The organism is Flagellimonas algicola (assembly GCF_005937185.1).
Taxonomy (GTDB): Bacteria; Bacteroidota; Bacteroidia; order Flavobacteriales; family Flavobacteriaceae; genus Flagellimonas; species Flagellimonas algicola.
In genome coordinates this window covers 346,029-403,699 of record NZ_VCNI01000001.1, presented here as the reverse complement: position 1 = coordinate 403,699, position 57,671 = coordinate 346,029, and the positions used below count along the sequence as shown (strand labels likewise).

53 protein-coding genes and 2 tRNA genes (2 of these 55 cut by a window edge) are annotated in these 57,671 nt (G+C 41.7%); 28 read left to right on the top strand and 27 right to left on the bottom strand.

What is annotated here, in order from left to right:
- The 4 genes in view from FGG15_RS01740 to FGG15_RS01725 are tightly spaced (at most 40 nt apart) and all read right to left on the bottom strand, a layout consistent with a single transcriptional unit that may run on beyond the window.
- Window positions 1-145 carry the beginning of a DUF2853 family protein gene (locus FGG15_RS01740; protein WP_138832580.1) on the bottom strand. The gene continues 197 nt to the left of window position 1, outside the view, so 145 of the gene's 342 nt are visible here — the first part of the coding sequence; its start codon is at window positions 143-145; the stop codon falls past the left edge of the window.
- A 39-nt stretch (window positions 146-184) separates the two neighbouring features.
- Window positions 185-1,906: a 2-succinyl-5-enolpyruvyl-6-hydroxy-3-cyclohexene-1-carboxylic-acid synthase gene (menD, locus tag FGG15_RS01735; protein WP_138832578.1), complete on the bottom strand. Its 1,722-nt coding sequence runs from the start codon at window positions 1,904-1,906 to the stop codon at window positions 185-187.
- Window positions 1,907-1,946: 40 nt separating this feature from the next.
- Window positions 1,947-3,023 carry a chorismate-binding protein gene (locus FGG15_RS01730; RefSeq protein WP_237561718.1) on the bottom strand — a complete coding sequence of 359 codons (1,077 nt, stop codon included), beginning with the start codon at window positions 3,021-3,023 and terminating at the stop codon, window positions 1,947-1,949.
- The gene (locus FGG15_RS01725; protein ID WP_138832576.1) at window positions 3,004-3,426 is read right to left on the bottom strand and encodes a PaaI family thioesterase; all 423 of its coding nucleotides are present in this window, start codon (window positions 3,424-3,426) and stop codon (window positions 3,004-3,006) included. Before FGG15_RS01725 ends, FGG15_RS01730 begins: the two co-directional genes overlap by 20 nt.
- Window positions 3,427-3,487: 61 nt before the next feature.
- On the opposite strand from FGG15_RS01725, the gene FGG15_RS01720 reads away from it, so the two are divergent.
- Both FGG15_RS01720 and FGG15_RS01715 read left to right on the top strand, forming a co-directional pair.
- On the top strand, window positions 3,488-4,132 hold the full coding sequence (locus FGG15_RS01720; RefSeq protein WP_138832574.1) for an alpha/beta hydrolase: 645 nt from the start codon (window positions 3,488-3,490) through the stop codon (window positions 4,130-4,132).
- Window positions 4,133-4,136: 4 nt separating this feature from the next.
- The gene (locus FGG15_RS01715) at window positions 4,137-4,532 is read left to right on the top strand and encodes a VOC family protein (protein ID WP_138832572.1); all 396 of its coding nucleotides are present in this window, start codon (window positions 4,137-4,139) and stop codon (window positions 4,530-4,532) included.
- Here FGG15_RS01715 and FGG15_RS01710 read toward each other — a convergent pair whose 3' ends face one another.
- From FGG15_RS01710 to FGG15_RS01695, 4 genes are all read right to left on the bottom strand, one after another.
- Window positions 4,533-5,462 carry a hypothetical protein gene (locus tag FGG15_RS01710; protein WP_138832570.1) on the bottom strand — a complete coding sequence of 310 codons (930 nt, stop codon included), beginning with the start codon at window positions 5,460-5,462 and terminating at the stop codon, window positions 4,533-4,535. It lies immediately after the preceding gene.
- 78 nt (window positions 5,463-5,540) lie between these two features.
- Window positions 5,541-6,797 (bottom strand): NAD(P)/FAD-dependent oxidoreductase, encoded by a 1,257-nt coding sequence (locus FGG15_RS01705; protein WP_138832568.1) that lies wholly within the window; start codon window positions 6,795-6,797, stop codon window positions 5,541-5,543.
- A 1-nt stretch (window position 6,798) separates the two neighbouring features.
- The gene (locus FGG15_RS01700) at window positions 6,799-7,809 is read right to left on the bottom strand and encodes a 4-hydroxyproline epimerase (protein ID WP_138832566.1); all 1,011 of its coding nucleotides are present in this window, start codon (window positions 7,807-7,809) and stop codon (window positions 6,799-6,801) included.
- Window positions 7,809-8,717: a dihydrodipicolinate synthase family protein gene (locus tag FGG15_RS01695; protein ID WP_138832564.1), complete on the bottom strand. Its 909-nt coding sequence runs from the start codon at window positions 8,715-8,717 to the stop codon at window positions 7,809-7,811. Before FGG15_RS01695 ends, FGG15_RS01700 begins: the two co-directional genes overlap by 1 nt.
- Before the next feature lie 125 nt (window positions 8,718-8,842).
- On the opposite strand from FGG15_RS01695, the gene FGG15_RS01690 reads away from it, so the two are divergent.
- A complete protein-coding gene (locus FGG15_RS01690) occupies window positions 8,843-9,685 on the top strand; it encodes an AraC family transcriptional regulator (protein WP_138832562.1) in 843 nt (280 codons plus the stop codon).
- 69 nt (window positions 9,686-9,754) lie between these two features.
- Window positions 9,755-11,311, top strand: a complete 1,557-nt coding sequence (locus FGG15_RS01685) for a M28 family peptidase (RefSeq protein ID WP_138832560.1) — start codon at window positions 9,755-9,757, stop codon at window positions 11,309-11,311.
- 158 nt (window positions 11,312-11,469) lie between these two features.
- Here FGG15_RS01685 and FGG15_RS01680 read toward each other — a convergent pair.
- Window positions 11,470-11,545: transfer RNA gene (locus FGG15_RS01680), tRNA-His, on the bottom strand.
- A 328-nt stretch (window positions 11,546-11,873) separates the two neighbouring features.
- On the opposite strand from FGG15_RS01680, the gene FGG15_RS01675 reads away from it, so the two are divergent.
- Window positions 11,874-13,958: a tetratricopeptide repeat-containing sensor histidine kinase gene (locus tag FGG15_RS01675; RefSeq protein ID WP_138832557.1), complete on the top strand. Its 2,085-nt coding sequence runs from the start codon at window positions 11,874-11,876 to the stop codon at window positions 13,956-13,958.
- Here the strand turns inward: FGG15_RS01675 and bshB1 are convergent.
- From bshB1 to FGG15_RS01655, 4 genes are all read right to left on the bottom strand, one after another.
- Window positions 13,955-14,677 (bottom strand): bacillithiol biosynthesis deacetylase BshB1, encoded by a 723-nt coding sequence (gene bshB1 / locus FGG15_RS01670; RefSeq protein WP_138832555.1) that lies wholly within the window; start codon window positions 14,675-14,677, stop codon window positions 13,955-13,957. The two genes, FGG15_RS01675 and bshB1, sit on opposite strands and share 4 nt — an antisense overlap.
- Before the next feature lie 9 nt (window positions 14,678-14,686).
- Complete coding sequence (locus tag FGG15_RS01665) at window positions 14,687-15,856, bottom strand: trans-sulfuration enzyme family protein (protein ID WP_138832553.1); 1,170 nt, start codon at window positions 15,854-15,856, stop codon at window positions 14,687-14,689.
- A gap of 35 nt (window positions 15,857-15,891) precedes the next feature.
- The gene (locus tag FGG15_RS01660) at window positions 15,892-17,301 is read right to left on the bottom strand and encodes an MATE family efflux transporter (protein WP_138832551.1); all 1,410 of its coding nucleotides are present in this window, start codon (window positions 17,299-17,301) and stop codon (window positions 15,892-15,894) included.
- A 174-nt stretch (window positions 17,302-17,475) separates the two neighbouring features.
- Window positions 17,476-20,652 carry a cytochrome c biogenesis protein CcsA gene (locus FGG15_RS01655; protein ID WP_138832549.1) on the bottom strand — a complete coding sequence of 1,059 codons (3,177 nt, stop codon included), beginning with the start codon at window positions 20,650-20,652 and terminating at the stop codon, window positions 17,476-17,478.
- A gap of 153 nt (window positions 20,653-20,805) precedes the next feature.
- Between FGG15_RS01655 and FGG15_RS01650 the strand changes: the two genes are divergently transcribed.
- The 6 genes from FGG15_RS01650 (at window position 20,806) to FGG15_RS01625 (ending at window position 28,105) form a co-directional block, all read left to right on the top strand.
- Entirely contained in the window at window positions 20,806-21,567 is a 762-nt protein-coding gene (locus FGG15_RS01650) for a Rossmann-like and DUF2520 domain-containing protein (protein ID WP_138832547.1), read from the top strand.
- Window positions 21,551-22,078, top strand: coding sequence for a KdsC family phosphatase (locus FGG15_RS01645; RefSeq protein WP_138832545.1), 528 nt, complete (start codon window positions 21,551-21,553; stop codon window positions 22,076-22,078). Before FGG15_RS01650 ends, FGG15_RS01645 begins: the two co-directional genes overlap by 17 nt.
- Window positions 22,071-22,670 carry a Maf family nucleotide pyrophosphatase gene (locus tag FGG15_RS01640; protein WP_138832543.1) on the top strand — a complete coding sequence of 200 codons (600 nt, stop codon included), beginning with the start codon at window positions 22,071-22,073 and terminating at the stop codon, window positions 22,668-22,670. The genes FGG15_RS01645 and FGG15_RS01640 overlap by 8 nt, the downstream gene beginning before the upstream one ends.
- 34 nt (window positions 22,671-22,704) lie before the next feature.
- Complete coding sequence (locus FGG15_RS01635) at window positions 22,705-23,652, top strand: septum formation inhibitor Maf (RefSeq protein ID WP_138832541.1); 948 nt, start codon at window positions 22,705-22,707, stop codon at window positions 23,650-23,652.
- Window positions 23,653-23,757: 105 nt separating this feature from the next.
- Window positions 23,758-26,289 carry a PIG-L family deacetylase gene (locus tag FGG15_RS01630; RefSeq protein WP_138832539.1) on the top strand — a complete coding sequence of 844 codons (2,532 nt, stop codon included), beginning with the start codon at window positions 23,758-23,760 and terminating at the stop codon, window positions 26,287-26,289.
- Window positions 26,290-26,398: 109 nt separating this feature from the next.
- The gene (locus tag FGG15_RS01625) at window positions 26,399-28,105 is read left to right on the top strand and encodes a sodium:solute symporter family protein (protein ID WP_138832537.1); all 1,707 of its coding nucleotides are present in this window, start codon (window positions 26,399-26,401) and stop codon (window positions 28,103-28,105) included.
- A gap of 44 nt (window positions 28,106-28,149) precedes the next feature.
- Here the strand turns inward: FGG15_RS01625 and FGG15_RS01620 are convergent, their stop codons facing one another.
- Entirely contained in the window at window positions 28,150-28,995 is an 846-nt protein-coding gene (locus FGG15_RS01620) for a DUF2911 domain-containing protein (protein WP_138832535.1), read from the bottom strand.
- 89 nt (window positions 28,996-29,084) lie between these two features.
- Window positions 29,085-30,248: a T9SS C-terminal target domain-containing protein gene (locus FGG15_RS01615; protein WP_237561717.1), complete on the bottom strand. Its 1,164-nt coding sequence runs from the start codon at window positions 30,246-30,248 to the stop codon at window positions 29,085-29,087.
- 126 nt (window positions 30,249-30,374) lie between these two features.
- Between FGG15_RS01615 and FGG15_RS01610 the strand changes: the two genes are divergently transcribed.
- The 6 genes from FGG15_RS01610 to FGG15_RS01585 all read left to right on the top strand — a co-directional run bounded on the left by FGG15_RS01610 (window position 30,375) and on the right by FGG15_RS01585 (window position 36,946).
- Entirely contained in the window at window positions 30,375-30,872 is a 498-nt protein-coding gene (locus tag FGG15_RS01610) for an SRPBCC family protein (RefSeq protein WP_138832531.1), read from the top strand.
- 53 nt (window positions 30,873-30,925) lie between these two features.
- Entirely contained in the window at window positions 30,926-32,233 is a 1,308-nt protein-coding gene (locus FGG15_RS01605) for a cryptochrome/photolyase family protein (RefSeq protein ID WP_138832529.1), read from the top strand.
- 110 nt (window positions 32,234-32,343) lie between these two features.
- On the top strand, window positions 32,344-33,771 hold the full coding sequence (locus tag FGG15_RS01600; protein WP_138832527.1) for an amidohydrolase: 1,428 nt from the start codon (window positions 32,344-32,346) through the stop codon (window positions 33,769-33,771).
- A gap of 7 nt (window positions 33,772-33,778) precedes the next feature.
- Window positions 33,779-34,672: a VOC family protein gene (locus tag FGG15_RS01595; RefSeq protein WP_237561716.1), complete on the top strand. Its 894-nt coding sequence runs from the start codon at window positions 33,779-33,781 to the stop codon at window positions 34,670-34,672.
- Window positions 34,673-34,731: 59 nt separating this feature from the next.
- Window positions 34,732-35,739 carry a pirin family protein gene (locus tag FGG15_RS01590; RefSeq protein WP_138832525.1) on the top strand — a complete coding sequence of 336 codons (1,008 nt, stop codon included), beginning with the start codon at window positions 34,732-34,734 and terminating at the stop codon, window positions 35,737-35,739.
- Window positions 35,740-35,761: 22 nt separating this feature from the next.
- Window positions 35,762-36,946, top strand: a complete 1,185-nt coding sequence (locus FGG15_RS01585; RefSeq protein ID WP_138832523.1) for a tetratricopeptide repeat protein — start codon at window positions 35,762-35,764, stop codon at window positions 36,944-36,946.
- A gap of 2 nt (window positions 36,947-36,948) precedes the next feature.
- Here FGG15_RS01585 and FGG15_RS01580 read toward each other — a convergent pair whose 3' ends face one another.
- The gene (locus FGG15_RS01580; protein WP_138832521.1) at window positions 36,949-37,140 is read right to left on the bottom strand and encodes a hypothetical protein; all 192 of its coding nucleotides are present in this window, start codon (window positions 37,138-37,140) and stop codon (window positions 36,949-36,951) included.
- Between the two features lie 162 nt (window positions 37,141-37,302).
- On the opposite strand from FGG15_RS01580, the gene FGG15_RS01575 reads away from it, so the two are divergent.
- From FGG15_RS01575 to FGG15_RS01560, 4 genes are all read left to right on the top strand, one after another.
- Window positions 37,303-37,512 carry a helix-turn-helix transcriptional regulator gene (locus FGG15_RS01575; RefSeq protein WP_202619516.1) on the top strand — a complete coding sequence of 70 codons (210 nt, stop codon included), beginning with the start codon at window positions 37,303-37,305 and terminating at the stop codon, window positions 37,510-37,512.
- Window positions 37,513-37,775: 263 nt separating this feature from the next.
- Window positions 37,776-38,636: a polysaccharide deacetylase family protein gene (locus FGG15_RS01570; RefSeq protein ID WP_138832519.1), complete on the top strand. Its 861-nt coding sequence runs from the start codon at window positions 37,776-37,778 to the stop codon at window positions 38,634-38,636.
- Between the two features lie 233 nt (window positions 38,637-38,869).
- Window positions 38,870-39,247: a nuclear transport factor 2 family protein gene (locus FGG15_RS01565; RefSeq protein WP_138832517.1), complete on the top strand. Its 378-nt coding sequence runs from the start codon at window positions 38,870-38,872 to the stop codon at window positions 39,245-39,247.
- Window positions 39,247-39,852, top strand: coding sequence for a carboxymuconolactone decarboxylase family protein (locus FGG15_RS01560; RefSeq protein WP_138832515.1), 606 nt, complete (start codon window positions 39,247-39,249; stop codon window positions 39,850-39,852). Before FGG15_RS01565 ends, FGG15_RS01560 begins: the two co-directional genes overlap by 1 nt.
- Here the strand turns inward: FGG15_RS01560 and FGG15_RS01555 are convergent.
- Window positions 39,849-40,658, bottom strand: coding sequence for an apurinic/apyrimidinic endonuclease family protein (locus tag FGG15_RS01555; RefSeq protein ID WP_138832513.1), 810 nt, complete (start codon window positions 40,656-40,658; stop codon window positions 39,849-39,851). The genes FGG15_RS01560 and FGG15_RS01555 overlap by 4 nt on opposite strands.
- Before the next feature lie 3 nt (window positions 40,659-40,661).
- Window positions 40,662-41,372 (bottom strand): phytanoyl-CoA dioxygenase family protein, encoded by a 711-nt coding sequence (locus FGG15_RS01550; protein WP_138832510.1) that lies wholly within the window; start codon window positions 41,370-41,372, stop codon window positions 40,662-40,664.
- Between the two features lie 93 nt (window positions 41,373-41,465).
- On the opposite strand from FGG15_RS01550, the gene FGG15_RS01545 reads away from it, so the two are divergent.
- Window positions 41,466-42,329, top strand: coding sequence for an AraC family transcriptional regulator (locus FGG15_RS01545; protein ID WP_138832508.1), 864 nt, complete (start codon window positions 41,466-41,468; stop codon window positions 42,327-42,329).
- Here the strand turns inward: FGG15_RS01545 and murA are convergent.
- From murA to FGG15_RS01530, 3 genes are all read right to left on the bottom strand, one after another.
- Window positions 42,326-43,633 carry a UDP-N-acetylglucosamine 1-carboxyvinyltransferase gene (murA, locus tag FGG15_RS01540; protein ID WP_138832506.1) on the bottom strand — a complete coding sequence of 436 codons (1,308 nt, stop codon included), beginning with the start codon at window positions 43,631-43,633 and terminating at the stop codon, window positions 42,326-42,328. The genes FGG15_RS01545 and murA overlap by 4 nt on opposite strands.
- A gap of 15 nt (window positions 43,634-43,648) precedes the next feature.
- Window positions 43,649-44,308 carry a DUF4290 domain-containing protein gene (locus FGG15_RS01535; protein ID WP_138832504.1) on the bottom strand — a complete coding sequence of 220 codons (660 nt, stop codon included), beginning with the start codon at window positions 44,306-44,308 and terminating at the stop codon, window positions 43,649-43,651.
- An 81-nt stretch (window positions 44,309-44,389) separates the two neighbouring features.
- Window positions 44,390-44,677, bottom strand: coding sequence for a DUF493 family protein (locus FGG15_RS01530; RefSeq protein WP_138832502.1), 288 nt, complete (start codon window positions 44,675-44,677; stop codon window positions 44,390-44,392).
- Between the two features lie 88 nt (window positions 44,678-44,765).
- Between FGG15_RS01530 and FGG15_RS01525 the strand changes: the two genes are divergently transcribed.
- The 5 genes from FGG15_RS01525 (at window position 44,766) to FGG15_RS01505 (ending at window position 49,299) form a co-directional block, all read left to right on the top strand.
- Window positions 44,766-45,329, top strand: a complete 564-nt coding sequence (locus tag FGG15_RS01525; RefSeq protein WP_138832500.1) for an AAA family ATPase — start codon at window positions 44,766-44,768, stop codon at window positions 45,327-45,329.
- Window positions 45,329-47,221, top strand: coding sequence for a RecQ family ATP-dependent DNA helicase (locus FGG15_RS01520; protein WP_138832498.1), 1,893 nt, complete (start codon window positions 45,329-45,331; stop codon window positions 47,219-47,221). Before FGG15_RS01525 ends, FGG15_RS01520 begins: the two co-directional genes overlap by 1 nt.
- The gene (gene fmt / locus FGG15_RS01515; protein ID WP_138832496.1) at window positions 47,199-48,164 is read left to right on the top strand and encodes a methionyl-tRNA formyltransferase; all 966 of its coding nucleotides are present in this window, start codon (window positions 47,199-47,201) and stop codon (window positions 48,162-48,164) included. The genes FGG15_RS01520 and fmt overlap by 23 nt, the downstream gene beginning before the upstream one ends.
- Before the next feature lie 176 nt (window positions 48,165-48,340).
- A complete protein-coding gene (locus FGG15_RS01510; protein ID WP_138832494.1) occupies window positions 48,341-48,613 on the top strand; it encodes an HU family DNA-binding protein in 273 nt (90 codons plus the stop codon).
- Window positions 48,614-48,738: 125 nt separating this feature from the next.
- Window positions 48,739-49,299, top strand: coding sequence for a YqgE/AlgH family protein (locus FGG15_RS01505; RefSeq protein ID WP_138832492.1), 561 nt, complete (start codon window positions 48,739-48,741; stop codon window positions 49,297-49,299).
- Window position 49,300: 1 nt separating this feature from the next.
- Here the strand turns inward: FGG15_RS01505 and FGG15_RS01500 are convergent, their stop codons facing one another.
- Both FGG15_RS01500 and FGG15_RS01495 read right to left on the bottom strand, forming a co-directional pair.
- Window positions 49,301-50,146, bottom strand: a complete 846-nt coding sequence (locus FGG15_RS01500) for an aminotransferase class IV (RefSeq protein ID WP_138832490.1) — start codon at window positions 50,144-50,146, stop codon at window positions 49,301-49,303.
- Window positions 50,147-50,199: 53 nt separating this feature from the next.
- Window positions 50,200-50,583 (bottom strand): START-like domain-containing protein, encoded by a 384-nt coding sequence (locus tag FGG15_RS01495; protein WP_138832488.1) that lies wholly within the window; start codon window positions 50,581-50,583, stop codon window positions 50,200-50,202.
- Between the two features lie 138 nt (window positions 50,584-50,721).
- Between FGG15_RS01495 and FGG15_RS01490 the strand changes: the two genes are divergently transcribed.
- Window positions 50,722-50,795 (top strand) — tRNA-Met (locus tag FGG15_RS01490).
- Between the two features lie 143 nt (window positions 50,796-50,938).
- Here FGG15_RS01490 and FGG15_RS01485 read toward each other — a convergent pair.
- The 4 genes from FGG15_RS01485 to FGG15_RS01470 form a co-directional block, all read right to left on the bottom strand.
- Window positions 50,939-53,074, bottom strand: a complete 2,136-nt coding sequence (locus tag FGG15_RS01485) for a c-type cytochrome domain-containing protein (protein ID WP_138832486.1) — start codon at window positions 53,072-53,074, stop codon at window positions 50,939-50,941.
- 1 nt (window position 53,075) lies between these two features.
- Window positions 53,076-54,530, bottom strand: a complete 1,455-nt coding sequence (locus FGG15_RS01480) for a DUF1501 domain-containing protein (protein ID WP_138832484.1) — start codon at window positions 54,528-54,530, stop codon at window positions 53,076-53,078.
- A gap of 10 nt (window positions 54,531-54,540) precedes the next feature.
- The gene (locus FGG15_RS01475) at window positions 54,541-56,847 is read right to left on the bottom strand and encodes a PSD1 and planctomycete cytochrome C domain-containing protein (RefSeq protein WP_138832482.1); all 2,307 of its coding nucleotides are present in this window, start codon (window positions 56,845-56,847) and stop codon (window positions 54,541-54,543) included.
- A 207-nt stretch (window positions 56,848-57,054) separates the two neighbouring features.
- Window positions 57,055-57,671, bottom strand: partial view of an NAD(P)/FAD-dependent oxidoreductase gene (locus tag FGG15_RS01470; protein WP_138832480.1) — the 3' portion only. Its footprint extends 652 nt past the window's final position; 617 of the gene's 1,269 nt are visible here — the last part of the coding sequence; its start codon lies off the right edge, out of view; it ends in the stop codon at window positions 57,055-57,057.

The following is a 57,671-nucleotide window of genomic DNA, read 5'->3' as shown; positions in this document are numbered from 1 at the left end:
CCGAAACCCTGGATGCATCCAAATTATAAATGGACGGTCCTAAGCCTACCGTTACCTTGGTCAGTAAATCCATATCTGGATTTTCACCAAATTTTTCTTTGATATCGGCGACGTATTTCACAATTAATTCCTCCCTTTTGTTCATGGTTTACGTATTGGTTTTTGTGGTTGTTATCTATAGGTTCTAAGATATGAAATCGAAGTAGCTGAGCAAAATTTTGTTATTGATTTGCCTTGGAGTGAAGATTTCCAAAATCTTGGGCTTTTGAGAGGGTTCATAGAAGTTTTTCAGGGCCAGTTCAACTTCTTTTTCGTTCCCTGCTTTTATATATTCAAATTGAAACATTTGCGCCAAGTGTTTGGCTTTATGCTGATGACTGGTTTCAAAAAAAGTGGAAAATTCTTTCGTTTCTTCAAAGCCAGGAAGAATCCTAAAGATTCCTCCTCCTGAGTTGTTGATTAATATAATTCGGAAGTCTGGTCGTATGTATTGGTTCCAAAGTCCATTACTATCGTAGAAAAAACTCAAATCCCCAGTAATCAATAAGCTTGGATTATTATAATAAATGGACGCTCCTATTGCTGTAGAAGTACTGCCATCTATTCCACTGGTTCCACGATTGCAGTAAACATGCAAGGACGGATCCATAGGGAACAATTGATTGTACCTTACCGTAGAACTGTTTGCCAAATGCACTTGATAATCCTTGGGTATTCCACTCTGGATTTGATGGAAAACGATAAAATCGGAATACGCAATTTTATCGAGATAGGCCTGTCTCTTTAGCTCATAATTATTTTTGGTTTGTAGCCATTCATTTCTGTATGAGCTTTCAATTTTTTGAAAATTCCCCAAACCATTTCCAAAAAAGGTGTTTGGATGGGTTGTTATATGTTCAGATAAGCAATAAAAGGTATCATAGGCCTTCTTGGAATCGATATGCCAGTGATGCTTTGGTTGGTACTTGCGCAAGAACGCTTTAATCTTTTTGGAAACGATCAGTCCACCAAGGGTAACCAACAAATCTGGCTGCAGTGACTTGAAGAGATTTTCTCGGTCTGAAGATTTCTCTATGGGGGCTACAATACTATCAATGCTCGGAAAAAAATTGGGATGGTGCACATTGGATGTTGTTTCGGTAAAAACCAGTACACTCTCATCATTTGCCAGTAATTCCATTATTGCGGCATCCAAGTCCTCGGGAGGGTTTACCCCTATCAATACCATTTTCCGTTGACTGGAGTTCCAAATGGGGAGCAAACGCGACCAATCCGCCTCCAAGTTATGCGTACCATCCATCGTTTGAACCTCTGACAATTCTACCGTTGGATTTTCAACTAGATCATATAACGGTTCTTCGAAAGGGATATTGATATGAACCGGGGAAGACGTTTTAAAGGCATAATCGAGTGCCTTGCCAATTTCCAATGCATTGTAAGCCTGAATGGTCTCTTGGCTGTCGTTGGATTTGACCGGTTCAAAACCATGGGTACTATCCTGCTTTAGGTTGGCGGAATACCCAATGTGTTTTTCAAAAATATGCTCTTGTCTAATGGTTTGTCCATCCCCTATATCAATCTTATCGGTTGGTCGATCTGCCGAAACAACAACTAAGGGAATATCACTATAAAAGGCTTCAGCTACTGCCGGATAGAAATTTAACATAGCGCTCCCTGATGTACATACCACGGCCACAGGTTCTTGCAATTGTTGGGCTATCCCTAGGGCAAAAAAAGCAGCGCAACGTTCATCCACGATGCTAAAACAGGAAAAAAATGGATGCTTGGTAAAACTCAGGGTCAAAGGAGCGTTTCTGGAACCCGGGGAAATCACAATATTTTTGATTCCCCTAGATTGAAAATAAAGAACCAAGGTTTGGGCCGAGGGGATATTGGAGTACATCATGGATTACAAAAGTAAGCTCCAAAATGTTCTCCGCCTAAAATTAATGACTTACAAATTGTAGGATGTTGAGCAAGGTTTTGCTTTTATTCTGGGTCTCAGTCCATTCCTTTTCAGTATCGGATGCCGAGGTGATTCCCCCACCCACAAAAATGGAAGCTTTTCCAGGCTTGATTTCCATACATCTCAGATTAACGAACAGCGAAGCGGAGGTGGTTTCTTCTAGATTCAATTCTCCTAAAAATCCTGTATAGAAAGTACGGGCGTAGCCTTCCTGTTCCTGAATAAATTGTTGGGCCTCTTTGGTGGGAATCCCACACACCGCTGGAGTTGGGTGCAACGCTTTGACCACATCCTTTAATGAAGCGCTGCTTTGTAGTTTGCCCTTAATCTCGGATTTCAAATGCCAAAGATTTCCAGCCTTGGAGGACTTAACAGCTTCCATTTTCAAGCCATTGGCTATTTCTGATAGTTGTTCCAGTATGTATCCCGAGACCATTTCCTGTTCCTCTATTTCCTTGGAACCCCACTTAGGTTGGGTTCCTTCCAAATAAGGTAAGGTTGCCGCCAAAGACATGGTCTTAAGTTCTCCTTTTGTTATATACACCAGTGTTTCTGGAGTGGCGCCACACCAAATTCCCACTTTGGGATGATGAAACAAATAACAAAAAGCCTTGGCATAATTTTCAATAAGCCGTTGAAACACCTCCAATGGGGATTGATGGAATTCCAAATCTATCTTTCTGGACAATACCACTTTTTTCAACTCTCCCTGTTTGATTTGGGTCACTCCTTTTTGAACCAATTTCAAAAAAGGTTGCTTCCCGGTTTCAGAAAGCTCATCAACTTCTCCAACAAGTCCAATATTTGCTTCAAACGAAGACGTCGACACTTTATCGGCCCGAATCAGTACCGCATTGTCCTGCCAATCAAAAGGAGCAAAAACAAAACCCTTTTCGTTAAAACTTAGGGCCAAATTTAATGTGCCATTTTCTTGAAAAACCGCCTGCACTTTATTTTCATTGGGTTTGCGATAAACCGCAAATGGCTGTTTGTTGGCAAGTGCATTAGCCAAATCATCCAATAAGTCTTGGAAATCTTTATTTTCTGGGTAAGGCAATAGTAGTTAATTTACAATTGGAAATCAGGTCGCCCTCTTCATTGCTAATCTTTATCTCCCACAGTTGGGTGGTGCGTCCTTTATGGATTATGGAAGCTTTGGCATATACGTAGCCTTCTTTTACAGATCTGACATGATTCGCGGAAATTTCAATTCCCCTCACAAAAAACTCCTGTCCATCCAAAAACACATAGGACGCGGCGCTACCTACACTTTCCGCCAAAGCCACTGAGGCTCCACCATGCAAAACACCATCGGGTTGATGCACTTTTGGGGACACGGGCATTTTGGCAATCAAGAAATTCTCCCCCACATCCACATAGCTAATGTCCAAGGTTTCCATTAAGGTATTCTTGCAAATGTTATTGCATACCTCAAGTATTTTGGCTTTGTGTTCGTCCATGCCTTTAATTTTTGTAAAATTACGCAAAGGTATTGCTTTAAAATATTAAGTTGGACAGTTTATGAAACTGACAGAAAAAAGGGTGGTTTACCAAAGCCAAAATAGCTACGAGACGTTAAATAGTATTGGTGACAAAACCAAAAACATTTGGATTGTCTTTCATGGTATGGGGTATTTAAGTCGATTTTTTATACGGTATTTTTCCAAGTTAAATCCAGAGGAAAATTATATCATTGCCCCACAAGCTCCTTCCAAATACTATTTGAAAGATGAGTTCAAGTATGTAGGTGCCAGTTGGCTCACCAAGGAGAATACCCAACTGGAAACGGAGAATGTGCTGAACTATATTGATGCTGTTTTTGAAGCAGAGAACGTCCCCTCCAACCTCAATTTAGTGCTTTTTGGTTTTTCACAAGGAGTTTCCATTGTAACGCGTTGGATGGTTCGCAGGAAAATCCGATGCCATTCTTTGGTATTGTATGCTGGCGGTATTCCAAAAGAATTAGTCCCTTCGGATTTTGACTTTATGGATTGGGAATCCACCAAGGTGACGGTCGTATATGGCGATAAAGACCATTATTTAACCCCAGAACGCAGGAAACAGGAATTGGAAAAAATGGATAAGCTCTTTTTGGGAAGCGCAAAAGTGATTCATTTTGAAGGAGGACATGAAGTAAAACCAGAATTGTTAAGCCAACTAATTTAGAATTATGACAAGCCCTAAACAGCATTTGACCCATGTTACCCTTGTGGTTCGGGATTATGACGAGGCTATTTCGTACTATACTGACAAATTGAATTTTGATTTGATCAAGGATATTGATCTGGGTGACGATAAAAGATGGGTTCTGGTCTCTCCCAAAAATTCAGAATGCCAATTGGTACTTGGGAAAGCCGTAGGACCTGAACAAGAAGCTGCCATTGGCAACCAAACCGGTGGCAGGGTGTTTATGTTTCTGCACACCACGGATTTTTGGGCCACCTATAAGCAAATGCAATCCAAAGGTGTGGTTTTTAAGGAAGAACCAAGGGATGAGCCCTATGGAACTGTAGTGGTTTTTGAGGACTTATACGGTAATCTGTGGGATTTGTTAGAGCTGAAATAATCAATTAGGCTCACCCTCTTCCCCAACTTCCGCAACGGGGAAGTAGGTTATCCGCCTAGTGGAATAGGTATTGTCCGGGGTAATAATCTGTTTGATCCAATTTTTTTCCGGATTGTTATCAAATTGATGAATGTATTCCTTTATGGATTCTGAATTGGAGGTTCGTGTAGTTACTTTTTCCAACATACCTTCCACATCATAGGAATAGATACGTTTCCTCTCAGACTCAAATTTCTTTTGGACAGCATTGAACTGAAAAAACTCCTCGGAATCCATCCTTCCGTTAGCATTGAAAACTTCTTCTGTAGCCTTGTTGGGTTCTCCACCGATAAACTCCTTGGTCAGAATAATCTTTTGCGTGCCATTCGCTGTCTTCTTTTCGGAGGTTCTAACTGATTTTTCCAAAACACCATTTCCAAAATAGCTCGTGGTGAGTTCATTCTTATAAGGGACATATTCAACCGTGCTTTCATCTACACCCTCGGCATTGGAGGTAATGATTTTTACAAGGCGTTCCTCCCCATCAAACATGTACTCCTGCTGCTCCAAAAATTCCTTATCATAAGAAACAATTCGCTCAAACAATTTCCCCGGTTGTAAACTATCCCTGGTATAGAAGTTGACCATGGAGGTAGCTGCATCCAATATATTGTCCTTGTAGCTCTCCATTCGTTTTTCAACTAAATGACCTTCTTCATATTTGTACAGGGTAATATCCTGATCCGTTTCATTGTACTGGGTAATGGTTCTGATCAAGAACCCATCTTCATCAAATTCAAAGAGTTCCTTTCCATAATCTGTGATTACCAAACAAGATTTAACATTCCCTCTTAAATCAAAGTCCTGAACCTTGAGCATTTGAAGGTCTTGGGAAAACATCCCAAAATGTGTGGTCAAAAGAATAAAAACAAAGAGGTACTTTTTAATCATATTGTAAAATTACTTCGAAATCATACAATTATAAAACAAAAAGAATGCCAGTTGTCGATTATCCTTAAAAGCTGGGAATCAAAACTTTCGTTCCGGCAGAAATGGACTTATGTCCATGGAAGGTTTTGATCCTGAAATCAATTCGGTGATCAATTTTCCAGTAGCTGGTCCAAGACTCCATCCCATCATGGCATGGCCAGTGGCCAAATGAAGGTTTTTGTATTTGCTCGATGTGCCAATATAAGGTAATCCGTCCGGGGTTACCGGTCTAAGACCACATTGGGCATTTTGTTTGTCCACTTCAGGTATTTGAAGTCCTTTGTAATAACGACCTGCTCCCTTGGCAATGGCTTCTACTCGCTCTTTTCTAATTGTGTTGTTGATTCCAGAAAACTCCATGGTTCCTGCGAAACGGGTAAAACCGTCCATAGGTGTAACGGCCATCTTGGCTTCCATCAAAATAGCCGGCATAGAAATGTTGGTTGGGGTTTCCACATTGATTCTATACCCCTTTCCTGCTTGAAGTGGTAATTTAATGCCCAATTTTTTTGACAGTTTGTTGGTCCATGACCCAGCTGCAAACACTATCTCATCAGCATGATAGTTGGCCAGATTGGTTCTAACCCCTGTAACCTTTTCTGAGTTCAAAGCCACATCTTGAACTTCCTCATTTTTCTTAATGTTAACCCCATTTTTTTGAAGGTAGGTCAACATACGATCCATAATCTGATGTGGAGTGGTATGCCAATCCGATTCATAATGAAAGGCTCCCTTTGCATTCAGCTCTATATGGGGTTCCCTAATTCGTAATCCGTCCAAATCCAGGTGATGAACCGTTAGTCCAAGTTCCTTGGCACGCTCGGCAACTTCATGTTCGTGGTCCCTTTCCTTTTTGGTCTGGTACATCATCAGCAACCCTTTGCGCTCCAACTGAAACTCACCTAAATCTCCAGAATTCCAAATCTCCTCGTAAAGCGAGCGACTCAGAAGATTGATATCCATGATTACGGGCATCGCCTTCCGCACCTTCTCTGCTGTCGAAGATTTTTTGAAGTACCAAGCCCATTTCATGAAATCCAAATCCAAACGTGGTTTCATGTAAAATGGACTGGAGGAATTAAACATGTATTTGATTCCTTTGGAAATCATTCCCGGTGAGGCTAAGGGAACAATATGACTTGGGGTGATGTAACCAGCGTTGACATAGGACGCCCCGGAATCCATATTGGATTTATCCAAAACCGTTACCTGATGTCCTTCTTTCTGCAAAAAATAGGCCGTCGAAAGCCCGATGATGCCTCCACCAACTACAATTATGCTCTTATTTTTTCCCATTTCAAATTACTTGGAATCCGTGGGCATAGGGGTCATCATCCGTGTCAATGGTGATGGTATTTCTACCATAGACCTTCGCCCATCCCTGAATACTGGGAATTATGGCCACTTTGTTATCCAAGGTAGTTTCCCTTTCCACTTTCCCTACAAATGTAGAACCTATGTAGCTTTCATGGATGAATTCCTCCTCTAATTTTAACTTTCCTCGAGTAAATAATTGGGCCATACGAGCAGACGTTCCAGTACCACAGGGTGATCTATCAATAGCTTTATCCCCATAGAAAACGGCATTCCTGCTGGTGGAACTAGCATTCAATGGATTTCCGGTCCATAACATATGGGAAACTCCATTGATAGCTGTATTCTCAGGATGGATAAATGCATCAGGGTATTTCTCATTGATTCGCTTTCGAAGTTCTTGGGAAAACTGTATCAATGCCCCTGCAGAGAAATCCTGTACTCCGGAAAAATTGGATTGAGGGTCTACTATGGCATAGAAATTACCTCCAAAAGCAACATCAAATCTCAAGGTGCCGAGAAAGGAAGATTCAACCGTGAAGTTTTGCGCAGCCAAATAACTCTTCACATTGGTTATCCTCACCCATTCCACTTTCTCCTGAGGTTTGGAATAGGATATTTCAACCAATCCCGCCGGGGTTTCCAAGTTCACCTTTCCCTCTACTTTGGGTTGGATAAGTCCTTCCTCCAAGGCAATGGTCATGGTACCAATGGTTCCGTGACCACACATGGGCAGACAACCACTAGTCTCTATAAAGAGAATGGCTGCGTCATTTTTAGGGTCATGCGGTGGATATAGAATGCTTCCGCTCATCATATCGTGCCCTCTGGGTTCAAACATAAGCCCCGTTCTGACCCAATCGTACTTTGCAAGGAAATGTTGGCGCTTTTCCTCCATGGTCTTTCCCTGGAGTTCGGGGCCTCCCTCGACTATAAGTCGTACCGGATTTCCACAGGTATGGGCATCAATGCACTTAAACGTATGTATCGGCATTAAAAATTTGGAATTTCGGGTCTTGTTTTTACTCCTTCTTCTATAATGGCAAGAACTCTCTGGCGTTCTTTACCATGCAATGGCAATCTTGGCAATCTAACTTGTTCGGTTCCAATGCCTGTAGCCACTTCCGCCAGCTTAATGTTCTGTACCAACTGAGGGCTGATATCCAACTCCAATAAGGGCATAAACCAGCTGTAAATCTTTGCGGCTTCCTCAATACGTCCAGCTTTCACCAACTCATAAATAGCAACTGTTTCTCTAGGGAAGGCACAGACCAAACCGGCTACCCAACCGTCCGCTCCCATCACCATGCTTTCCATGGCCAAGGTATCCACTCCGCATAAAATGTTCAATCTGTTCCCAAAACGGTTTTGGATTCGGATAATGTTGGTAATATCTCTTGTTGATTCTTTAACCGCCTGGATATTCTCGTACTTTAAAAGTTCATCGAACATGTCCAAAGTTACTTCAATCTTGTAATCAACAGGGTTATTGTAGATCATTATGGGTAGTGAAGTACTTTCAGCCACAGCTTTAAAATATTCCACGGTTTCATGATCGGTAGATTTGTACCTCATGGGAGGCAACATCATAAGGCCAGAAGCCCCTTGCTCTTGGGCTAGAGCTGCAGCTTTGACAGCTTGACGTGTAGATTGCTCCGCAATGTTCATAACAACCGGAACCTTGCCGTCCACCAATTCAACCGTGTGTTGCACCAATACCTTCTTTTCCTCATCTTCCAAGGTACTGGCCTCCCCCAGTGTTCCTCCTAAAATAATTCCATGGACCCCGGCCTCCAATTGGGCATTAATGTTCAAGGAGAACATTTCAAGGTCCAACTTGTCATCTTGAGTAAACTTGGTGGTAACGGCAGGCATTACCCCTTTCCAACTTATGTTTGTCATTTTCGATTAGTTTTCGCAAATGTAAAAGGAGTTCCTTGTATACAATTCCTGAAAATTAGCTAAATATCACGATATATTATCTTCATTTGGTTACATTTATCCTTTTTAAGGTAATTTTTGAACAAATGAAGGTATATTCCTTTAAAATTCCCAAAAAGCCCGGAGAGAACATTATAGTTCAAAAAGATCAAGGCCCCGCGTTTTACGACAAGCTTCACCAACATGAGGAAATACAAATGAGCCTGATTGTTCAGGGCAATGGAAAGTTAATTGTGGGTGATAGTGTGCACTCCTTTACATCTGGAGATTGTTTTGTTGTGGGAAGCCATATCCCACATTTGTTTAAAAGTGATCAAAGCACGGATCGTGTGCAGATGATTTCCGTATTCTTTGCGTTGGATTCATTTGGTGATTCTTTCTTCAAGCTCCAGGAAATGGAAGAGCTACAAGCTTTTTTCAGCTATGCTGAAACCGGTTATAAATTACAAAGTCAACTGGATGAAGTAGCGATTGCTATGCAAGGTATCCACAGCAAGGGACACTTTGCACGATTCATGACCCTAATGCAACTCCTAAAAACGATGAGCGGTTCCAAGGGGCAACGATTAGCAAGCTTTGTCCACTCCAAAGAAATCTCGCATGATCATGGGGAAAGGTTGCGGGTAGTTTTTGACTTTGTGATGGGGAACTTTGATCAAAAAGTGGATTTGGAAACGGTTGCGAAATTGGCCCACATGACGCCAAATGCTTTTTGTAGATTTTTTAAACAGCGAACCAACAAGACCTTCTTTAAATTTCTGAGTGAAATCCGTATTGAGCATGTTTGTCAATTATTGAACCAAAACAAAGATCTTTCGGTTGTGGAAGCTGCCCATGCTTCCGGCTTTAACTCCATATCCAATTTCAATAAAACTTTTAAGGATATTAAAGGAATCAACCCCACAAAATATAGGAAGGAAATAAGCTAATTGCCTAAACCAATGATTGGATACGAATTGTTTGTTACTTTTGGCAAATTATTCAACAAATTCCTTGAAATGAGATTTATACTCCTACTGTTTGTTGGACTTCAAATTTCCTGCAACTCCTCCCAAAAAACGGTCGAAACCAATACCGTAGCCCAGAGCACGGTAGATCCAGTTACCTATGCCAAGACCATTACAGAAGAAGATTTGAAGGAACACCTATATATCTATGCTTCTGACGAGTTTGAGGGTCGAGAGACTGGTCAACCGGGGCAAAAGAAAGCCGTGGAATATCTTCGATCGTATTATGAATCTTTGGGGATCCCTGCTGCCAAGGCCAATGGCGATTATTTTCAAAAAGTACCCTTAGAAATTGCCCAGGTGCCTGAAGGAATTGTTTCCTTTAACGGTTCCACCTTTGAGTTGGGTGATGATATTCTTAGCTTTTCGGAAGCCAAAGGAAATTTCAATGAATTGGTCTATGTAGGTTATGGTATTGAAGAGGGTTCCTATTCTGATTATTCCAATGTGGACGTAACTGGGAAACTGGTCTTGATCAAAGCAGGGGAACCCGTAAATGGGGACGGCAATTATACCCTTTCAGGAACCAAAGAAAAGTCCCTTTGGAGCAATATGAGTGAAGGGGTAGGGAAAAAATCAGGTCTTGCAATGGAAAAAGGAGCCAAGGCCGTGCTTTATTACGACACCACAAATTACCCTAGGTTCAAAGGGTATTTCGATTTCATGAAAGGTAATAAAAGTGGTAAAATGAGCTTAAAGGATCAATCTGATACCCAAGCTCTACTACTTCTGAACAAAAGGTCGGTTAAAACGCTAAAACCTGATATTGAATCGGATCATACTCCTGGTGCGTTTGCTGCCACCATTCAATTGGGTATAGAAAGCTCCAATGGACAAGTAGACTCTGAAAATGTGGCTGCCGTTATAAAAGGGACTGAAAAACCAGATGAATATCTGATTATCTCCTCCCATTTGGATCACATTGGGGTAACCGCGGATGGGCAAATCAACAACGGTGCTGATGATGATGGTTCTGGCAGTGTAGCCTTGCTGGAGATGGCCGAGGCATTTAAAAAGGCTTCCGATGCGGGGGAAGGCCCCAAACGTTCCATTGTTTTTCTTCATGTAACCGGTGAAGAAAAAGGACTGTTGGGTTCTAGGTATTATACCGATGTAGATCCCATTTTTCCGCTTGAACAAACCGTTGCCAATTTAAACATTGATATGATTGGTCGAATAGATCCCAAAAGAGGAGGGAACAGAAACTATCTCTATCTGATAGGTTCGGACAAGTTAAGTACGGAATTGCACAATTTGTCCGAAGAAATCAACGAAAAATACACCCAGATTGAATTTGATTACAAATACAATGACGAGAATGATCCCAATCGGTTTTATTATCGCAGCGATCATTACAATTTTGCCAAGAACAACATTCCCATCATTTTCTATTTCAATGGTACTCATGCAGATTACCACCGACCTGGGGACACTCCAGATAAAATAAATTATGATCTCTTGGAAAACAGAACCAGGCTTGTTTTCTATACCGCTTGGGAAGTTGCAAATAGAGATAAAAGAGTGGCCGTGGACAAGTCGGCAAAATAGGAGCTTCGTTGTATAAAAATGCCCCTCCTAACGGAGAGGCTTATCTTTGGGTGGAAGACCGGGTTCCCTTCGGCACCCTCAGGACAAGCTTCTCACCGGTTCTTCCTTGATCATAATGCACAAAAAAAAGCCCATCCTAACGGAGGGCTTTGCTATTAGGGTGGAAGACCGGGTTCGAACCGGCGACCTCTGGAACCACAATCCAGCGCTCTAACCAGCTGAGCTACAACCACCATTTAAAGCGGAGGCAAAAATACTTCTTTTTATTTTTTCTATCAAAAGAAATTCACCTTTCACAACCAATTAAATCGAAAAAGTTTTTGATGTTCTGTTCAACAGCATTCTTTTCCAGCTTTTTGTCTCAAACAAACATCCCGTCAAGCCAATTTCAGCTCAACTAAATCTCCGATGGAATTACCAACTAGGACGGGCTAATCCAACCAAAACATCGATGAAATGCGCATTTTGTCAGACAAAACACACAATTTTTGCATGTTCACAACATTTAGTTTCGAAAGCGGCCTCGCGCGGGTATTTTTAGTCTCATTTAGTTTTAGGCCCCATGTCCCAAAAAAAGCATTGCTATCAGGAACTTTTTCAACCCGGTAAAGTAGTCGTATGGCTCTTTATGTTCATTATCGCATTTTCATCCTACGCCCAAAGTGGTGAAAGGGATAGCCTGGCATTTCGATTAAAGCGTTTGGAGAATACAAATAGGTTTAATCCAAAAGACACCACCCATATCAAATTGCTTATAAACCTTGCCGATTCCTACAGGTTTTTCAACAATGATAGCCTCTTTTCCATTAACAATAGGGCCATGGAATATAGCAAGGCAATTGGGTTTGACCACGGAGAAATTAGGGCGCTTGAGAATTTGGGGAGTTATTACTCGGATCAGGGTAACCGAAAAAAATCCATGCCTATCCTTCAAGAAGCATGGCAGCTATCAAAAAACACAGGGGACAAGGATTGCGAACTAAGTATCATCAATGCACTCTCCAATGAATATTATTATGAAGGCAACGTAGCAGAAGCCCTTAACCTTTATTTAAAAGGGATTGACGTGGCCAAACAAGTTGGAAGTAACAGGATGTTGTCCATTTTAAATGAAAACATTGCTAGTCTTTACGCCGATCAAAAGGATTTTACCAACGCCCTCGTATACTATGATACGGTGCAAGCGATTAACCGAAAATTGGGAGATGTAATCTTTCATGCACAAACCCAAAGCAATATGGCTTCCCTTTTCAAGGATGCTAAAAATTTTGACCATGCCATGTTCAATATCAACAAGAGTATCGCCAGCTTTGAGGAACATGGGGTTTATGAATGGTTGGCCTATGCCTATCAGGTAAAAGGTAGTATTTACTTGGAACAGAAAAAGTTCCAATGGGCCTTGTATTGGTACGATCAAAGTAGCCTACTCCACAAAGACTTGGAAGATGATCGGGAAAAAATCCAGTTGTTGAACGGGATGGCCAAGGTATATTATGGTTTAGGGAAAGACAGCCTATCCATGGCCTATGCCAAGGAAGGATTGTTTCTATCCAAAAAAATTAAATCCCTGCAGGGTCAGATTGACTGCTCCGAAACTTTGTACAAATTGTATAAGGACAAAGAAAATACCCTTACGGCCTTGTTGCATTTGGAAACTTTCAAACAACTTTCCGATTCCTTATTTAGGGACAAGAACAGACAGAGCCTTTCCATGTTAAAGACCAAATTGCAGTATGAACAGGAAAAGGAACAATTGATCAAATCCAATAGACTGGCCTTGGCCAAGCAAAGGAGTTACATCTACTTTGCCCTAATGATTCTCATTGTTCTAAGCGTAGTTACCTTTATGGTAAGGCGAAACGCCCATATACAGAAAAAACTAAATGTTGAACTTCAGCAAAAGTCTGAAGTGGTAAGTCAGAGGGAATCTGAACTTCATGAAATCAACAAGACAAAGACCAAATTGTTCTCCATCATCGGGCATGATCTACGCGGACCTATTGGTGCCTTGCAAGGTATGTTAAAACTCTTTACAGATGGTGAAATTGGAAAGAATGAATTTATGTCGTTCATTCCTAAGTTCAAATCCGATGTTGAAAATATCTCCTTTACCTTAAACAATTTGCTTTCCTGGGGACAAACCCAGTTAAATGGGGTAGCTACCAAACCTAAAAGGATTTCTTTGGACAAAATTGTAAATAGCAACATTCAACTGCTCTCAGAAGTTGCATCCGGAAAATCCATCAAAATCATCAACCAATTGCCTGAAAATCCCATAGGTTGGGCCGATCAGAACCATATTGATATCGTAATTCGAAACTTGCTGAGCAATGCCATCAAATTTACACCGGAGAATGGTCTCATTACCATTGAAGCCGAAGAAAAAAGAAATGACTGGCAAATCATGATCAGGGATACGGGTATTGGGATGAACAAGGAAATCCAGAAAAAAATCTTTACAGATACCACCAATATCACCACCTACGGGACCAACAATGAAAAAGGAACCGGTCTTGGACTATCGCTTTGCAGGGAAATGATTCTAAAGAACAAGGGGGAAATTTGGGTGGAAAGCGTTTTACGAAAAGGATCCACTTTTTTCTTCACCGTTCCCAAAGCGCAGGATAAATATCAAAGAGCTAGTTAGAGCAGGGCATCCAGATTATCTATAGCAACAAAGCGTTCCACATTAAATCCTTCGGCGTGTTCCACGCCAACCAAGCGGCCCATATCCCGTGCCCTATACGTTACACTATCAATAAAGTTTTTACTGCTGATTGGTGTTTCTGGTTCATCGCTGTTGGGGTCAAAAAATTGGGAGCTATAGGCTAAAATGGCCTCCGTCTTTTTTTCAATAAATCCGGATACGTCCATCACAAAATCAGGCTCCAGATTTTTCCACTGGATAAAGTGATAAACCACTCTTGGCCTCCAAGGTTGCTGCCATTGGTCATCTCCGTCCATCTTGGTGTCTATTTTTACCAAACCGCTCAGAAAGCAGGCGTCACTCACCAGTTGGCTGCCCTTGGCGTGATCAATATGCCGGTCATCAACGGCATTGCAAAGCACCACCTCTGGACGATATTTGCGGACCATCTTAATGATTTCCATTTGATGGTTCTTGTCATTCACAAAAAACCCATCCGCAAATTGCATGTTTTCCCTAACTGCAACCCCTAGAATCTCTGCTGCTTTCGCCGCCTCTTCATCCCTAATCTCAGCGGTTCCCCGAGTACCAAGTTCTCCTCGGGTCAGGTCAATTATTCCAACTTTTTTACCTCTTGCCACTTCCTTGGCAATGGTTCCTCCTGCCCCAAGCTCTGCATCATCAGGATGGGCGCCAAAAACTAAAATATCTAATTTCATGAATGTTTGCTATGCATGCACCTGCATGGATTTAACCTCCTTTATCGCTTGTTCAATATCCCCTGTTAGGTCTTCAATATTCTCAATTCCTAACGAAAAACGAACCAAAGAATCCCTAATTCCCTGTTTTTGTCGGTCTTCCGGACTCATTAGCGCATGGGAGGTGGTCACAGGAGCCGAGACCGTACTCTCCAATCCGGCCAGACTCATGGAGGGTTTAATCAGTTTTAATTGTTTAAAGAATTGGGAAACGTCTACCTCATCGCTCAGTTCAAAGGAAAGCATTCCCCCAAAACCGTTCATCTGGGATTTTGCCAGCAAATGATCAGGATGACTTTCCAACCCGGGATAATGCACATTTAAAATATCTGGATTTTCCATGAGATAAGCAGCCATTTGAGCTGCATTGGCATTTTGTTCTTTCACCCTCAGACCCATGGTTTTCAGACTGCGTTCCAATAGCCAAACGGTATAATCGCTAAGACTACCTCCAAAACAAATTGCCGTTTGGTATACCCTTTCCATGTTTTCTTTGGATGAGGCCACAACTCCGGCGCAGATATCTGAATGCCCGCCCATGTATTTGGTGGCACTATGACAAACCACATCAATACCAAAGTCAATTGGGTTTTGATTGATGGGACTTGCAAACGTATTGTCGATCATGGTCATTATACCTTTGGACTTGGCAAGCTTGGACACTCCGGCTAAATCTGTGATCGTCAACAATGGATTTGACGGCGTCTCAACATAGATGAGTTTGGTGTTGTCCTTAAGTTCTCGTTCAAAGTCCATCACTTGCCATCCCGTGGTAAAGGAATAGGAAATACCGAACCTTTCCAATTGCGTCACCGCAAGATTATAGGTTCCCCCATACAAAGTCTGCTGAAAAACAACATGATCACCCGCTTGCAAAAATGTCAACAATGCCGTGCTAATTGCGGCCATACCACTTCCAAAAATCATGGCCTGCTCTGCATGTTCCAATGCCGCCAGTTTTTTCCCCAGCGCTTCCTGATTTGGTGTGTTAAAATATCTTGGATAGCGTTTTACATCCACATCTTCGAAGGCGTAGGATGTGCTTGTGTAAATTGGAGAGGTGGCGCCTTTGAACAAAACATCCTCAACGCCACCTTCATGGGTACATATCGTATTGATTCCCTTTTTTTCTGGATTCATATCAGCAAATGTTTATGCTAAAGATACGAAACAGGTCATACTTGAACCTTCTTCCAATTTCCTTTTTTGAACCAGATTACCGCCATTACGGCCAGCAATACCTCTGCCGCTGTTATGGCCACAAAAACTCCTGTAGCACCCCAGTCCAATACCAAGGCAGTAACATAGGCAATAGGCAGTTGGAACATCCAAAAGGAAAAGAAATTGATTTTGGTAGGTGTCTTGGTATCTCCTGCCCCATTAAAAGCTTGGGTAACCACCATCCCATAGGCATAGAACACATACCCAATGGCAATGACCTGCAGACATAGGGCACCACTTTCCACCACACTAGGCGTATCGTTGAACAGGGAAATAATGCTTTTGGCAAATATTAAATATACCAGCGATACCAAGCCCATAAAATAGGCATTGTATTTTCCTGTTTTCCAAACTGAAACTTCTGCCCTATCCGGTTTTTGCGCTCCCAGATTCTGGCCTACCAAGGTGGCCGCTGCATTACTCATACCCCAAGCAGGCATCAGCGTAAACATGATGACCCGGATGGCTATGGTATATCCGGCAAGTACCTCGCTCCCAAATTCGGACATGATTCGCATCAGAAAAACCCAGCTGGACGTCCCAATCAAAAATTGGGCAATTCCACCGAGCGATACTTTGATCAGGTTGATCATAACTTGGATATTGACCACCAAATCTTTCATGGCCAACTTGATCTTGCCCCATCCGAAGAAAAGAATTCCCAGCTGAAACAAAACAGCAGAACCTCTTCCGATATTGGTAGCAATAGCAGCTCCCATTACGCCATACTCCGGAATTGGTCCCATTCCAAAAATGAATATGGGGTCCAATATAATGTTGAGTCCATTGGACAGCACCAAGGTCCACATGGCAATGGACGCATCACCTGCTCCCCTAAAAATGGCATTGATCAAGAACAACAACATGATGGTAATGTTCCCTCCTATCAATAACCTAGTGTATCCGCTGCCTTCCGCAATTAGGTCAGGCTCTCCTCCCATCAATTGTAGAATTTCTTCCGCCCATAAAATGCCCACAATTCCCAAAACAATGGAAATCAGTACGCCCAAACCGATTGCCTGAACCGCTGCTATCCTTGCTCCTTGAACGTCTTTTTCCCCAATCCTACGGGCGACCACGGCTGTTGCGGCCATGCTCAACCCAATAGCCAAGGCATAAACCAACGTGATTACAGATTCTGTCAACCCAATGGTAGCTACGGCATTGACGCTCACCTGGGATACGTAAGCAATATCCACAATGGCAAAAATGGATTCCATCAGCATTTCCAAAATCATGGGTATGGAAAGCATGAAGATGGCCTTGCGAATACTTCCAGAAGTAAACTCAGTTTCTTTCCCGGATACGGCAATCCAGAAATAATTGAAAAATTTTTTAAGAGATAATTTATTTGAATAAGTCATTATAAGAGAATTATGAATAAAAAAAGAGGGTAAACGTCACTAAACCGAAAGAAGATTTTCGGTTACATTTTCGGCCTAAAGGCCAATGTGACATCTATTGCGTACATAATTCTTATAACTTCATGATGCTACAAAGATGCAATTTTTTTTGAAAGCGCAATGGGGCGCCCTAAATTATTTGGCATAATTTACTTTATACCTCCACAAGCTAACACCTCCCAAAATAAATACACTCAGCACGGTATACCATATAAAACTTGGGGTTATGACTTGTTCTCCGCTGGCATAGCTATGCAGACCTACTAAATAAAAATTCACTCCAAAATAGGTCATCATAATACTGGCAAAGGCAATTATACTTGCAAAGTTAAAGGTCCACCTACCCCGCAAACCAGGAACCAAACGCATATGGAGGACAAAGGCATAGACCATTATGGAAATTAAGGCCCATGTTTCCTTTGGGTCCCATCCCCAATAACGACCCCAACTCTCATTGGCCCATTGACCACCCAAAAAGTTGCCAATGGTCAACATTACAAGTCCTACGGTTAAAACTATTTCATTAATAAGCGTCAGTTCTTTTAAATTCAGTTCCATCCGCTCTTTATTCTTTTTGGTGGTCAGAATAATCAATATCATGCAAACAACACCTAAAATCATACCTACTGTTAATGGGCCATAACTACCTACAATTACCGAGGTATGTATCATTAACCAATAACTATCCAAAACAGGAACCAAATTGCCAATGGTAGGGTCTATCCAATTTTGGTGCGCAAAAAACAATAACATTGCACATACAAAAGCTGCTGCGGACAAGGTCAAAATGCTTTTTCGTACGAAGAGCATCCCCATGCCCATGGTCGCCCAAGCAACAAAAAGCATACTTTCATAAGCATCGCTCCATGGTGCATGTCCCGAGATATACCACCTAAGAATTAAGCCCACCGTATGCCAAATAAATAAAATGATTATGACTCCCTTGAGTGCATAAGACATTGCTTTCCAAATCTCCCTATCCTTAAAAATTTGACATATGAGAATAACAAACAGTAACAGTCCAATGATGCCGTAATACTGGTACAATCGATTGAAAATGTCCAATTTGTTATAGACAACTTCAGTCTCTATCCTTTTTTCACTAGGAAGCACCTCTAAGCCATGATTTCTCTGGTTTTGCTTAAAGGCAGCCAACAATTTGTCAGGTTGAGAATAATCCCCTTTAGCAATTGCCGTTCTAAGCGTGCCCAAATAGTAAGGCATTGAATTTTTTATGAAATTGGCATACAAGGAATCCGAAACTTGATATTGTCCTCCCCTATACGCTACAGCAGAAATCCATTTGTTGTTTTCATCATTCAATAGCGGAAATATCTTAATGATTTGTCCACTCAAGGCTTGATCCAAAAGACTCAGACGAATGTTGGCATCTTTTAAATCCTGTTGAAATTTATTCGGGCTAAGCGCCGTGGTTGCTTCATCTAAAAACGGTCCCAACTTGTAGGTACCCTTGTTATCAAAAAAGTCGGTTGCCTTAACAAATTTTTGGGTCTTGGGAATACCTAGTACATTGCGAATACTATCGTTCTTTCCTTTTTTATCAACTGCAATGAACTCTGCATTGTACCAAGCAGGAGGATTGAGCATCATGGATAAAAAGACTTGATCAGAATTCATATCCCCAAACTTGTCTTTTAGACTCAATTTGCGCAGCAGCTCGGAAGAAAACGTATTGATAGGCTTCATCCGCCCTCCCTCATCTTGTATCACCAATTTTCCAAAAGCCTCTGCATGTTCCTCAGAAACAACAGTACTTTGTAATATTGAGTCGATTTCTGTTTGCGTAGGCATTGCCGTATGGTCATGACCGTCATCTGCGGTATGTTCCTGGGAAATTGCATTGAGGGTGCAAAGAATAGCAATAAGGGTAGCTAGTGATTTCTTTTTCTTCGATACTTTTTTTAAGGAAGCGGTTAAATCTCTAAATCGTGTTTTACCAAAGAACATGATACCCATTAGACCTGTGTATAGAAGAAAGTACCCAATATAGGTTATCCATGTACCCCAAAAGTCATGATTGACCGAGAGTACGGTACCTTTTTCATCCGGATGGAAACTGGCCTGGAAAAAGCGGTATCCTTTATGATCCAGTACATGATTCATAAAAACGTCATAGTCAAAAGCACGTTCATCATTTACCGTAATCTTGCTCATAAAAGACGCATATCCGGTTTCGGTTCCCGGATATTTTTCAGCAATAAAGTCATTCAGCTTTATGGAAAACGGAAGTTCATAGACCTTGGAACCATAACTCAGACTAAAGTCCAATCCCCCTACCCTTATCTTATCTGAAAAGCTAGACGTACCCTTACCACCTAAAAGTGTTTTTTTTACAGTTTCCCCGTTTACCGAAATGGCAACCACCAAAGCATCCAGGGATTCCTTGGTGACCTCTTTCCTGGGCATCTCCACTATACCATAACTTCCCCTAACCAAGGGTTCCGGGATTACAAACTGCATGCCTGCCATGGAATAAAGTGAACGCAACTGCAATAGCTGTGTAGTATCCTTGGCAACTTCCCCTTGGAATTGGTCCGCCATCCGCATAAATCGACCTTCAAAAGGAGAACTTATATGATAGGATTCTCCATCAGAAAGAATATTAATCGCTCCATCGGTTAGGTTGTTCAAAGCAAACAGCACGTTATGTATACTAGCTACCTTCCCGCTTTCCAAATAGTGTTCATGTCTTTGTCCATCTCCGGACTCAACAATCTTCAAATACTGATTTCCATTCTCATCAGGAATCAACCCTTCCTTGGCCCCATCAATGAAATTGACATAGGAAATGGTGAACGGTTGTCCATTAAAATCCGATTTCCATGGTAATCTTGACCGCATACCTTCTTCCGTAATCAAAAGGTCATCCTCCAAAATCCTGCGCTTCGTTTCTCCGTTGATATCGCCATCTACAAAAGCGGTCAGATACGTCTTGTCCGAATAAAAACGGTTTTCGGTAGCTCCTTCCCTTATGGGCATTACCCCTTCATAACTAATGTATCTTGTAACGAATGCTCCAATGATGATCAAAATCCATGAAAGGTGTAATGTCAAGACCGGCCATTTTTTCCAACTAAGGAGTTGGTAGCGAAAGATATTCCCAATAAAATTGATCATGAAAAACACCATTATGGCTTCAAACCAGGTGGCGTTGTAGATGTAAATTCGTGCGGTTTCAGTACTATACCAACTTTCTACAAAAGTACCAATGCCCATAGCTGCTGCAAACAATAAAAAAAGTACAGCCATAAGTTTAGTGGAAAAGAGGGTCTTTTTAAGGAGGTCAATCATCTGACAGGACGTGATTTTAGCTTGCAAAATTAAGCTATTTTCCAATCAAAATATCCCAAGATTCCCATAAATCGAAATACCTAAATCCATTGAACGTAACAACAAATTTGGAATATTGTCAGCTTCGATATAATACATTCTTATTTTTGTGCCATGATTTCCGTCGTGATTTTGGGAACCGGTAATTTGGCCCAGCATTTGTGTCAAACTTTTAGCAAAACCGATTCCATTCAATTGATTCAGGTCTACGGTAGGAACCAAGGCAATCTGCGGTGGTTTTCCAGCTATACGGAAGTATGTTCCGAACCCAAGGATATAGCAAAAGCCGATGTTTACCTTATTGCGGTTAGCGATCAGGCTATTGAAGAAGTTTCCCATCACTTGCTGGATAAAAACGGGGTCGTGGCCCACACTTCAGGAGCTACCCCAATTAATGTCTTGTCTGCTAAAAATCGTGGTGTTTTCTATCCCTTGCAAACCTTTACCAAAGGTAAATCCGTGGATTTTGATTCCATTCCCATTTGTCTGGAATCGCAAAGTGAAGAAAGCTTAGGGGTTTTACAAGATTTGGCTCAGGCCATATCTTCCAAAGTCCATCTTATAGATACAGAACAACGCAGGCAACTTCATCTTGCCGCAGTTTTTGCCAATAATTTTACCAACTACCTCTATGGTATTGGCGAAGCTATTTGCCACAGGAACAAGATCTCATTTGATTTGCTAAAACCCCTGATTCAAGAAACGTCAAATAAAATTACATCCCTAACACCCAAAGAAGCCCAAACAGGCCCGGCTCGCAGAGGTGATGAAAAAAGTATGAACCAACATTTAAGCTTGATAAGCGATCCCAGTGAACAAGAAATCTATCGCTTATTGAGCAAAGCCATAAAAACCAAATATGAAAAAGAACTATAAGGAACTACTCCATCAGATTTCCACTTTTGTTTTTGACGTAGACGGAGTTCTTACGGATGGGTCGGTGCTTGTGACCACAAAAGGGGAAATGCTGAGAAAAATGAATGTCAAGGATGGCTATGCCCTGAAGACCGCATTGACCAAGGGATACAAGATATGTGTTATCTCGGGCGGTACCAATCCTGGTGTTAAAGAACGACTTAAAGGTTTAGGGGTGACCGACATTTATTTGGGAGCACATCATAAACAAGAACCTTTGGAAGAATTTCTTGACATAAATGATATAGATCCAAAGACGGTGCTTTATATGGGAGATGATCTCCCGGATATCCCACCCATGAAAATGGTTGCTTTGGCTACATCTCCACAAAATGCAGTAGTAGAGGTCAAAGCTATTTCCGACTATGTTTCCCATAAAAATGGTGGTGATGGCTGTGCTCGGGATATTATTGAACAGGTATTAAAAGTCCGTGGGGATTGGAACGACAATTACAGTGCAAGCAATGATTGAAAACCCGCTTAAAGAAAAACTCAAAGACCATAAATTGATTTTGGGTTCGGGTTCCCCAAGACGCAAGAAATTTTTGGAAGACTTGGGATTGGACTTTGAGGTAAGGCCCAAATCGGTGGATGAAATTTATCCGGAAGAACTTCAGGCCAGCCAGATTTCGGAATTTTTGGCCGTTTTAAAAGCGGAACCTTTTAAGGATACTTTAGAGCCTAATGAAATTGTGATTACTTCGGATACTGTGGTTTGGCATAAGGAAACGTCCTTGGCCAAGGCTCCTAACCTGGAAGAAGCCATGCACATGCTGCAAACGATGTCTGGTGATTGGCATGAGGTGATTACTTCGGTATGCTTTACCACGGCAAAACAGCAAAAAGTGGTTAGCGCTACCACCCACGTAAAGTTCATGGATTTTAGTAATGAGGAGCTCCAATATTACATAGAGCAATGCCAACCCTTTGACAAAGCAGGGGCCTATGGAATTCAAGAGTGGATTGGGATGGTTGGAATTTCGGAAATCCAGGGTTCTTATACCAATGTAGTTGGTCTACCTACCCATTTAGTTTACAAAACGTTAATGCAACTGGTTTCCTAGCTATTCATTCGTAACTTTAAAGAAATTTACTGCCATGAAAAACGTGTACAAATTTACTTTTTTGGGGATTTTGAGCGCTTCAATCATCTATTCCTGTGTAGATGCCACCAAGGCGTCCAACAAAGAAAATCCCCTGAATGCCGAAAAGGCGGTTGCGAAGCCCAAAAAACCTAAAAAGAAGTTGTCCGAAGACTTTAAATCCTACTGGTACTCTGGAAATGCGGAAATAACTTCGTACAAACTGGAGCAGGCCCGTTACGGTGAACTTAGGGACGGAACAGCTGTTTTAATCTATGTTACCGAACCCTTTTTACCAGAAAAACAAGTAAAAGCAGATGGCAATAATCAAGGTAATGTATCTGTTCTGAAACTTAACGCCACCAAAAACTATCTCACCGGAATCTATCCCTATTCGGTGATGAGCAGTACTTTTTATCCTGTTTACGATAATCAGCATGCAATCAAGACCAGTCTATCCATGCAAGAGTGGTGTGGACACGTATATTCCCAAATCAACAATAGAAATGATTTTGAATTCACCTCGCACTCCTATTTTGAGTCCGAGGCTGACCAAAACCTCAACTTGCGGAAAAACATCCTGGAAAACGAAATTTGGAATAAAATTAGAATCAATCCACAGGATTTACCTGTAGGTGAACTCCAAATAATCCCGTCCCTTGAATTTGCCCGTCTACGACATAAACCCTTAAAGGCCTATGATGCCACGGCGGAAATTGCGCAAGGTGAAGGTTTGACCACTTATACCATCAACTACCCTGAACTAGAGCGTAGCTTGGCCATTACTTTTACCACCGATTTTCCACATAGCGTTGAAAGTTGGACGGAAACCTTTAAAAGTGGGTTTGGTCCCAAGGCCAAACAGATGACCACGAAAGCTACCAAGTTAAAATCCATTAAAACAGCCTATTGGGGACAAAACAGTAATGATGACATGGTCTTAAGGGATAGTCTAGGTCTATAAATCACCTATTTTTATGCTGTCTATGGCTTGTTAAAGATGTTCTAAATTGCATTTGGGCTGGGGCTAATCTTTCTATATTTGGCGCAACCACCAAAATAATCAGGTATGCAAAAATATTGGGTTGGCTTATTAAGCGTCATTTGCTTTTCCACAGCTTTATTTTCCCAAGCACCGGACAAACCTTCTTCAACGGAAATTCATCACAAACTTCAGAAACTGAACTTCTTGGGAACCGCCCTTTATGTAGCGGCGCATCCAGATGACGAAAATACCCGATTGATTTCCTATTTGTCCAATCACGATAAGGCCAGAACAGCCTATCTTTCCATTACCCGTGGCGACGGAGGACAGAACTTAATTGGTTCCGAACTTCGGGAACTTTTGGGCGTACTGCGAACCCAGGAACTTCTAGCGGCTAGACGTATTGATGGAGGGGAACAATGGTTTACCCGGGCCAATGATTTTGGGTATTCGAAGCACCCAACGGAAACCCTTAAGATTTGGGACAAGGATAAAGTATTGGGTGATGTGGTATGGGCTATTCGGAATATTAAGCCAGATGTTATTGTTAATCGATTTGACCACAGAACTCCTGGAACAACACACGGACACCATACTTCCTCAGCTATGCTGAGTGTGGAAGCTTTTGATTTGGCCAACGATTCGAATGCTTATCCGGAACAATTGGAATTAACCTCAACCTGGCAACCCAAACGTGTATTTTTTAATACCTCGTGGTGGTTTTATGGGAGTAGAGAAAACTTTGAAAAAGCAGATAAATCCAAAATGCTGAACTTGGATGTAGGGGTATACTATCCTGAACTGGGTTTGTCCAACAACGAAATAGCATCCATGGCCAGTAGTTCCCATTTATGCCAAGGTTTCGGAAGAGTTACTACAAGAGGTAGTCAAGACGAATATGTGGAACTGTTGAAAGGTGATCTTCCGGCTACCAACAATTTATTTGATGGAATCAACACCACTTGGTCGCGGATTAAGGGTGGTAAAGCAATTGGTGATATCCTTTATAAAGTGGAGGAAAACTTCAACTATTCCAATCCCTCAGTCCACGTTCCAGACCTCGTTCAAGCGTATCAATTATTGCAAGCAGTTGAAGACGAACATTGGAAAAATTTAAAATCCGAAGCGCTACAGGAACTTATCCTTGATTGTGCTGGATTATATATGGAGGTTAGTGCTGATTCAGGTTCAACAACCGTCGGTGATCAAGCCAAGCTCAATATAGAAATAGTGAATCGAAGTACCCAGCAAATCAAACTTCAGGAAGTTTCGGTTTTGGAATCCACAGAAAAATTGGAACCCAATCTTGAGTTGTCCAACAACAAAAAAGAAACCTTGAGCTTGGATATTTTGGTCAATAATAATCTAGGAAACTCCAGTCCTTATTGGCTAACTACTCCTTGGAGCCTTGGTATGTACAAGGTTTCGGATCAAAATATGATAGGTAAAGCAGAAAATCCAAGCGCATTTACGGCAAACTTTAGCTTGGATTTCTCTGGGTCTACAATCGATTTCAAAAAACCGATTATCCATAGGTATTCCAAACCAGATAAAGGGGAATTATATGAGCCCTTTGCGATTCTTCCCCAAGTAACCTCCAAAATTTCGGAGGAGGTATTGATCTTCTCTGACCCTACTTCCAGAGATGTATTGGTGCATGTACGGGCTGGTAAAAACAATGTCTCGGGAACACTGGAGCTCCAACATCCCGAAGGATGGGTAGTTTCCCCAAGAAATTCTCCCTTTTCCATAAATCAAAAGGGACAGGAACAAGCCATTGTTTTTAAAATAACCCCCCCTGCTGGGGATCATGAGGGTAAGATCAAGGCCGTAGCCCATCTTGAAGGACAGACATTTGATCAAGAACTTGTTGAAATCGCCTATGACCATGTTCCCAAACAATCTATCTTACTTCCTGCAGAAGCCAAAGTGGTCCGGATGAACATCCAGAAATCAGGTGAGCATATAGGATATATCATGGGAGCTGGAGACAAAGTGCCGGAAAGCTTAAAGCAAATTGGCTATCAAGTCCATACTATAGACCCCAATGATATCCAAAGTGGGTCGTTGGACAAATATGATGCGGTAGTAGTTGGGATTAGGGCCTATAATGTAGTGGAATCCCTAAAATTTAAACAACCTGTTTTATTCGAATATGTCCAAAATGGTGGTAACATGATTGTTCAATACAACACCGCTGGTAGATGGAGCAAGCAGTTTGAAAACATTGCGCCCTATGACCTTACCCTTTCTAGAGATCGTGTAACGGATGAAAACGCAACAGTAAGTATCATTGCCAACAATCATTCCTTGGTCAATTTTCCAAATACCATTAAAGAAAGTGATTTTGACGGCTGGGTACAGGAAAGAGGTCTCTACTTCCCAAAAGAGTGGAGTCCTGAGTTCACCCCTGTACTCTCCATGACGGATGAGGGCGAGGAGGCCAAAGAAGGAAGCCTGTTGGTTGCCCCCTACGGAGAAGGCCATTACATATACACAGGTTTGAGCTTTTTCAGGGAGCTTCCGGCTGGGGTTTCAGGTGCATACAAACTTTTCGCCAACATGTTGTCCATAGGTAAGAGCGAAGTCAAAACGGATAGTAATGTCAAAGGATAACATGGAAAATAAATGGGTTTGGAAACGGGAATACTCCATTGTATTGCTGCTCAACTTCATTTACATTTTGATTTTCTACTTCATCATGACCCTTAATACCTAAACCTTAATGGGGATATTAGATTGGATTGTTCTGGGCAGTACGCTGCTTTTTATTGTAGTCTACGGTGTATGGAAAACCCGTGGAAGTAAAAATGTGGAAGACTATGTTCTTGGCGGAAATGATGCCAAATGGTGGACCATAGGATTGTCCGTTATGGCAACCCAAGCCAGTGCCATTACCTTTTTATCTACTCCTGGGCAAGCATTCCATGATGGGATGGGCTTTGTACAGTTCTATTTTGGATTGCCCTTGGCCATGATTGTCATCTGTTTGGTCTTTATTCCCATCTATAGAAAACTTAAGGTCTATACGGCCTATGAAATGCTTGAAGGTCGATTTGACCTGAAGACAAGGTCATTGACTGCCATTTTGTTCTTGGTTCAAAGAGGGTTGGCAGCTGGAATTACGATTTTTGCTCCGTCCATTATCTTATCAGCTGTATTGGGCTGGGACTTAAGAACCTTAAACATCATTATTGGCATCCTGGTTATTATCTATACCGTTACTGGAGGAACCAAGGCAGTAAGCGTCACCCAAAAGCAACAGATGTTTATTATCATGGTGGGCATGTTTTTCGCTTTCTTTTTCATTTTAGGTTCCCTTCCCAACGGGGTGTCCTTTGGTGAAGCCCTAAAAATTGCCGGAGCCAATGACAAGCTCCAAATCTTGGATTTCAGTTTTGACACCAACAATAGGTACACTTTCTGGAGTGGTATTACCGGAGGATTCTTTCTGGCATTGGCCTATTTCGGAACGGATCAAAGCCAAGTGCAGCGCTACTTATCCGGAGAATCGGTTCGTGAAAGTCAATTAGGATTGATTTTTAACGGCATCTTCAAGATTCCAATGCAATTTTTTATCCTTTTGGTGGGAACCATGGTTTTTGTTTTTTATCAGTACAATGCCTCCCCGCTTAATTTCAATCCTGCTGCTACCGAAGCCGTAAAAGAATCAAAATATGCTGTGGATTATGAGCTTTTGGAAGAGGGGCATTTGGCCTTGGAGCAAGAAAAGAAAAAAGCGCAAGAAAGCTTCTCCTCTGCCCTTGCATTGAAGGAATACAATGCCATTCAGCAGGCCGAATTGGATATCATGAAAATCAACCAACGGGAACGAGCCAATCGAGATGCTGCCAAAACCCTTATTGCGCAAGCGGATGGTTCTGTTGAAACCAACGACAAGGACTATGTTTTTATCCATTTTATCCTAGATAATTTACCTACGGGGCTTATTGGATTATTGCTGGCTGTGATCCTTTCAGCAGCAATGTCCTCCACTGCTTCCGAATTGAATGCATTGGGAACCATTACGGCTTTGGATTTGTACAAACGAAACAACAAGGAGGAAAAGGATCCAAAACATTATGTTTTGGCCACCAAAGGATTTACATTGTTATGGGGGATTATGGCCATCATCATTGCCTGTGTGGCCAACCTTTTTGACAATCTGATTCAATTAGTAAACATTATCGGTTCCATTTTCTACGGGAATGTATTGGGTATATTCATGTTGGCCTTCTTTGTTAAGTTTGTAAGGGGTAATTCTGTTTTTGTTGCCGCTATTGTAACCCAAGTCATTGTGATTATCGGTTGGTATATGGACTGGATGTCGTATCTGTGGCTTAATGCCTTTGGTTGTGCTTTGGTCATTGTCTTGGCCATTGTAATCGAGAGTTTTGATGGTTTGCTAGGGAAACCTCCAGTCAAGACATAAAAAAACCCACGCAAGCGTGGGTTCAAAATCTTAAGTGAAAGCTACTAAAGTGCTCCCCATTCCTTTAAGGAATCCTTATTCATTTTTACGTAATCTCCATTACCAGCTGCTTCAGCTTTGGTCAACGATTGTTTTGCCGATTCAATAGCTGCTTTTTTGTCACCTGCCTTGGCGTAGATCAAAGATTGTTGGCGCAACTGCCAAAATCTTGGATTGTCGGTCATGGACATGGCTTTTTCCATCCACTCTTTGGCTTTGTTAATGTCTTTGCCCTCATTCAAATAGTAGACTGCAGCCGTGTAATATTCCCCGAAACCAGGACCTGCCAAAGTTTTTTCAATGGACTTCATCACAGTAGCATCAGCTGGAACTCCAAACGGAACCGCTACATAGGTGTTTTCCCAAATGAAACCAAGGTTAGCACCTGAAGTTTTCAAGTCATCAATGCTAATGGTAAAGGTTTCCACAGCCATGGGCATTTTATATACCGGAGAAGTGGTTTTTGCAACCACCTTGCTATCATCCCAATCGCTGGGTACGCCACCACCCTGGGTGTCGGTATAAAAGAATACCTCCCAGTTTTCAGCAGAAGGCTTTGTGAAAATGGAATAGGTTCCAGCTTTTACATCCTGACCCGCAATGGTCACATCAGTACTAAAACTGATTTTGGTATAGTAGTTGGCCCCTGTTCTCCACAACTTATTGTAAGGCACCAAATCACCAAAAATGGTTCTGCCACGCATGGAAGGTCTGGAGTAATCCAAGGTAACATCGGTCAAGCCCACCTTTTGCTTAAGTACAGAACTTGGACTTGGCGCAGGAGTGTCTATCTGTGCTTCCATGGAAACCGTTAGGAGTGCTACAAATACAAATAATGCTAATTTTTTCATTTTTAAATAGTGTTTTAGATTCGTTAGTATAACAAAGCTAAATATTAAGGGAGGTTGGGCTTGTTAAGAAATCCATAAAAGAAATCGGACTATTTTATGATAAAGGGTTTCGCAATTCTCCCACTCCTGAGATGGAATGATATGAAGTAAATTGAAGGTTGCAAAAAAGAGGTGTCAATAGAGCCCTGAGGTTTGGAATTAAAATCATGAACCAAAATCTTCTTTCCACCAAGATCAAATATAGCATATCCAAAGAGATCTGTTCCTTCATTCAAATTATAGTCAAGGGTCAAAGTGCCCATGGGCTGATACAAGATAAGGTCCTGTTCCCTTTCACCCCCGGTAGGTGATTCAGGTTCAGGTTTGGGGTTGGGGTCTGGATCTGGTGTAGGCGCTTCAGAAAAAGTCAATGAAAACAGACTAGACGGTACCGAAATTGGAGGTATGAGTCTTCTAACCTGCTCAGAACTTAGGTAATAGGTATTGTTGAATTGTGTCACCCCTTCAATCTGATTTATACCTATATTCAATGATGTCTTGGCTATTGTCCCAGAAAAAATAGCAGGTTCTTGGGGTTGTTCCGCTTGTACCAAGAAGGGCATCAATAGTTGTGAATATCCCACCAAAACGAGCTGCTCGGTATCGGCATCATAAGTAGCTCCAGTAATCAATCCGTCCACTTGATATGTATCTAAACGGACTGCACTATGGGTTCCCGGGGTGCTGGGAATTCGATAGGCAACAGTCCCCAAATCTTTCCATTGTTTGGTAAAAACTATAAGATTGTCATCGTACTTAACCATGGCCTCCGCATCCCAATTGCCAAAAGAATCCGAAGTAAAATTGGTTTGGTCCTCATAAGAAAAGTGTATTTCCTCGGCAAAAACCGTGTTTGAGGTAAGATAATCTGATTTTGTAATTCTATAAATCGTCAAATCGGTCCGGTCTCCTTTGCTATTACCAAAATCCCCTATATAGATGTAATTTGAATCCTGGGTTAAATCTTCCCAGTCTATGTTAGTTGCGTTGGTCAAGGCCACCGTCCTAATTATAGAACCATCCGCCGGGTCAAGTTCATAAAGTGCTGCATCACTACCAGAATCATTATGGCTAATTAATTTGCCGTCAAAGTATATAAGTCCGGAGGTCTCGTTGATGGTCCCAGGTAAATCAGCAATCTTTTCCAAGCTAATTTGCCCATGTGCTGCGGATACTAGCAAGAAAGACAAAAGTATTTGACATAAACATTTCATTGCAGTCAACCTTTAATTATATCTTCCAAGTTACAATTTTGGTATAATATACTGTTAATCAATCGAGTTGGTATTTTGTTTAACTTTTTTATAATCATGTTAAACATTTTTAGTATCTTTGATATTATGCAATTACATAAGCTCCATTCAAAACAGTTTCTTCCCATCAGTTTGATGGAAGCTTGGGAATTTCTTTCCAATCCTGAAAATCTCAGTTCCATTACCCCATCACACATGGATTTCAAGATTCTTTCGGGTACCGATAGGCCAATGTTTCCAGGTCAAATCATTTCATATACCGTTAGACCCTTCCCCTACTTCAAGGTGCGTTGGGTAACCGAAATTACGCATATGGAACATGGTCATTATTTTGTGGATGAGCAACGCCGTGGGCCTTATGCATTTTGGCATCACAAACATTTTATCAAAGAACACGGAAATGGTGTCCTAATGGAAGATATTGTGGATTACGCACTGCCTTTTGGGTTTATTGGTGAATTGATGCATTCTCTATTTATCAAACGGCAACTGAACCAGATTTTTGAATATCGCAAGCAAAAGCTGGAAAATTTATTCGGTGAACCCCAAACCGACGACCAATTCTTGGTTTTAAAAACTGTTTAGCACTTTACCCCGAAAGTTATATCGCTAAGCCAACCAATTGTTAATTCGTACTAATGAGTGAGTCCATTGCCATATTTTGGTTTAGGCGTGACCTGCGTCTGGAAGATAATACAGGCTTATACCATGCCCTTGAAAGTGGATTGCGTGTATTACCTATATTCATATTTGACACCGAAATATTGGATGCACTGCCCAAAGCCGATGCCCGGGTGACTTTCATTCACGACCAATTGTGTCAACTAAATCGTGAGTTAAACAACCATCATAACAGCGGTATTGGTATTTACCATGGTAATCCCACGGAAGTTTTTGACGCACTACTCAAAAAGTATCCAATAAACTCGGTATTCACCAACCATGACTACGAGCTTTATGCCGTAAAACGAGATCAAGAAATTAAGGACTTACTACATCAGCATAAGGTAGCTTTCAAAACCTATAAAGACCAGGTCATTTTTGAAAAGGACGAGATACGTAATGGAGGTGGACTCCCCTACAAAGTTTACACGCCTTATAAAAGACGGTGGATGGCGCTTTTCAATCCATCTGTACATTTAAAAAAGTACGATTCCGATAATATCCACAAGTTCTATGAATCAGAAGGACTTCCGTTCCTTGATTTGGACGCTCTTGGTTTTGAACGTTCCAAGATGCAAGTAGCGGATTTTATTCTGGATGAAGGTATAATCAACAACTACGAGGAAACCCGAAATATTCCATCCTTGGATAAAGGTACTTCCCGACTCGGCCCCCATTTAAGGTTTGGAACCATATCCGTCCGAGAGGTTGTGCGGGCAGCCATAAAATCAGAAAACAAGACCTTTTTAAGCGAGCTTATTTGGCGTGAATTTTTTATGCAGATTCTATGGCACTTTCCACACACCGTCACCAAAGCTTTTAAACCCAAATATGATAATATTTCATGGCGAAACAGCGAAGCCGAGTTTAATCTTTGGAAAACAGGAAAAACCGGGTATGTACTGGTGGATGCTGGTATGCGGCAACTAAATTCCACAGGATACATGCACAACCGGGTTCGGATGGTAGTGGCCAGTTTTTTATGCAAACATCTGTTGATTGACTGGCGTTGGGGAGAAGCCTATTTTGCCCTTAAACTATTGGACTATGAATTGGCCAGCAATGTGGGCAATTGGCAATGGGCTGCAGGTTCCGGGGTAGATGCCGCTCCCTATTTCCGGATTTTCAATCCCACACATCAGCTTACCAAATTTGATGCACAAGGGAAGTATATTAAAAAATGGGTGCCTGAATTTCAAGAACTTAGCTATCCCCCAGAAATGGTGAATCATCAAATGGCCAGAGAGCGCTGTCTAAAAGTGTATAAAGCGGCGGTCGGTTAATGCTTTTTCAGTATTTTTAGTATTCGTTTATATCCTAACGGATAGACCATCTTTTTAGCTTGGGACTACCAGCTGAAATTTACCATTGGACTAATTCAAATATCACTATAATGAAACAACTCTCTACCCTTGTGTTACTTGGTTTGCTTTCCGTAAGCCTAAATGCACAAAAAATGAATTCCACTAAAAAAGCCATTGTGGCATCCGTGGAAAATCATAAAGAAAATCTAATCCAAATAAGCGATTCCATTTGGGCCTTGGCCGAAACAGCTTTCAATGAATCCCAATCTGCAGAAGTTCTTGCGGATTATGCTGAAAAAAAAGGACTTAAAGTCACTCGTGGCGTTGCTGATATTCCCACTGCCTTCACCGCTACCTATGGCTCCGGTAAGCCGGTCATTAGTGTTTTGGGTGAGTTTGATGCCCTTCCCGGCCTGTCGCAAAAAACAGTGCCTACCAAGGATCCCAGAATCGATGGAGCTCCGGGACATGGGTGTGGCCATAATATGTTTGGTGCTGCTAGTTTGGGTGCCGCCATCGCTATTAAAGAACAAATTGAATCTGGTAAACTCCAAGGCACCGTTAAGTTTTTGGGTACCCCTGCCGAGGAAAAGTATTTTGCCAAGGTTTGGATGGTAGAAGCTGGACTCTGGGACGATGTAGACGTAAACGTGAGCTGGCATCCTGGAGCCAATATTGAAGCCGATGTACAAAGTGGATTATCCCTTATTGATTTTATCGTGGAGTTTTATGGTCAGGCAGCTCATGCCTCAGCCGACCCTTGGAACGGACGTAGTGCCTCTGATGCACTTGAGCTTTACACTACCGGAATGAACTATTACCGTGAGCATATCAAACCTACCTCTCGTATCCATTACCATATACAGGATGGTGGACAGGTCGTGAATGTGGTTCCAGATTATTCCAAAATTTGGGTAAGGGTTCGTGATCCCAAAAGAAAAGTAATGCTTCCCACCTATGAACGGGTCAAGAAAATGGCCGAGGGCGCTGCCATCATGGCCGATGTGGATTATAAAATCTCGTTGGTTTCTGGAATTTACGAAGTACTTGTAAATCGTGCAGGAGGTGAAATCATGCAAAAAAACTTGGAATTGCTAGGGCCAATCACCTATACCGAAGAAGAAATTGCTTTCGGAAAAGGTATACAAAAAGCCACCGGAAAACCTGAAGTAGGCATGGACAGTAAGATTGAACCTCTAAGGGAAACGGAAAAGAATCCTGGAGGTGGTTCTACTGATGTGGGGGATGTAAGCTGGAATGTTCCCAACATCAATCTTAGTGTTACCGTGGCTCCCAAAGATACGCCTTGGCATTCTTGGGCGGTGGTAGCCTGTGGCGGAATGAGTATTGGACATAAAGGAATGGTCTACGCCACCAAGGCTATGGCCATGACCATGGCAGATCTATTCGAAAATCCAAAACTGGTAACTAAGGTCAAGGAGGAATTTAAAACCCGAAAAGGGGATGAAAAATACGAGGCCATGATAGATGGTCCTCCCCCTATTGGAAACAACTAAAAACCAAATGAAAAAAATCACATTGTTAAGCCTGCTTTTTGCAGGCTTACTACACTTGCAAGGTCAGGAAAACCACTTATCCATGTTTGACCCCTTTATTGGAAAAACTTGGAGTGCGGAAGGAAACTGGGGAGATGGTTCAGTCTTTAAGCAAGACATTACTTTTAGATACGACATAAACAACGTGCTTGTAATTGCAGAGGCCGATGGGCATACCAACCAAGAACGGACTACCTACGGCCCCAGGAATCATGGGATTCGTAAATATGACAAAGATTCTGGAACTATAAAGTTCTGGGAATTCGATGTTTTTGGAGGAGTAACCAAAGGGACTGTTGTAGCCAAGGGCAAGGATTTAATTTATACCTACGATTATGGAAAGTCTGTGGTGACTGATATTTGGGAGTACGTTGATGACAACACCTATAATCTGACCATCGGAAGTTATGACAATGGGGAATGGAAACAGGTGTATCTGAAAACCCAATTTAAAGCAGTTCCCAAAGCTGGTTTTGACTTTAAGTTTGACCATAAGGCCATCCCCGTAAAGGACATTGGGACTATGGGTGATTATTACCGGGATGTTCTAAAACTGGAAGAAATCCCGTTCCCAGGAAACAATCCCAATCGTCGTTGGTTCCGCATTGCCGGACATACCCAATTACATTTGATTAGGGAAGAATTTAAGGATTTTGAAAGGGATAAGAGCTTGCACCTATGCCTGTCCACCCAAAACTTGGAAGACCTCATATCGCATTTAAAAGAAAAAGAAGTGCCCTTTTATGATTGGAAGGGAAAAGAAGGACGCATTAGCGATCATCGCACGGATGGCGTTCTTCAAATATACCTCCAAGACCCTGAGGGCTATTGGATTGAAATCAATGACGCAAAACACAATTAACCCTAGCTGAGATCTTTCGCTCACGCTCAAGAAGACAATAGAACCAAATAAAAAAAGCTATGCCAGATCCTATTTTACAAACTTTCCCCTTGGGTTTCCCTTGGCAGACCCAAGACCCATTTTTATTCTGTGTGTACCATTTGGATCATTACCCAAAGGGTAACGGAGAATTGGGCCCGGATCCAAAACTGTTGGAGGGTAGAAATATCGGTAACGATTTTACCATTAAAGATGGGTGGCGCATGTACCACGGGCAGACCATTCCAGGTTTTCCATACCACCCCCATCGCGGATTTGAAACCATCACCATAGTCAACAAAGGCTTTTGCGATCATTCCGATTCCTTGGGCGCTGCTGGGCGCTTTGGTCAAGGCGATGTGCAGTGGATGACGGCAGGCCGTGGCGTACAACATTCCGAAATGTTCCCTTTGCTCAACACAGATAAGGACAATCCATTGGAACTGTTCCAAATTTGGTTGAACCTGCCCAAGGCCGATAAATTTGTGGAACCCCATTTTAAAATGCTTTGGCACGAGGATATTCCCGTTATTGACGAGGGCAATGCACATGTAAAAGTAATTGCAGGCAACTACAAGGGCACCCAAGCCAATGACCCGGCACCAAATTCCTGGGCGGCCAAAAACGAACACGAAGTGGCCATTTGGAACATTCATGTGGATGCGGAAACGGAATACACCTTGCCCAAAATAGGCTCCTTGGCTACACGGACACTTTATTTTTACGAAGGTTCCGAAATTTTTATTGGCGACCGAAAGGTGAATCCCAATTTTGGAATTGCGTTAGATCCATTCCAAGAAGTAACCATCAAAATCGGTTCTGAGAAAGCCCATTTTTTAATGTTACAAGGGCAACCTATAGATGAGCCCGTGGCCAAATATGGCCCCTTTGTAATGAACACCGAAGAGGAAATCCAACAGGCTATGGAGGAATACCGTCTGACCCAGTTTGGTGGCTGGCCCTGGCCCTACCCCGATAATGTGCATGATCAGGATAAAGGGCGGTTTGCCCAATACCCAGATGGGAGTTTGGTGGAGAAAACTAAATAAATGTTGAATGATTTAAATATTTATGCCCAATAACATCAGAACAATTTTGGACAAGCTGAAAATTTTCAACCTTTTTTTCCTAGTAAATATATCGGTTCTGCTCGGTCAGAATTCCCAAGAAAATATGCTCTATGTGGTGGATTCAGTACCGATAATTGAAGAACCAAAAGAGGGGTTCGGAACTTTAACCCAAGAGCAAATAGATCGTGTTGAGACCCTAAAAGACAAACAACACATCGCCAATTTGGGCTATCCCAATTTAGATGGAATAATATATGTGTTCACAAAAAAGTATGCTCAGAGACCTGACAGTATTAAAACCATTCCTACCACCAATCTAATGATCAAAACAAACGGAGTTTGGTATTTTAAAGACAGCCAAGAGCCATATTCAGGTCGGTTTATAGACTATTATCTGGATGGTTCAAAACAGGGAGAGGGTACCCTCTTCAATGGTAGGCTTAAGGGCAAACGTTTAATGTATCACCTCAATGGTAATATATCGGATGAAATAGAATATGAACATGGAATTTCCAATGGATTGGAGCAACATTTTTCGGAAGATGGGACATTGATTCAAAAGGGAATCATGAAAAATGGTAAAAAAATAGGTGTTTGGGAAATGTATCATCCCAATGGGCAGCTTAAACAACAATCTACTTTTGATGAAAATGGAAACATGGATGGCACATCCGTCTCCTATTATTCAACAGGGGAACTAAAAGGTAAAGTCACTTATAAAAATGGAGTTTATCAAAAAAATAAGGACACCGATAAGGTATATGAAGCTTATAAACAAGGACAGAACTATTATAAACAAGGCGAATTTAAATATGCTATAAAGAAATATTCGAAGTGTATTGAGGTCAAACCAAATTGGGTCGATGGCTATTTCGCTAGGGGAACGGCATTTCTGAACAATTTAGAATTTGATAAAGCGATTCTGGACTTCAATAAAGTCTTGGAGATAGAACCCCATTTCACCAACGCATATGCCAATCGAGCCTTTGCCCTCATCAGAAAATATGAGTTTCAAGACAACCGAGCTTTAATGAAAACCAAAGAGGTGACAGTTATGACATCTAAATCAGCCGAAATTCCTGAATCCGATTTGAATAAAATCTGCAAGGATATTGAAAAAGCCATTTCGTTAGGTGACAATAATTGGATGGTTATAGAAGCTCTGGGAAAGTATTGCCCTGAATAAAATCACCTTTTACCATTATTTAAGCTGTATTTCTCCTTCAACTCCAAAACCTCCTCCCGTAACTTCACATTGGTATGGTGCAAGATTTCGTTTTGCTGTCTAAGGGAAATAAAAAGTCCGTGCAGCATACTTAGATTTTTCTGTTGGGCATCCACAAGGGCTTGTAAATCGGCCTTGGTCATTTTTTTGCGCATAATATTTGATTTGGGATATTTTTTAAATATAGTAATTAATTAACTTTATATGTATATTTTATTATTTTTAATGTTTAATTATGAATTTTAAATGTTAATTATAATGTGAATTCGAAAATTCTGGAGGATGTATATTTAGAATCCCAAGTGTAGACTTCCTCTATGGATAAAATAAATTACAATCGCATTAAAGCAGTACTTGCAGAGAAAGATGTGACCTCCAAAGCGTTGGCAAAACACCTAGATAAAACTGAGCAGACCGTATCTCGTTGGTGCACAAATGATGTACAACCTTCGGTTGAAAATTTGTACCAGATTGCAAAATTCCTTGATGTGGATATCAGGGAGCTTCTTGTTTCTACAAAATCCTAATTCATCGCAATACAATTCCAACAGGTCTGTTAGCACAATTTTTATCAAGCTAAAAGAAGGATTTATTAAACTGAAAAATAAATGATATGAAAATGAAATCAGAAAATTATCCTTATGGGGACAAAGCTCTTGTGAAATTGAAGATGGAAATTGAAAAAGGACTTAATAGTGGGATAAGCAAGCGGACAATAAAAGATATCATTGCCTCTAAACAAGCATTGAGATAATTCAAAATCCATAATTCATCATTCAAAATTAACCGAATGAACCTCGCCCAAAAATTAGGTTACCCAGCCAACACCAAACTTTTGATGATTCATGCTGATGACGCTGGACTCTCCCATTCAGAGAATATGGCCACAATGCAATCTTTGCAAAATGGTCTTGTAAACTCCTGTAGCATTATGGTGCCCTGCCCTTGGTTTTACGAAATGGCGCAGTGGACAAAACAAAATCTTCAGTTTGACCATGGGGTGCACCTTACCCTCACTTGCGAATGGGAAAACTATAAGTTTGGCCCCGTGTTGCCCGTTTCTGAAGTACCTTCCCTGATAGATTCCAATGGGCATTTCTATAAAAAAAGGGAACAAGTTCGGGAACATGCCACCGCCGAAGATGTCCGCAAGGAACTCACCGCCCAAATTGAAAAGTTCCTCGCCTACGACCTCTCCCCTTCCCATTTGGATTCGCACATGTATAGTGTGGGAAGTCGCCCTGATTTATTTGAAGTCTATAAGGAATTGGGACTGCATTACAAGCTTCCTGTACAGCGTAGTCGTGAATTATCCGATATGGTGGGCCTGAATGAAGGTAGTCCGATAAAACCCGAGGCTATTCCAGTGGACAAAGTCCACATTGGGGATATTTCGTATTTTGAAAAGGGTCAATTGTGGGACTATTACGCAGGTGTTTTTGATGACTTGGTAGAAGGCTTCAACGTAATCTTGATTCATCCAGCTTTTGACGAACAGGAAATGCAGGGGGTTACGGTGAACCATCCTAACTTTGGTTCGGAATGGCGACAGATAGATTTTGATTTTTTTACCAGCGATTTTGCCAAGGCTCAAATTGCCAAGGATGACATTCAATTGATCAATTGGACGGATATTAGAAATATTCTTTGACAGCTTATTTATTGAAATTCGTCAGTTTGAGTGATTTTTTCAGTTTATCGCTGAAAAAATTGTATCGGAAACAAGAATTTTATATGGCAAATCCCTCATTCTCGATACTTTTCCTTTGGAAAAACTCGAACCTGCCCGTCCGGCAGGCGGGTTGACGAGCTTGGCCAAATGAGTTCTCGACACGATTTTCTATCAAAAACCTACTCGAACTGACGATATATAAACATATAAATATGGATTTAGAACAAAACAAACAAAACGCCATAGCCTTTTACAAAACCGCCTATATGGGCGACCCAAAAGGTGCGGTTGAGCAATATGTTGGAAAGGAATACATCCAACACAACCCAGATGTTGCCGATGGCACCCAAGGGTTTATCAACTATTTTGAACGGATGCAGGCTGAATATCCAGAGAAATCCATCGAATTTGTGCGTTGTATTGCCGAAGGCAATTTGGTCGCCTTGCACACCCACCAAACCTGGCCGGGCAATGACCAATACGTGACCATGGATTTTTTCCGATTTGATGAAAATGGAAAAATCTGTGAGCATTGGGATGCCATCCAGCAAATTCCAAAAGAATCCGCCAACCCCAACACCATGTATTAATGAGCTGGATCAAAGTTATCGGCTACGAGGAAGCCAACAAGGAACTCAAACGAATTTATGACCGGGTAAAAGGCCCCAACAACAATGTGGACAACGTATTGCTCATCCACAGCTTGCGACCACATACCTTGGTTGGTCACATGGCGCTCTATAAAAATGTGCTCCACAATTCCAACAACACCTTGCCCAAATGGTATTTGGAAGCTTTGGGCACTTATGTGAGCCATCTCAACCAATGTGATTATTGTTTTCATCACCATTTTGAGGGCTTTAAAAGGTTATTGGGTGATGATTCCAGAGCAGATACTTTCAAGGAATCTGTCCTTGGGAATACCCTTCCGGACTTCTTTTCCACCAAATTTTATGCGGGTAGCAGGTATGCCAAAAAACTTACCCTAAACCACACAGATATCACTGAGCAAGATATTGAAGGCCTACGGGAAGTAGGATTCACCGAAGGTGAAATCTTGGAAGTCAATCAAGTGGTCAGTTATTTTAATTATGTAAACCGAAGTGTCGTCGGTCTAGGTGTGGATACCCAAGGGGATATCTTAGGACTTTCACCCAACGACAGCGATGACCCCAACAATTGGAGCCACGCCTAATCCCATAAATCTTCGATTTCCTTTCGGATAAACTGGTTGATTTCCCATTGATCTCCCAATAATTCTTGTGTTTGTGGGTGTTGCAAAGCATACGGTAGCGGGCCATATTCGGGAGCGATGGTGATATACGGCCTTCCATTTGCTTTTGCGTTTTCCAACATGGCCTTCCACCAACTTTTAAATTGGGATAATTCTTCTTTGTAGGTATCAACCCTTGGGTCAATCACCTGAGGACTTTGGGAGGAACCTACCCGAGCATGGATGTGGTAGGTATGTTTGATAGCCAAACCCACAGCCTCTTGCTGGTTCTCTAATAGAGTTTCCGCAACGCAGCACCAATGGGAAAGGTCCGAAGTCAACTTTAAAGATGGAATTTCATGCAAATATTGCTTGCAAACATGGGCCGCAAATGGAAATCGGGACCGATGGGTTTCATGGGCAATGGGAACACCCGTTTCTTCCTCCACCTCATGGGCAAGTTTAATCAACTCCATATTCTGTTCAAAAGAAAAGAAATCCCGCCCTGTATGTGAATTGATCAACAAAGGCTTTTCCTCGGCCAAATTGAACAAATGCCGTTTGTACTCCTCTTCGTGCTTCTCAAAATCCACTTCCTGTGTCTGCCAATGCTGCCCCACAAAGTCCAGCTCAAAATCGGTTAACATGGCTACGATTTCTTTCTTTTCCTGACCCAATGGCAAATCTATTTCCACCCCGTTATAGCCATGTTCCTTGACGTTGTTCAAAAAAACTTTCCAATCCATGTGGGCACTGCCCCATCTTGGGTATATCCATTTTATTTCCATAGGCTATTTGTTCCGCACTTTTCGTTCCCCGGTATGATCCACTCCCTGCTCCCGCTCCAACTGGATCATTGCCTTAGGCCTGAAATTAAGGATTAATGCGCGCCTATGCGAATCTGTGGTGTTGCCTTTACTAAAATGAAGGGTAAAGCCATCATGAAACGTACAGCCCCCTGGTTTTAAAGGAATACATTCGGCATTTTTCTCATCTGCTTCGCATTGCAAGGCACCGCCTTCGGTGTAATGCTTATGCAGTAAAATAGTATCTCCATCTTTAGGAATGAACCACATACAGCCGTTTTCTTCGTAGACCTCATCCAATGCGATCCAACAACTGGCCGATCGTTTGTCAGGCATCTTTATCCAATAGGCGGCATCCTGATGCCAGGGTGTTGGGGTGTTGGTCTGGGGTGCTTTGTTGATAAGCATATCGAAATCGAGCTCCATATCCTCACCCAACATATCTTTTACATGATCCAAAGCCAGTTGATAGGAAATAGTTTCCGACAACTTAGGTTCAACCATACTTGGCCGCATAATCTGGGTGATTTTTTCAACGGTACCGCCTTCTCCCCCTCCTAAATCGCTACGTAAACCCATTGTACGCTCCTTATCATGTAGCAAATCATTATACAAGACCCTTAGATTCTCTACTTCTGAATTCGGAATTAAACGGTCCAGTTTGGTATAGCCTTGTTTTAAAAACAATTCTTTCATTGGTTTATGGTTTATACTTGACAATTCAAATTAACTGGGATTTCTGAAAAAAGTCTTCTAAATTCGTACGACCCTATTTTTTTATACAAATACATGCTAAATCAAACAAAAAAGCGTAAAGTGTTCCACCTACCGAGCTTGGGTTATCCTAGGTTTGTGGAGTTTGGTCATTATCACTATCGTAAGGTGGAACCAACGCTGGAAGCCCACCAGCACCAGGATGTTGTGGAAATTTGTTTTTGCATTCGAGGGCAGCAGTATTATGAATTGGGAGAGCACTTATTAAAACTACGAGGCAACGACATCTTAATTGTGCCTCCCAACCAGAACCATAGCTCTGGGGTTTATCCTGAAGATATTGGAGAATTGTATTGGCTCCAGATTCATATAAATCATGTCAAAGGACAACTTTGCCATCTACCCACAGTACAATCTGAATTTCTTATTTCAGCACTTCAAGACAAGGCTGGAGGTATTTTTAAAGGGGCACTGGTTCTTAAATCCCATTTGCAAAAACTGATCGGACAACTAGAATCGGAACAAACCACCTTGACCCAGCTTACTACCAACCAATTATTAATTCAGCTGCTGTTGGAAACTCTTGAATTATCTCAGACCACACAAATTGTAGTTCCTTCGGAAAGAGTTAAGATTATTGACGAATTTATTGCCGCAAATCTGCATCGGATCATTTACGTGGATGAGCTGGCTGAACTTGTGAATTTCTCAACGGCTTACTTTAAAAGCTGGTTCAAACAACATTTTGGTGCTCCGCCCAAAGCCTATATCAACCGATTAAAAATTGAACGAGCTAAAGAGGAACTACTAAAAAACAATACTATAACAGAAGTAGCTTACAATTTGGGATTCAGTACGTCCCAATATTTTGCAACTACTTTTAAGAAGTTCACCGGAATGTCACCCAAGGTGTTTAGGATGCGCGTTGAAAAGCCTTAAACCCTTACAATCTTGGCGCCTATGGCTCGTAGACGTTCGTCAATGTTCTCGTAACCGCGATCTATCTGCTCAATGTTGTTTATGGTAGATGTTCCCTTGGCGGACAAGGCCGCTATCAAGAGGGAAACTCCTGCGCGAATATCAGGGGAAACCATATTGGTGGCCTTTAGGGTGGATTTAAAGTCATGACCAATCACCGTAGCTCTGTGCGGATCACAAAGAATGATCTTGGCGCCCATATCCAACAACCTATCCACAAAGAACAAGCGGCTTTCAAACATTTTTTGGTGGATGACCACTTCGCCTTTGGCTTGGATGGCTACAACCAACAAAATACTTAATAAGTCAGGCGTCAATCCTGGCCATGGAGCATCCGCAATGGTCAAAATAGATCCATCAATATAACTCTGTACTTGGTATCCGTTTTCGTGCTTGGGAATATAGATATCATCTCCCCTGCGCTCCATCTGGATTCCCAATTTTTGGAATGCGTTCGGAATCTGACCCAAATCGTCCCAACTCACATCCTTGATGGTCAATTCGCTACGTGTCATAGCTGCTAAACCAATCCAGCTACCAATCTCAATCATATCCGGAAGCATAGTATGCTCGGTTCCTCCCAATTCTTCTACCCCCTCAATGGTCAAAAGGTTAGAGCCTATCCCAGAAATCTTGGCACCCATCCGGTTAAGCATTTTGCACAACTGCTGCAAATATGGTTCACAAGCCGCATTGTAAATGGTGGTTGTTCCTTCTGCAAGCACTGCAGCCATCACAATATTGGCCGTTCCTGTTACAGAAGCTTCATCCAATAACATATAGGCGCCTTTAAGCTTGTCTGCTTCCACGCCATAGAAATACTCCTCTCGATTGTATCGGAATTTTGCTCCTAATTTTATAAAACCTTCAAAATGTGTATCCAGTCGTCGTCTCCCAATCTTATCACCTCCAGGTTTGGGAATGTATCCTTTACCAAATCGAGCCAATAAAGGACCCACCAACATAATTGAACCTCGCAATCCGCGACCATCTTGTTTGAATTGGTCGGTCTGCAGGTAATCCAGATTAATGTCATCTGCCTTAAAGGTGTAGCTACCTTTTCCTTTTTTCTGGATTTTGACACCAAGGTCCTCCAACAGGGCAATAAGCTTGTTGACATCAACAATATCCGGAATGTTATTTATGGTAATCTTCTCTGCCGAAAGCAAAACCGCACAAAGAATCTGCAGTGCCTCATTCTTTGCCCCTTGGGGTGTTATTTCACCATGCAGTTGGTGCCCACCCTCTATTCGAAATGTTCCCATGAATACTTATGGAATTTAATACCTTTTTTTACCCCTATTACTTCGTTGTCCCTTCTTGTGATTGGTGCTGCCGCCATTTCTATTGGATTTGGCCAAGCGATTCTTAAGGAACTGTCCACTATCAGTAAGGTTTTCTCCTTTTGGGGCCAAATCTATCTGCCCATCACTTAATTCTTTTAGGTGTGCAAAAATTGCGGAGTCCTCAACGGTGTCCTTGTTCCAATTGAGGTAACACTTTTTCATGTGGTTGGCTATGGCATATTCCAAACCGGAACGCATATCTCCTTTTTCCCATTTAATGGCCACATCGATCATACGTTTGATGTTGTTGCCATAAAAACGATACTTGGGGTGGTTCTGTGGATACTCCAGAGGTTCTGGACGTTGTTGCAAGGTCTCCTGCGATGTTATTGGAAATGGGGAATCCACGTCCAGTTTAAAATCGGACATGATAAAGAGTTGGTCCCATAGTTTATGCTGAAAATCTGGCACATCTCGCAAGTGGGGTTGCAAATTCCCCATTACACTAATAATGGACTTGGCCACTTTGTTGCGTTCCTCGCGATCGGCAATGGAAACCGCATGATCCACCATTTTTTGGAAATGACGACCATACTCTGGTATGTGAAGCTTTGGACGCTCCGTATTATATTCTAAGTTGTCTACTGAATTCAAATTACTAGGTTTAATGAAATTAACTAACGGGAAGTCTATCCTATAACGTCCGCAAAATACTAAAAATTATGGCAATCCGGTTTAAAGCGATATTACTCCCTCTACTTGGGAAACTTCTTTGTACTTGGCAATCACTGCATCCGGGCTTTCCAATTGCACGGTAATGGAGATACTGGTATAAGTTCCCTTCTTGGATTTTTTGGATTCGATAACCGCCCCGGTATTATCAAATATGGTATTGATCTGTTCTATTTTTTCCTTGTCCGTTGGGACTATAAACTTATAAAGATATTTGGACGGCCAACTGCTATTCTCCAACAACTGCTCCCTTAGGCGGGCATAAAATTCATCGGATTTCTCCTTCTCCATGCTTCAAGTTTTTACAAAGATATGGCTTACTATGCAATTTTTTTTCCTTGTCCCTATTTCATTACTTTGTGTTGATAAAATTATCTGATTGAAGAACCATAAAGTTGTCATTACAGGAGCTCCTGGAACTGGAAAAACGTCCATTATAAATGGCCTAGAAAACCAAGGTCATCACTGTTTCCATGAAATCATTAGGGATATGACGTCAAATGCAAAAAAAGAAGGTCTGCCGGATTCCTTTGTGTCCAATCCCCTCGTTTTTGTGGATGATGCGTTACAATTCAACAAAGATTTACTTTATGGAAGAACCAAGCATTATATTGACTCTTTGGACCTGAATGTTCCCATTAGTTTTTTTGATCGCGGTATTCCTGATGTTCTGGCTTATATGGACTTTTTTGACCAGACCTATGACCAAGAGTTTACTGATGCTTGCGAAAATCACCTCTACGATGCCATTTTTATAGTTCCGCCTTGGAAGGAAATTTACATTTCGGACAATGAGCGACTGGAAAGCTATGAAGAGGCTGAAAAAATCCATGATGCCTTGATGGAAACTTACATGAGATTTGGATATAATCCCACTCTCGTTCCAAAGGATCCTGTAAATGCGCGTGTAGATTTTATCCTGGATAACTTGAAATCCATTTAGTGCAAAAAGATGCGAAATCCGTTTTAAGGGAATACTGGGGCCACAAAGATTTTAGAGGTTCCCAAAGCCAAATTATTGAGGCCGTTCTGGCCAAACAAGATCTATTGGCCTTAATGCCAACAGGTGGTGGCAAGTCCATTTGCTATCAGGTGCCGGCATTGGCCATGGAGGGTATTTGCATTGTGATATCGCCATTGGTGGCCCTTATCCAAGACCAAGTACAGCAGCTCAAACAAAAAAACATCAAAGCCATTGCGCTAACAGGGGGAATCCCTTTTTCCGAACTCAGTGACCTTTTGGACAATTGTGTATATGGCAATTACAAGTTCCTCTATCTCTCTCCGGAACGACTGCAACAATCCACGGTTCAAGAGCGAATTCGGGAAATGAACGTGAATCTTGTTGCTATAGATGAAGCACATTGTATATCACAATGGGGCAATGACTTTAGGCCCGCCTATTTGGATTGCTCCGTATTAAAGGATTTAACTCCCGAAACGCCAACAATTGCTTTAACGGCAACAGCAACCCCAAAAGTGGTACAGGATATCTTGGAGAACCTTCAATTGGAAAAGCCCAAGGTGTTCAAAGACTCTTTCTCCCGCTCCAACATCAGTTTTAAGGTTAAGCACACGGAAGACAAGAACTATCAACTTAAAAAGATTCTGACAAAATTTAGCGGCAGTTCCATTGTGTACGTTCGCTCGAGGAGAATGACGGTTTCCTTGTCAGAATTCTTGAATAAGAATGGGATTAAAACTACCTTTTTTCATGGCGGTATCTCCAAAGCGGATAAGGAAGAGAAGCTACAGCTATGGCTCAACGGAAAAGTAAGTTGCATTGTAGCTACCAATGCCTTTGGAATGGGCGTGGACAAACCCGATGTACGATGGGTAATCCACTACCAAATTCCAGATAGTTTGGAAAGCTACTTTCAAGAAGCAGGAAGAGCTGGAAGAGATGGGAAACCATCATCGGCCTTGATCGTAACCTCCCAGGAGGATGCTGACCGCGCTAAACAACAATTTTTGTCCTCCTTGCCCGATGTGGGTTTTGTGAAACAACTTTATATCCAGCTTAATAATTTCTTTCAGATGTCCTACGGGGAATCAGTATTGGATTCGTTGAGCTTCAAATTCAACACCTTTTGCAAGCGCTATGGATTCCCTCCTAATATGGCCTATAATGCACTGCGCATTTTGGATCAAAATTCGGTGATTTCCCTATCCGAGAATTTTACGGAAAAAACCACTTTAAAATTTGTGGCTTCCAGAAATGGGATTTTTCAATATTTACAGGATAACCCAAAGGTTGCCCATATTATTCAAACCGTATTACGTACCTACGGTGGAATCACAGAGCATGAAACCAAGATAAACCTACCCTTACTCTCAAAAAAAGTGGGCGAAAGTGAAAAAGCCATCAAAAAAGTATTAAAGCAATTGCACGCTGATGGTGTAGCGGAGTATCAGAGTTCCTCGAGTGATTTGGAAATACAATTTTTAGTGCCCCGGGAAGATGACAGAACGATTAACCCCTTCGCAAAAAAAATAAAGGATTTTAACGCAGTAAAGCAAAAGAACATGGCCGCCATGTTGGATTATGTTCAAAATACAAGGGTTTGTAGAAGCGCTTTCATCCTTAATTATTTTGGAGAAAAGACCAACGAAAAGTGTGGTACTTGCGATATTTGCACGCAAGAAGATACCGTTCCATCTGATGGATTAAAGAAAAGTATTTTCAAAAGTCTACAGACTGCATCACAAACATCCAGACAACTGGAACAGGTTTTGGGCATTGAAGAAAAATTGATATTGCATGCCTTGCAAGAGCTTCTAGAAGACGAACGGATTCGATTGAATGAAAGAAATGAGTACGAAATTGAAAAATAACAGGTTACGAATTGTGTTTATGGGCACCCCCAACTTTGCTGTGGGTAGTCTGAAAGCTTTGTTGGAAGCAGGTTTTAATGTGGTTGGCGCAATTACCGCTCCAGACAGGCCTGCCGGCAGAGGGAGAAAAATCCAGGAGTCGGCCGTGAAACAATTTGCAATAGCACACCATATTAAGGTGCTTCAACCTACCAACCTGAAAAGCGAAGAATTCTTGCAAGAACTAAGGGAACTTGGAGCCAACCTACAGGTAGTGGTGGCTTTTAGAATGTTGCCGGAGGTAGTTTGGCGCATGCCTGAGCATGGAACCTTTAATCTGCATGCCTCACTGCTGCCTCAATATCGAGGAGCTGCTCCGATTAACTGGGCAATCATCAATGGGGAAACGGAAACTGGGGTTACCACCTTTTTTATTGACGATAAAATTGATACGGGCAGCATCATTCTTCAAAAAACAGCACCGATCCTTCCAGAAGATAATGCCGGAACCTTGCACGACCGATTAATGGATTTGGGTGCAGGTCTGGTTGTGGATACCTGCAAACGAATTGAAGAAGGTACAGTCACCAGTATTCCCCAAAAGGATACTAAGGAAGTTAAAACCGCACATAAAATACATCGGAATACCTGTCAAATCAACTGGGATCATACTATAAATGATATCCACAATCATATTCGAGGGCTTAGTCCCTACCCCGCTGCTTGGTGTTATTTAATGAATCAGGGAAAAGAAGACCCCATAAAAATATTTAAGACCCAGTTGGAGGAGGTGAATCATGACCATACAACCGGAAAGTTAATCTTGGAAAAACAGACTTTAAAAGTTGCAGCATCAGGAGGTTATCTTCATCTTTTGGAAGTACAACTTCCGGGAAAACGGCGAATGAAAATTGGAGAAGTACTTAATGGCATAAATCTTGATGAAAATGCCCATCTTCGCTAAACCCTTATTAACACTAGGCTCACAAAAGTCCATTTTTTAATTCGACTTTATCAACAAACGTTTCAAGTTATCAACAAAAAGCCCACTTTCCCTTGGTTTTACTTGCGTTTGAGGCAAATCCATATAAATTTGTTCAGCATTAAAATTATTTTAACAACAATTAATTTAATTCCATTATGAACAAAACAGAATTAATCGATGCTATGGCAGCCGATGCGGGCATCACTAAAGCAGCAGCCAAAAAAGCATTGGAGTCTTTCTTGGGGAACGTTGAGGGATCACTTAAAAAAGGAAACAGAGTTTCTTTGGTAGGTTTCGGTTCTTGGTCTGTATCCAAGAGAAATGCAAGAGAAGGTAGAAATCCACAAACTGGACAAACTATCCAAATTGCGGCTAAGAACGTTGTGAAGTTCAAAGCTGGAGCAGAATTGAGCGGCTCTGTAAACTAATTAGATAGGTTATACAATATAGCTAAGCACTTCCAAACGGAGGTGCTTTTTTGGTTTAGGTCCGCACCTAGGCTTTTTGTTATTAACAGATATTATGTTACATTTAATTTAGAGAACCCAGTAAAATGGTAAGCCTAAAGCCCATAAAAGGAAGGTTGCTGGTTGCTGAACCAGCTCTTACAGGAGATGTCTCCTTCAACCGCTCTGTGGTGCTTTTGGCGGAACACAATCAAGAAGGTTCCGTTGGCTTTATCTTGAACAAACCGCTCGATTACAATATCTGCGACCTTATTTCCGAAATCACCATTCCTTTTAAGGTGTTCAACGGCGGCCCTGTGGAACAGGACAACCTCTATTTTATTCACAAGGTACCCCATTTGATTGACGATAGTATTGAAATCTCCGATGGTATTTTCTGGGGAGGAAACTTTGAAAAGACGGTAGAGCTTATCAACAGTAAAACCATAGGAGAGCAAGATATTAGGTTCTTTCTAGGTTATTCCGGTTGGGGCTCCCACCAATTAGATCATGAGTTGGACTCCAAATCATGGGTGGTAGTCCAAAATGAATATGAGAGCAACATCCTTGAGAAATCCTCCAATGCTTTTTGGAAGGAAAAAATGGTGGAATTGGGTGGTGATTATCTACTCTGGTCAAATTCTCCAGAAAACCCCTCTCTAAATTAGTTTACCCCAACCTCGCCTTGGCATTTAATTTTCCCAAAAGCGATTTAGCAGTAGCATTTCCATATTCTTTTTTGCGGTACTTGCCTATGGAAACAATGCCCTGGATACTATTGGTGATGAATAATTCATCCGCTTTTTGAAGTTCAAAAGGCGATATGGATTCCTCTTGCAGTTCCAGTCCTTCTGTTGCGCTAACAATTTCCATGAGTTTCTTTCGGATAATCCCATCCAAACATCCATCACCCAAAGGCGGAGTTTTAATGGTATTGCCCTGTACTAAGAAGAGATTGCCATTGATGACCTCAACCACCTGTTTATCTCCATTGATCAGAAGACAATTGTCAAATCCATTTTCATTGGCAAAAACACTGGCCACTACATTCAAGATTTTGTTGGTAGTCTTCAAGTTGGAAAGCATGTCCTTGTTCACATAATAGTCCTTGAACAGTTCAACTTCATAAGGTCCTTGGTTGATCAAATAAAATGGGGATTCCATGGGCGATACTTCAATCAAATAAGACACCTCATGGGTCTCGGGGCTGTACAATCCGCCATCCTTGCGAAAAACGGTGAGGCGAACCCGAGCGGGATCATCCTCCAAGCCATTTTTTTCAACCGTGCGTTTAATCTCACCCTCAAGAAACTCCAGGGTAAACTCCATTGGGATTTCCATACGAAGAATGCGCATGGAAGACATTAATCTGAAGTAGTGGTCCTCCCAAAAAAAGATGGTTCCGTTAATGCAACGGACGGTTTCGAAAAGGGCATCCCCAAACTTGAGACCACGATTGGAATGTGTTAGGATATTGGAATCCTTGGAAAGCAAAGCACCGTTAAAATTGACCATAAAAAAGTCCCGATTAAAATCGGGACCAAATATACGTTATACTTAAGAATCCTCTACTTGGAACCGAGTACCTGCTTTAAATCGCCCACCTGGTTTTCCCATAGCATCCTCGCTTCGTCCACTTCGTCTTCTTCAGCAAAATCAGTAATGAAGAGCGAAACATCTTTGGTGATTTCATCCACTATGATGCGCATTTCAAAATAACTGTCATCGTCGTTTTCCTCCCAGGCAAATTTTACAAACTCATCGCTTTTTCTCTTCAACATTTTGGCATTTTCTTCCGTGCCGTCCCAGATAAAAGTGAACAATTCACTACGGGAATTAACATTGTCGGCATACCATTCTGATAAGCCGGAAGGGGTAGATATATATTGGTAAAGCAACTGCGGTGAGGCCTGTATTACAAACTCAATTTCAAATTTAACCTTATCACTCATTCTAGTGTTCTATTTTTCCTTTTCAAGATTAGTGTATAATCAGGGAAGATATAAAAATAAATATCAAATAATAAATTAAAATGAATTTTGATTCGGCGAAAATTAAACTTTATATTTGCACCCGCAAAACCGCAAAAAGGCGAGGTAGCTCAGGTGGTTAGAGCGCAGGATTCATAACCCTGAGGTCGGGAGTTCAAGTCTCCCTCTCGCTACTTTTAAACCCCATTTGTAACGAAATGGGGTTTTTTTGTGCCTTGTTATTAAAGTTCAATTACCTCTAAGAATTGCTTGTATTCATGACCCAGTTCAAGTGGATGTGCTTGGGTCATTTCTCCTGAGTTTTAATCCAACTAAATTATGGGTAGAAAAACAACTCATCTACAAAGAGTTGTCCTTCCTCTCCTTTTTTAGAATGCCAAGGTGGTAAACTTTCGAATCTTTCGGCCTTTATTTTGTAGTATCGGAAAGAGCTTTGTGAGAATTTTACAGACACATTGGATACCCCAAATGACGTTGCATCTTTCTTAAAACCTACCTCCATTTTTTTTAATAGCTTTAAATCCGATTTCTCGTTTCCTCCCCAAACTTCTATGGTCTTGGGTGGTGCAATCCTTTGACCTTCTATTAAACAATGGCTCAGCATTAGTTCACCAATTTTTGGGGGTATTTCTCCAAAATCAGCCATTGCAATCAACGGAGCTTCGCTAAATCCAAGCCAAGCCAATGAGATCATGCTTTCTTGGGGACCTATATAATCATCAATTAAAGTAGCGCCACCGTATCCCTTATTTTTTGGATTGGGTTTGGAGATTAGTTCCAAAGAAATGGGCCTTATCCCCTTTTGGAAAAAACTGAACGTAGCTTCATCACTAGGGGCCCACCCTTCTTTGAAGGCTTTGGCCTTCAGGATAAATTTGGAAGCAAAACTCAGGGGTTTTGAATACAATTGGGAAGTACTGTCCGGAGCTGAACCATCCAAGGTAAAGCGGATGTTTACATTTTTAAGTTTATGTGTCAACATAATAGGGTCTCCTTTTGAAAGAATAGCACTTTTGTTACTCAAAATGGGTGCGCCCAATTGAAACTTCTCATCTGGCTTGCCTTCAAACCCGACTACGAAATGTATCTTGGGAAATTCATTCTTAAGGGACTCCAGTTCAGTTGGCGAGATTTTAGTTCCCCACGCATAAACCGTATGAAGCTCTGGGAAGGACCCTAAAACGTTTTCCAATGTTGCATCTATTTGTGTTCCCGAAACGGCAAGGGATTTTAGTTTGGAACAGGATGATAGTTCGGCTAATCCAGCACTGGTAACCTTTGTGAAATTCAGGTTGAGTTCTTCCAGATTGGACATCTTTCCAACTGATTCAAGATTTGCATCCGTAATTGGTAAATGGGACAGATTTAAAGACACCACTTGAGTTTTTATTTTTAACAACTCTGAAATGGATTCTTGACTAAAAGCGCTTAGTCCAAAAATTGCCACTTCAACAGCTGGAGAATTTGGGGATTTCTGTAAAACTGTTCGGTATGGACTATTCAGTGCAGAAATCACCGATTGGTCAGCAAAATCAAAGCTATAAGGTGATTTTTTGTCCACTTTATTAAACCAGTCTTCCATAACCAATGATTTCAAGGGAATGGAATCTGTTAGACTTGCCAAAGTAACGGAAGTATCGGCATCTGCATCAATCCATTGACGAATAAGTTGAATCTCATATGTGGTGAGCTGGGGTTTTCCCTCTGGTGGCATATGGTCTTCATGTTCAATAGGTAGAAGTGCACGTTTGACAATTTCACTATCCTCACTATTGCCATTTTCCCAAATTGGACCGTTTTCCCCACCTTTTAGAATATCCGAAATGGAAGACATGATCAAATCTCCTTTCTGTTTATCAGGATTATGGCAGCCCACGCACTTTTTATCCAGAACGGGTTGTATATAAGCTTGAAAAATTGGAGTATTTTCATCAATTATAGGAGCGTCGTTAGCTAATAGAGGCTCGGTTAGAAAATTAGTGCCATGGGTAACCCCAGCTCCAAAATGGCCCACCAAAACCATTAGAATTCCACTACTATACAGTAATGGGAAATACAAGTTTTTATTCCTTTCAACGAAGGTGAGTAGGTATGCAATAAAGGCCAAGGCCACCCCGAGCCATTTATGCAACGCCATTAATTCTGAGGTATAGCCTTCCTTAAAAAGCAAAAAACCCATAACCGCGGTCAAGGTGGTGGTCAGAGCGGTTAACCAAAGTAGAAAACGATTTATTTTTTGATAGGATTTCGAATCAATCTGACCCTTAAAAAGTGAGGCAACGATTAAAAGGAAAACCAAAACAACAGGAAAATGCAGTAATAATGGGTGCATTCTACCCAAAGGTTGCAACCAAAATGGAATTTGTACTTGGGATTCAAAAATCAACAGCACAACCAGAAGACAGAGCAGTGCAAATACGGCATTGGAAACTATACGTTCAAATCGTGTCATATTATGCCAAGATGTCTTTTACCACATGCCCGTGAACATCTGTCAACCTGAACCTTCTTCCCAAATATTTATACGTAAGTTTTTCATGATCTAATCCCATTAGGTGCATAATAGTGGCTTGTAAATCGTGCACGTGAACCGGGTCTTTTATGATATTATATCCAAATTCGTCGGTTTCCCCGTAAGATAGACCTCCTTTTACACCTCCTCCGGCCATCCAAATACTGTAACATTTTGGGTGATGGTCACGCCCGTAATTATCTTCCGTTAATTTTCCCTGACAATAATTGGTACGCCCAAACTCCCCTCCCCAAATAACCAAGGTTTCATCCAAAAGTCCACGCTGTTTTAAATCCTTGATTAGGGCTGCAGAAGCTTGGTCCACATCTTTGGCCTGACCCGTCATTTCTTCGACCAAATTGCCATGCTGGTCCCAGCCTTGGTGATACAATTGAACAAATCGCACCCCGGACTCTGACAATTTCCTTGCCAACAAGCAATTGGAAGCATAGGTGCCTGGAATCATACAATCAGTCCCATACATTTTTATGACATGATCAGGTTCTTTGGAAAGGTCAGTAATTTCCGGAACCGCAGTTTGCATGCGATAAGCCATTTCGTATTGTTGGATCTTGGCATGGATTTGTGGATCTCCAAAATCCTCAAAACTCATATGGTTCAACATTGCCAAATGATCCAGCATCTTTTTCCTGTGTTTCATATCCGTCCCCGCCGGGTTGTTGAGATATAGTACAGGATCCTCGCTGGCGCTGAACTGGACGCCCTGATGAACGCTATCCAAAAACCCATTGGACCATAATTTGGAATACACCCCTTGACCATTGCCTTTGCCACGGGACAGCAGTACACAAAACGCTGGCAAATTCTTGTTTTCGCTCCCCAACCCATAACTCATCCAGGCGCCCATACTTGGGCGATTCCCCTGTTGTGAACCTGTCTGCAGAAATGTTAATGCGGGATCATGGTTAATGGCCTCGGTATTTACGGTTTTTATCACGCAAATGTCATCTGTGATCTCCGCAATCTTTGGAAAAAGATCACTTACCCAAGTACCGGATTTTCCGTATTGCTTGAACCCAAATTTTGAACCCACCAACGGAAAGCTTTCTTGATTGGCTGTCATTCCCGTTAACCTTTGTCCTTGTCTGATGGATTCCGGTAAATCTTGCCCATACATTTTATTGAGCAAGGGTTTATAGTCGAAACTTTCCAGTTGGGAAGGCGCTCCGTTTTGAAAAAGCATGATAATGCGCTTTGCTTTGGAAGCAAAATGTTTAATTCCCAATGGCAGTTCATCCATATTCGCAGCGTTCCCTTTAAACAGTTCAGGAATCAATAGGGACCCCAAGGCCGCACTGCCCACACCAAGTGCCATTTTCCCAAGAAAATGTCTTCTGTTTACATTGAATCGATGTTCTAAAAACTCTTTTTCCATGAGTATTGTCTTAACTACGAGTGATGGCTTCCTCTAAATTGTACATGGTATGAATTAGTTGCATTAATGCCGCTATGGTGGGATCGTCTCCATTTTCCATTTGCCGATATTCCCCTACGGTAATGAATTTGGTTGCTTCCTCCCGATTCGATTGAAAATGTTGCAATTGATCTTCAAAATACCCTAACAAAACCTCTAATTCCTCAGGCTTTGCTTCACGGCAAACTATGCGTTTAAAGGCATTGTTAATAAGATCTGGATTTTGCAAATCTGATTTGCTTAGATTTTGCGCCAACACTCTGGATGCCTCAAGGACCGTGGGATCGTTTAGCATTACCAAGGCCTGAAGGGGAGTTCCCGTGTTTAATCTTCTCACCTCGCATTGATCTCTATTGGAGGCATCAAAAGTCAACATAGATGGTGGGGGAACCGTGCGTTTAATAAAAGTATAAATACCCCTTCTATAGAGATTTTCACCATGATCCTGAACGTATGCCTTGAGTACTCCCCTACCGGAGGTAGCAGCCAACCAAAGGCCATCAGGTTGATAGGGTTTTACGCTAGGTCCTCCAATTTCATCATTGAGCAGACCGCTACTTGCCAATACATGGTCTCTGATCATCTCAGCGCCCAAACGTGTACGATGCATCCGGGACAGTAATATGTTTTCTGGGTCTTTCTCCTGCTTTCGTTTATTGGTTTGTGCAGATTGGGTATACGTGGACGACATCACAATTTGTTTTACCAAACGCTTAATGTCCCAACCGTTTTCCCGAAAATCCACGGCAAGCCAATCCAGTAATTCAGGATGGGTGGGTAATTCTCCTTGCATACCAAAATCCCCAGCAGTCTTTACAATACCCTGACCAAAAAATTCTTGCCAAATTCGGTTTACAAAAACCCTAGAGGTTAACGGATGTTTATCACTTAAAAGCCATTTGGACAAGCCCAACCTATTCGAACTAAAATTCAAGGTATCGAACTCCATGATGGCTTTTGGGGTATTAAAGGTGACAACTTCTGTCTTGGCATCATAATTCCCGCGATCAAGAATGTGGGTGTCCCTAATCCCTACGGAATCTGCCATGACCATCACGGCTACGGGGTATGAATCCTTCTTGTTGACAAAGGTCAAAACATCGTTTACCATTTCATCTGTGATTTCCATTCTAGGTGGATCCGCCGTATTCTCATCAAAGGTTCCGACCAATCCCTTTTCAGGAACTTTATCAAAAAAAGCAAAGGTGCTGTAATAATCATGTTGCGAGATGGGGTCGTATTTATGATCATGACATTTGGCGCATTCGAACGTCAACCCCAAAAATGCCTTTCCGAATGTGTTTGTTCTGTCGGTCACGTATTCAATTCGGTACTCTTCATCAATTACTCCACCCTCTTGTGTAATCTTATGATTTCGATTGAATCCCGTTGCCAAGAGCGTCTCCTCATTCTGCTCTGGAAGTAAATCCCCTGCCAATTGCCAAGTTAGAAATTGGTCGAAGGGATAGTTCTTGTTAAATGCGTGGATTACCCAATCGCGCCAGGGCCACATGGTTCTCGGGCTATCATCTTGGTAACCGTGCGAATCCGCGTAGCGGGCAATATCCAACCAATGGATAGCCATTTTTTCACCATAATGCGCATTGGACAGTAGTTCATCCACTACCTTTTCATAAGCCTCCGGCGAGGTGTCCTGCTCAAAAGCTTCCTGCATGGCGATAGTAGGAGGAAGTCCCGTTAAATCAAAAGACACCCTTTTCAACAATTGTGATTTGACTGCTGTTTCGTTGGGTTTTAATTTCTTTTCGTGCAATTTTTTCAGGATAAAGCGGTCTATCTCATTGGCACACCAATCTTCATTGAGTACTTCGGGTAAGTCTGATTTTGCAGGGGGAACAAACGCCCAGTGGGGTTTATAACCCGCTCCTTGTTCTATCCACTTTTTTATGAGTTCAACATGGTACGAACTGAGTTTTAAATTGGATTCCGGCGGGGGCATCATCACCGTGGAGTCTGTAGAGGAAATTCGCAGGTAAACTTCGGATTGCTCGGGTTGCCCGGAAACAATAGCAAATTTGTCGTTGTAATCCTTTAGGGCTGCATAGGCTCCTTCCTGGGTATCCAAACGAAGGTCTGCCTCTCTTTTATTGGCGTCAGGGCCATGGCATGCAAAACACTTGTCAGAAAGTATGGGCCGTATGTGAAAATTAAAATCAACCACATCCGGCACCTTGTTTTCATAGCTGTCAGACGCCCTATCCAAGCAAGAGCAACAGACCAAAGCAATCAATAGGGTGCGAAATGATGTAATGCTCATAAAACGGTGCAATGGAAATTACAAACAAGGTAGCCAACCTGTCGCAATTTTACCAAAAAATACCCCGTTTTATAAAATAAATGGTCGATAATGATTTAAAAATCAAGAAATTGAGCTGTAGACACCATGCAGAACGCTAACTAACGGTGGAATTTGGTCCAATACCACAATCCACAACTTTTGCTTTTATTTTGGTGAATAAGCGCTCTAGCCCCGCTCCCTAGGTTTAATTATCATTCTGAAATACTGGTCCTTGTATAGGTAATAGCCAATCCAGTTGTACAGGGTACGTACTTTGTTCTTAAAGTTTACCAGCCCCATAATGTGCACAAATATCCATATGAGCCAGGCCCAAAAGCCTTTTACAAAAAAGCGTTCTTTGGGCGGGTCCAAAACTGCCTTGTTTCGTCCAATAATGGCCAAAGAGCCCTTATTTTTATATACAAAAGGCTTCCACTTACCATTTTTACCCAAAAAATTGGCGGCCAAATTTTTTGCCTGCTGTAGCGCAGGTTGTGCCAACTGTGGATGTCCATCAGGATAATCCTTGTCGCCCAAAATCAAAGCGCAGTCTCCCAAGGCATAAATGTTGTCGTAACCGTCTACTAAGTTATACGTGTTGGTCTTCAATCTTTTCCCTCTTCCAAAACTAATTTCTTTAAAGCCCTCAAAAGTCCTAGCAGACACTCCCGCGGCCCATATCAGATTTTTGGCGGCTATGGTATTTCCATTGGATAAATGCACAGTTTCCTCCACAAAATCAGTCACAAGTGTATTCAGTATGATCTTCACTCCTAACTCTTGCAATTTCTTGTAGGTATATT

Bases quoted from the DNA above. Each gene is read 5' to 3' on its own strand.
- menD (WP_138832578.1), bottom strand. From the start codon at position 1,906: ATGATGTACTCCAATATCCCCTCGGCCCAAACCTTGGTTCTTTATTTT.
- FGG15_RS01725 (WP_138832576.1), bottom strand. From the start codon at position 3,426: ATGGACGAACACAAAGCCAAAATACTTGAGGTATGCAATAACATTTGC.
- FGG15_RS01720 (WP_138832574.1), top strand. From the start codon at position 3,488: ATGAAACTGACAGAAAAAAGGGTGGTTTACCAAAGCCAAAATAGCTAC.
- FGG15_RS01715 (WP_138832572.1), top strand. From the start codon at position 4,137: ATGACAAGCCCTAAACAGCATTTGACCCATGTTACCCTTGTGGTTCGG.
- FGG15_RS01710 (WP_138832570.1), bottom strand. From the start codon at position 5,462: ATGATTAAAAAGTACCTCTTTGTTTTTATTCTTTTGACCACACATTTT.
- FGG15_RS01705 (WP_138832568.1), bottom strand. From the start codon at position 6,797: ATGGGAAAAAATAAGAGCATAATTGTAGTTGGTGGAGGCATCATCGGG.
- FGG15_RS01700 (WP_138832566.1), bottom strand. From the start codon at position 7,809: ATGCCGATACATACGTTTAAGTGCATTGATGCCCATACCTGTGGAAAT.
- FGG15_RS01695 (WP_138832564.1), bottom strand. From the start codon at position 8,717: ATGACAAACATAAGTTGGAAAGGGGTAATGCCTGCCGTTACCACCAAG.
- FGG15_RS01690 (WP_138832562.1), top strand. From the start codon at position 8,843: ATGAAGGTATATTCCTTTAAAATTCCCAAAAAGCCCGGAGAGAACATT.
- FGG15_RS01685 (WP_138832560.1), top strand. From the start codon at position 9,755: ATGAGATTTATACTCCTACTGTTTGTTGGACTTCAAATTTCCTGCAAC.
- FGG15_RS01675 (WP_138832557.1), top strand. From the start codon at position 11,874: ATGTCCCAAAAAAAGCATTGCTATCAGGAACTTTTTCAACCCGGTAAA.
- bshB1 (WP_138832555.1), bottom strand. From the start codon at position 14,677: ATGAAATTAGATATTTTAGTTTTTGGCGCCCATCCTGATGATGCAGAG.
- FGG15_RS01665 (WP_138832553.1), bottom strand. From the start codon at position 15,856: ATGAATCCAGAAAAAAAGGGAATCAATACGATATGTACCCATGAAGGT.
- FGG15_RS01660 (WP_138832551.1), bottom strand. From the start codon at position 17,301: ATGACTTATTCAAATAAATTATCTCTTAAAAAATTTTTCAATTATTTC.
- FGG15_RS01655 (WP_138832549.1), bottom strand. From the start codon at position 20,652: ATGATTGACCTCCTTAAAAAGACCCTCTTTTCCACTAAACTTATGGCT.
- FGG15_RS01650 (WP_138832547.1), top strand. From the start codon at position 20,806: ATGATTTCCGTCGTGATTTTGGGAACCGGTAATTTGGCCCAGCATTTG.
- FGG15_RS01645 (WP_138832545.1), top strand. From the start codon at position 21,551: ATGAAAAAGAACTATAAGGAACTACTCCATCAGATTTCCACTTTTGTT.
- FGG15_RS01640 (WP_138832543.1), top strand. From the start codon at position 22,071: ATGATTGAAAACCCGCTTAAAGAAAAACTCAAAGACCATAAATTGATT.
- FGG15_RS01635 (WP_138832541.1), top strand. From the start codon at position 22,705: ATGAAAAACGTGTACAAATTTACTTTTTTGGGGATTTTGAGCGCTTCA.
- FGG15_RS01630 (WP_138832539.1), top strand. From the start codon at position 23,758: ATGCAAAAATATTGGGTTGGCTTATTAAGCGTCATTTGCTTTTCCACA.
- FGG15_RS01625 (WP_138832537.1), top strand. From the start codon at position 26,399: ATGGGGATATTAGATTGGATTGTTCTGGGCAGTACGCTGCTTTTTATT.
- FGG15_RS01620 (WP_138832535.1), bottom strand. From the start codon at position 28,995: ATGAAAAAATTAGCATTATTTGTATTTGTAGCACTCCTAACGGTTTCC.
- FGG15_RS01615 (WP_237561717.1), bottom strand. From the start codon at position 30,248: ATGAAATGTTTATGTCAAATACTTTTGTCTTTCTTGCTAGTATCCGCA.
- FGG15_RS01610 (WP_138832531.1), top strand. From the start codon at position 30,375: ATGCAATTACATAAGCTCCATTCAAAACAGTTTCTTCCCATCAGTTTG.
- FGG15_RS01605 (WP_138832529.1), top strand. From the start codon at position 30,926: ATGAGTGAGTCCATTGCCATATTTTGGTTTAGGCGTGACCTGCGTCTG.
- FGG15_RS01600 (WP_138832527.1), top strand. From the start codon at position 32,344: ATGAAACAACTCTCTACCCTTGTGTTACTTGGTTTGCTTTCCGTAAGC.
- FGG15_RS01595 (WP_237561716.1), top strand. From the start codon at position 33,779: ATGAAAAAAATCACATTGTTAAGCCTGCTTTTTGCAGGCTTACTACAC.
- FGG15_RS01590 (WP_138832525.1), top strand. From the start codon at position 34,732: ATGCCAGATCCTATTTTACAAACTTTCCCCTTGGGTTTCCCTTGGCAG.
- FGG15_RS01585 (WP_138832523.1), top strand. From the start codon at position 35,762: ATGCCCAATAACATCAGAACAATTTTGGACAAGCTGAAAATTTTCAAC.
- FGG15_RS01580 (WP_138832521.1), bottom strand. From the start codon at position 37,140: ATGCGCAAAAAAATGACCAAGGCCGATTTACAAGCCCTTGTGGATGCC.
- FGG15_RS01575 (WP_202619516.1), top strand. From the start codon at position 37,303: ATGGATAAAATAAATTACAATCGCATTAAAGCAGTACTTGCAGAGAAA.
- FGG15_RS01570 (WP_138832519.1), top strand. From the start codon at position 37,776: ATGAACCTCGCCCAAAAATTAGGTTACCCAGCCAACACCAAACTTTTG.
- FGG15_RS01565 (WP_138832517.1), top strand. From the start codon at position 38,870: ATGGATTTAGAACAAAACAAACAAAACGCCATAGCCTTTTACAAAACC.
- FGG15_RS01560 (WP_138832515.1), top strand. From the start codon at position 39,247: ATGAGCTGGATCAAAGTTATCGGCTACGAGGAAGCCAACAAGGAACTC.
- FGG15_RS01555 (WP_138832513.1), bottom strand. From the start codon at position 40,658: ATGGAAATAAAATGGATATACCCAAGATGGGGCAGTGCCCACATGGAT.
- FGG15_RS01550 (WP_138832510.1), bottom strand. From the start codon at position 41,372: ATGAAAGAATTGTTTTTAAAACAAGGCTATACCAAACTGGACCGTTTA.
- FGG15_RS01545 (WP_138832508.1), top strand. From the start codon at position 41,466: ATGCTAAATCAAACAAAAAAGCGTAAAGTGTTCCACCTACCGAGCTTG.
- murA (WP_138832506.1), bottom strand. From the start codon at position 43,633: ATGGGAACATTTCGAATAGAGGGTGGGCACCAACTGCATGGTGAAATA.
- FGG15_RS01530 (WP_138832502.1), bottom strand. From the start codon at position 44,677: ATGGAGAAGGAGAAATCCGATGAATTTTATGCCCGCCTAAGGGAGCAG.
- fmt (WP_138832496.1), top strand. From the start codon at position 47,199: ATGAGTACGAAATTGAAAAATAACAGGTTACGAATTGTGTTTATGGGC.
- FGG15_RS01510 (WP_138832494.1), top strand. From the start codon at position 48,341: ATGAACAAAACAGAATTAATCGATGCTATGGCAGCCGATGCGGGCATC.
- FGG15_RS01505 (WP_138832492.1), top strand. From the start codon at position 48,739: ATGGTAAGCCTAAAGCCCATAAAAGGAAGGTTGCTGGTTGCTGAACCA.
- FGG15_RS01500 (WP_138832490.1), bottom strand. From the start codon at position 50,146: ATGGTCAATTTTAACGGTGCTTTGCTTTCCAAGGATTCCAATATCCTA.
- FGG15_RS01495 (WP_138832488.1), bottom strand. From the start codon at position 50,583: ATGAGTGATAAGGTTAAATTTGAAATTGAGTTTGTAATACAGGCCTCA.
- FGG15_RS01485 (WP_138832486.1), bottom strand. From the start codon at position 53,074: ATGACACGATTTGAACGTATAGTTTCCAATGCCGTATTTGCACTGCTC.
- FGG15_RS01480 (WP_138832484.1), bottom strand. From the start codon at position 54,530: ATGGAAAAAGAGTTTTTAGAACATCGATTCAATGTAAACAGAAGACAT.
- FGG15_RS01475 (WP_138832482.1), bottom strand. From the start codon at position 56,847: ATGAGCATTACATCATTTCGCACCCTATTGATTGCTTTGGTCTGTTGC.